At 68.8% G+C, this 54,809-nt stretch carries 59 protein-coding genes, 3 pseudogenes and 1 riboswitch (2 of these 63 running past the window's edge); of the genes and pseudogenes, 25 read left to right on the top strand and 37 right to left on the bottom strand.

Annotated elements, in window-relative coordinates:
- On the bottom strand, positions 1-1,976 hold the 5' portion of the coding sequence (gene uvrA / locus MKD51_RS09945; RefSeq protein ID WP_240240141.1) for an excinuclease ABC subunit UvrA. It extends 490 nt beyond the left edge of the window; the window shows 1,976 of its 2,466 coding nt (coding positions 1-1,976); it begins with the start codon at positions 1,974-1,976; its stop codon lies off the left edge, out of view.
- A 29-nt stretch (positions 1,977-2,005) separates the two neighbouring features.
- Between uvrA and MKD51_RS09940 the strand changes: the two genes are divergently transcribed.
- The 3 genes and pseudogenes from MKD51_RS09940 to MKD51_RS09930 all read left to right on the top strand — a co-directional run.
- On the top strand, positions 2,006-2,182 hold the full coding sequence (locus MKD51_RS09940) for a hypothetical protein (RefSeq protein ID WP_240240140.1): 177 nt from the start codon (positions 2,006-2,008) through the stop codon (positions 2,180-2,182).
- Between the two features lie 229 nt (positions 2,183-2,411).
- Positions 2,412-3,071, top strand: coding sequence for a low temperature requirement protein A (locus tag MKD51_RS09935; RefSeq protein WP_240240139.1), 660 nt, complete (start codon positions 2,412-2,414; stop codon positions 3,069-3,071).
- A gap of 135 nt (positions 3,072-3,206) precedes the next feature.
- Positions 3,207-3,320 (top strand): annotated as a pseudogene (locus MKD51_RS09930) (glutathione-dependent formaldehyde dehydrogenase); the annotation flags it as partial.
- Positions 3,321-3,882: 562 nt separating this feature from the next.
- On the opposite strand, the gene hxlA reads toward MKD51_RS09930, so the two are convergent.
- Positions 3,883-4,509, bottom strand: a complete 627-nt coding sequence (gene hxlA / locus MKD51_RS09925) for a 3-hexulose-6-phosphate synthase (RefSeq protein ID WP_240240138.1) — start codon at positions 4,507-4,509, stop codon at positions 3,883-3,885.
- 43 nt (positions 4,510-4,552) lie between these two features.
- The gene (gene hxlB / locus MKD51_RS09920) at positions 4,553-5,149 is read right to left on the bottom strand and encodes a 6-phospho-3-hexuloisomerase (RefSeq protein WP_240240137.1); all 597 of its coding nucleotides are present in this window, start codon (positions 5,147-5,149) and stop codon (positions 4,553-4,555) included.
- An 83-nt stretch (positions 5,150-5,232) separates the two neighbouring features.
- On the opposite strand from hxlB, the gene MKD51_RS09915 reads away from it, so the two are divergent.
- Complete coding sequence (locus tag MKD51_RS09915; protein ID WP_240240136.1) at positions 5,233-6,039, top strand: helix-turn-helix transcriptional regulator; 807 nt, start codon at positions 5,233-5,235, stop codon at positions 6,037-6,039.
- Between the two features lie 519 nt (positions 6,040-6,558).
- Positions 6,559-6,945 carry a transposase gene (locus tag MKD51_RS09910; protein WP_240240135.1) on the top strand — a complete coding sequence of 129 codons (387 nt, stop codon included), beginning with the start codon at positions 6,559-6,561 and terminating at the stop codon, positions 6,943-6,945.
- Positions 6,946-7,624: 679 nt separating this feature from the next.
- Here MKD51_RS09910 and MKD51_RS09905 read toward each other — a convergent pair.
- From MKD51_RS09905 to MKD51_RS09870, 8 genes are all read right to left on the bottom strand, one after another.
- Positions 7,625-8,086, bottom strand: a complete 462-nt coding sequence (locus MKD51_RS09905) for a signal peptidase II (protein ID WP_240240134.1) — start codon at positions 8,084-8,086, stop codon at positions 7,625-7,627.
- A 98-nt stretch (positions 8,087-8,184) separates the two neighbouring features.
- On the bottom strand, positions 8,185-8,793 hold the full coding sequence (locus tag MKD51_RS09900; RefSeq protein WP_240240133.1) for a cadmium resistance transporter: 609 nt from the start codon (positions 8,791-8,793) through the stop codon (positions 8,185-8,187).
- Positions 8,794-9,447 carry a cation transporter gene (locus tag MKD51_RS09895; RefSeq protein ID WP_240240132.1) on the bottom strand — a complete coding sequence of 218 codons (654 nt, stop codon included), beginning with the start codon at positions 9,445-9,447 and terminating at the stop codon, positions 8,794-8,796.
- Positions 9,444-9,797, bottom strand: a complete 354-nt coding sequence (locus tag MKD51_RS09890) for a metalloregulator ArsR/SmtB family transcription factor (protein ID WP_240240131.1) — start codon at positions 9,795-9,797, stop codon at positions 9,444-9,446. Before MKD51_RS09890 ends, MKD51_RS09895 begins: the two co-directional genes overlap by 4 nt.
- A 175-nt stretch (positions 9,798-9,972) precedes the next feature.
- On the bottom strand, positions 9,973-10,248 hold the full coding sequence (locus tag MKD51_RS09885) for a hypothetical protein (protein ID WP_240240130.1): 276 nt from the start codon (positions 10,246-10,248) through the stop codon (positions 9,973-9,975).
- Positions 10,249-10,264: 16 nt separating this feature from the next.
- Positions 10,265-11,668, bottom strand: a complete 1,404-nt coding sequence (locus tag MKD51_RS09880) for an arsenic transporter (RefSeq protein WP_240240928.1) — start codon at positions 11,666-11,668, stop codon at positions 10,265-10,267.
- Between the two features lie 62 nt (positions 11,669-11,730).
- Positions 11,731-12,810 (bottom strand): NAD(P)-binding domain-containing protein, encoded by a 1,080-nt coding sequence (locus tag MKD51_RS09875; RefSeq protein ID WP_346986707.1) that lies wholly within the window; start codon positions 12,808-12,810, stop codon positions 11,731-11,733.
- 1 nt (position 12,811) lies between these two features.
- Complete coding sequence (locus MKD51_RS09870; protein WP_240240129.1) at positions 12,812-13,153, bottom strand: metalloregulator ArsR/SmtB family transcription factor; 342 nt, start codon at positions 13,151-13,153, stop codon at positions 12,812-12,814.
- Between the two features lie 80 nt (positions 13,154-13,233).
- Here MKD51_RS09870 and MKD51_RS09865 point away from each other — a divergent pair, with 80 nt between their 5' ends.
- From MKD51_RS09865 to MKD51_RS09855, 3 genes are read left to right on the top strand one after another with little or no spacing between them, the layout of a single operon-like run.
- On the top strand, positions 13,234-14,544 hold the full coding sequence (locus MKD51_RS09865; RefSeq protein ID WP_240240128.1) for an NAD(P)-binding domain-containing protein: 1,311 nt from the start codon (positions 13,234-13,236) through the stop codon (positions 14,542-14,544).
- 37 nt (positions 14,545-14,581) lie between these two features.
- Entirely contained in the window at positions 14,582-14,902 is a 321-nt protein-coding gene (locus MKD51_RS09860; RefSeq protein WP_240240127.1) for a metalloregulator ArsR/SmtB family transcription factor, read from the top strand.
- Positions 14,899-15,837, top strand: a complete 939-nt coding sequence (locus MKD51_RS09855) for an arsenate reductase ArsC (protein ID WP_240240126.1) — start codon at positions 14,899-14,901, stop codon at positions 15,835-15,837. The genes MKD51_RS09860 and MKD51_RS09855 overlap by 4 nt, the downstream gene beginning before the upstream one ends.
- Here the strand turns inward: MKD51_RS09855 and MKD51_RS09850 are convergent.
- Genes MKD51_RS09850 through MKD51_RS09830 form a run of 5 tightly spaced genes read right to left on the bottom strand, consistent with a single transcriptional unit; the run spans position 15,827 to position 20,202 of the window.
- On the bottom strand, positions 15,827-16,516 hold the full coding sequence (locus MKD51_RS09850; protein ID WP_240240125.1) for a hypothetical protein: 690 nt from the start codon (positions 16,514-16,516) through the stop codon (positions 15,827-15,829). The genes MKD51_RS09855 and MKD51_RS09850 overlap by 11 nt on opposite strands.
- Positions 16,513-17,337, bottom strand: coding sequence for a phosphate ABC transporter ATP-binding protein PstB (pstB, locus tag MKD51_RS09845; protein WP_240240124.1), 825 nt, complete (start codon positions 17,335-17,337; stop codon positions 16,513-16,515). Before pstB ends, MKD51_RS09850 begins: the two co-directional genes overlap by 4 nt.
- Positions 17,338-17,369: 32 nt before the next feature.
- Positions 17,370-18,269, bottom strand: coding sequence for a phosphate ABC transporter permease PstA (pstA, locus tag MKD51_RS09840; protein ID WP_240240123.1), 900 nt, complete (start codon positions 18,267-18,269; stop codon positions 17,370-17,372).
- A complete protein-coding gene (gene pstC, locus MKD51_RS09835; RefSeq protein WP_240240122.1) occupies positions 18,269-19,225 on the bottom strand; it encodes a phosphate ABC transporter permease subunit PstC in 957 nt (318 codons plus the stop codon). The genes pstA and pstC overlap by 1 nt, the downstream gene beginning before the upstream one ends.
- A 14-nt stretch (positions 19,226-19,239) precedes the next feature.
- Positions 19,240-20,202: a PstS family phosphate ABC transporter substrate-binding protein gene (locus MKD51_RS09830; protein ID WP_240240121.1), complete on the bottom strand. Its 963-nt coding sequence runs from the start codon at positions 20,200-20,202 to the stop codon at positions 19,240-19,242.
- A gap of 465 nt (positions 20,203-20,667) precedes the next feature.
- Between MKD51_RS09830 and MKD51_RS09825 the strand changes: the two genes are divergently transcribed.
- From MKD51_RS09825 to trxB, 3 genes are read left to right on the top strand one after another with little or no spacing between them, the layout of a single operon-like run.
- Complete coding sequence (locus MKD51_RS09825) at positions 20,668-21,084, top strand: arsenate reductase ArsC (protein ID WP_240240120.1); 417 nt, start codon at positions 20,668-20,670, stop codon at positions 21,082-21,084.
- Positions 21,081-21,731, top strand: coding sequence for an arsenate reductase ArsC (locus MKD51_RS09820; RefSeq protein ID WP_240240119.1), 651 nt, complete (start codon positions 21,081-21,083; stop codon positions 21,729-21,731). Before MKD51_RS09825 ends, MKD51_RS09820 begins: the two co-directional genes overlap by 4 nt.
- On the top strand, positions 21,728-22,678 hold the full coding sequence (trxB, locus tag MKD51_RS09815) for a thioredoxin-disulfide reductase (protein WP_240240118.1): 951 nt from the start codon (positions 21,728-21,730) through the stop codon (positions 22,676-22,678). The genes MKD51_RS09820 and trxB overlap by 4 nt, the downstream gene beginning before the upstream one ends.
- Positions 22,679-23,351: 673 nt before the next feature.
- Here the strand turns inward: trxB and MKD51_RS09810 are convergent.
- Positions 23,352-23,741 (bottom strand): heavy metal-responsive transcriptional regulator, encoded by a 390-nt coding sequence (locus MKD51_RS09810; RefSeq protein ID WP_240240117.1) that lies wholly within the window; start codon positions 23,739-23,741, stop codon positions 23,352-23,354.
- Positions 23,742-23,834: 93 nt separating this feature from the next.
- Between MKD51_RS09810 and merA the strand changes: the two genes are divergently transcribed.
- Positions 23,835-25,226, top strand: coding sequence for a mercury(II) reductase (gene merA, locus MKD51_RS09805; RefSeq protein ID WP_240240116.1), 1,392 nt, complete (start codon positions 23,835-23,837; stop codon positions 25,224-25,226).
- A 327-nt stretch (positions 25,227-25,553) separates the two neighbouring features.
- Here merA and MKD51_RS09800 read toward each other — a convergent pair.
- From MKD51_RS09800 to MKD51_RS09790, 3 genes and pseudogenes are all read right to left on the bottom strand, one after another.
- Positions 25,554-25,898 (bottom strand): annotated as a pseudogene (locus tag MKD51_RS09800) (transposase); the annotation flags it as partial.
- A 212-nt stretch (positions 25,899-26,110) separates the two neighbouring features.
- Positions 26,111-27,439, bottom strand: a complete 1,329-nt coding sequence (locus MKD51_RS09795; protein WP_240240925.1) for an NtaA/DmoA family FMN-dependent monooxygenase — start codon at positions 27,437-27,439, stop codon at positions 26,111-26,113.
- A 5-nt stretch (positions 27,440-27,444) separates the two neighbouring features.
- A complete protein-coding gene (locus MKD51_RS09790) occupies positions 27,445-28,083 on the bottom strand; it encodes a Ykof family thiamine-binding protein (protein WP_240240920.1) in 639 nt (212 codons plus the stop codon).
- 91 nt (positions 28,084-28,174) lie between these two features.
- Positions 28,175-28,285: riboswitch (TPP riboswitch) on the top strand.
- A 31-nt stretch (positions 28,286-28,316) separates the two neighbouring features.
- Here MKD51_RS09790 and MKD51_RS09785 point away from each other — a divergent pair.
- The 3 genes from MKD51_RS09785 to MKD51_RS09775 are packed head-to-tail and all read left to right on the top strand — an operon-like array spanning position 28,317 to position 30,966.
- Complete coding sequence (locus tag MKD51_RS09785) at positions 28,317-29,384, top strand: ABC transporter substrate-binding protein (RefSeq protein WP_240240115.1); 1,068 nt, start codon at positions 28,317-28,319, stop codon at positions 29,382-29,384.
- Positions 29,381-30,187: an ABC transporter permease gene (locus MKD51_RS09780; RefSeq protein ID WP_240240114.1), complete on the top strand. Its 807-nt coding sequence runs from the start codon at positions 29,381-29,383 to the stop codon at positions 30,185-30,187. The genes MKD51_RS09785 and MKD51_RS09780 overlap by 4 nt, the downstream gene beginning before the upstream one ends.
- Entirely contained in the window at positions 30,184-30,966 is a 783-nt protein-coding gene (locus MKD51_RS09775; RefSeq protein ID WP_240240113.1) for an ABC transporter ATP-binding protein, read from the top strand. The genes MKD51_RS09780 and MKD51_RS09775 overlap by 4 nt, the downstream gene beginning before the upstream one ends.
- An 81-nt stretch (positions 30,967-31,047) precedes the next feature.
- On the opposite strand, the gene MKD51_RS09770 is transcribed toward MKD51_RS09775, so the two are convergent.
- Complete coding sequence (locus MKD51_RS09770; RefSeq protein WP_240240112.1) at positions 31,048-31,299, bottom strand: transposase; 252 nt, start codon at positions 31,297-31,299, stop codon at positions 31,048-31,050.
- A gap of 225 nt (positions 31,300-31,524) precedes the next feature.
- Here MKD51_RS09770 and MKD51_RS16225 point away from each other — a divergent pair, with 225 nt between their 5' ends.
- Entirely contained in the window at positions 31,525-31,929 is a 405-nt protein-coding gene (locus tag MKD51_RS16225; protein WP_346986725.1) for an ATP-binding protein, read from the top strand.
- Positions 31,911-32,168 (top strand): annotated as a pseudogene (locus MKD51_RS09760) (transposase); the annotation flags it as partial. The gene MKD51_RS16225 and the pseudogene MKD51_RS09760, both read left to right, overlap by 19 nt.
- Here MKD51_RS09760 and MKD51_RS09755 read toward each other — a convergent pair.
- Positions 32,165-32,863 (bottom strand): hypothetical protein, encoded by a 699-nt coding sequence (locus MKD51_RS09755; RefSeq protein WP_240240111.1) that lies wholly within the window; start codon positions 32,861-32,863, stop codon positions 32,165-32,167. The pseudogene MKD51_RS09760 and the gene MKD51_RS09755 overlap by 4 nt on opposite strands.
- Positions 32,864-33,043: 180 nt before the next feature.
- On the opposite strand from MKD51_RS09755, the gene MKD51_RS09750 reads away from it, so the two are divergent.
- Both MKD51_RS09750 and MKD51_RS09745 read left to right on the top strand, forming a co-directional pair.
- Positions 33,044-33,619, top strand: coding sequence for a recombinase family protein (locus MKD51_RS09750; protein WP_240240110.1), 576 nt, complete (start codon positions 33,044-33,046; stop codon positions 33,617-33,619).
- Between the two features lie 85 nt (positions 33,620-33,704).
- Complete coding sequence (locus MKD51_RS09745; protein ID WP_240240109.1) at positions 33,705-33,884, top strand: hypothetical protein; 180 nt, start codon at positions 33,705-33,707, stop codon at positions 33,882-33,884.
- A gap of 9 nt (positions 33,885-33,893) precedes the next feature.
- Here MKD51_RS09745 and MKD51_RS09740 read toward each other — a convergent pair whose 3' ends face one another.
- From MKD51_RS09740 to MKD51_RS09705, 8 genes are all read right to left on the bottom strand, one after another.
- A complete protein-coding gene (locus tag MKD51_RS09740) occupies positions 33,894-35,201 on the bottom strand; it encodes a site-specific recombinase (RefSeq protein WP_240240108.1) in 1,308 nt (435 codons plus the stop codon).
- A 166-nt stretch (positions 35,202-35,367) separates the two neighbouring features.
- Positions 35,368-35,706 (bottom strand): helix-turn-helix transcriptional regulator, encoded by a 339-nt coding sequence (locus MKD51_RS09735; protein ID WP_240240107.1) that lies wholly within the window; start codon positions 35,704-35,706, stop codon positions 35,368-35,370.
- The gene (locus MKD51_RS09730; protein WP_240240106.1) at positions 35,703-36,815 is read right to left on the bottom strand and encodes a site-specific integrase; all 1,113 of its coding nucleotides are present in this window, start codon (positions 36,813-36,815) and stop codon (positions 35,703-35,705) included. Before MKD51_RS09730 ends, MKD51_RS09735 begins: the two co-directional genes overlap by 4 nt.
- A gap of 256 nt (positions 36,816-37,071) precedes the next feature.
- Positions 37,072-37,437, bottom strand: a complete 366-nt coding sequence (locus MKD51_RS09725) for a type II toxin-antitoxin system death-on-curing family toxin (RefSeq protein ID WP_240240105.1) — start codon at positions 37,435-37,437, stop codon at positions 37,072-37,074.
- Positions 37,434-37,637 carry a CopG family transcriptional regulator gene (locus MKD51_RS09720; protein ID WP_240240104.1) on the bottom strand — a complete coding sequence of 68 codons (204 nt, stop codon included), beginning with the start codon at positions 37,635-37,637 and terminating at the stop codon, positions 37,434-37,436. Before MKD51_RS09720 ends, MKD51_RS09725 begins: the two co-directional genes overlap by 4 nt.
- A gap of 65 nt (positions 37,638-37,702) precedes the next feature.
- The gene (locus MKD51_RS09715; RefSeq protein ID WP_240240103.1) at positions 37,703-38,260 is read right to left on the bottom strand and encodes a dihydrofolate reductase family protein; all 558 of its coding nucleotides are present in this window, start codon (positions 38,258-38,260) and stop codon (positions 37,703-37,705) included.
- 51 nt (positions 38,261-38,311) lie between these two features.
- Positions 38,312-39,370 (bottom strand): PLP-dependent aspartate aminotransferase family protein, encoded by a 1,059-nt coding sequence (locus MKD51_RS09710; RefSeq protein WP_240240102.1) that lies wholly within the window; start codon positions 39,368-39,370, stop codon positions 38,312-38,314.
- Between the two features lie 29 nt (positions 39,371-39,399).
- Complete coding sequence (locus tag MKD51_RS09705) at positions 39,400-39,999, bottom strand: GNAT family N-acetyltransferase (protein WP_240240101.1); 600 nt, start codon at positions 39,997-39,999, stop codon at positions 39,400-39,402.
- A gap of 442 nt (positions 40,000-40,441) precedes the next feature.
- Between MKD51_RS09705 and MKD51_RS09700 the strand changes: the two genes are divergently transcribed.
- From MKD51_RS09700 to MKD51_RS16345, 3 genes are all read left to right on the top strand, one after another.
- Entirely contained in the window at positions 40,442-41,560 is a 1,119-nt protein-coding gene (locus tag MKD51_RS09700) for a crosslink repair DNA glycosylase YcaQ family protein (protein ID WP_240240100.1), read from the top strand.
- 66 nt (positions 41,561-41,626) lie between these two features.
- Positions 41,627-42,544: a diacylglycerol kinase family protein gene (locus MKD51_RS16350; RefSeq protein WP_240240099.1), complete on the top strand. Its 918-nt coding sequence runs from the start codon at positions 41,627-41,629 to the stop codon at positions 42,542-42,544.
- On the top strand, positions 42,541-43,596 hold the full coding sequence (locus MKD51_RS16345; protein WP_240240098.1) for a phosphatase domain-containing protein: 1,056 nt from the start codon (positions 42,541-42,543) through the stop codon (positions 43,594-43,596). Before MKD51_RS16350 ends, MKD51_RS16345 begins: the two co-directional genes overlap by 4 nt.
- A gap of 29 nt (positions 43,597-43,625) precedes the next feature.
- Here the strand turns inward: MKD51_RS16345 and MKD51_RS09685 are convergent, their stop codons facing one another.
- Together MKD51_RS09685 and MKD51_RS09680 are read right to left on the bottom strand one after the other, a co-directional pair.
- Complete coding sequence (locus MKD51_RS09685) at positions 43,626-45,632, bottom strand: S9 family peptidase (protein ID WP_240240097.1); 2,007 nt, start codon at positions 45,630-45,632, stop codon at positions 43,626-43,628.
- Positions 45,632-46,420, bottom strand: a complete 789-nt coding sequence (locus MKD51_RS09680; RefSeq protein ID WP_240240918.1) for an SDR family oxidoreductase — start codon at positions 46,418-46,420, stop codon at positions 45,632-45,634. The genes MKD51_RS09685 and MKD51_RS09680 overlap by 1 nt, the downstream gene beginning before the upstream one ends.
- A gap of 148 nt (positions 46,421-46,568) precedes the next feature.
- Between MKD51_RS09680 and MKD51_RS09675 the strand changes: the two genes are divergently transcribed.
- From MKD51_RS09675 to MKD51_RS09665, 3 genes are read left to right on the top strand one after another with little or no spacing between them, the layout of a single operon-like run.
- On the top strand, positions 46,569-47,027 hold the full coding sequence (locus tag MKD51_RS09675) for an NfeD family protein (protein ID WP_240240096.1): 459 nt from the start codon (positions 46,569-46,571) through the stop codon (positions 47,025-47,027).
- Positions 47,028-47,042: 15 nt separating this feature from the next.
- Positions 47,043-48,323 carry an SPFH domain-containing protein gene (locus MKD51_RS09670; RefSeq protein ID WP_240240095.1) on the top strand — a complete coding sequence of 427 codons (1,281 nt, stop codon included), beginning with the start codon at positions 47,043-47,045 and terminating at the stop codon, positions 48,321-48,323.
- On the top strand, positions 48,320-49,063 hold the full coding sequence (locus tag MKD51_RS09665; protein ID WP_240240094.1) for a glycerophosphodiester phosphodiesterase family protein: 744 nt from the start codon (positions 48,320-48,322) through the stop codon (positions 49,061-49,063). The genes MKD51_RS09670 and MKD51_RS09665 overlap by 4 nt, the downstream gene beginning before the upstream one ends.
- Before the next feature lie 6 nt (positions 49,064-49,069).
- Here the strand turns inward: MKD51_RS09665 and MKD51_RS09660 are convergent, their stop codons facing one another.
- The 5 genes in view from MKD51_RS09660 to tatA are tightly spaced (at most 42 nt apart) and all read right to left on the bottom strand, a layout consistent with a single transcriptional unit that may run on beyond the window.
- Positions 49,070-49,798, bottom strand: a complete 729-nt coding sequence (locus tag MKD51_RS09660; protein ID WP_240240093.1) for a glycosyltransferase — start codon at positions 49,796-49,798, stop codon at positions 49,070-49,072.
- Positions 49,791-51,389 (bottom strand): apolipoprotein N-acyltransferase, encoded by a 1,599-nt coding sequence (gene lnt / locus MKD51_RS09655; RefSeq protein ID WP_240240092.1) that lies wholly within the window; start codon positions 51,387-51,389, stop codon positions 49,791-49,793. The genes MKD51_RS09660 and lnt overlap by 8 nt, the downstream gene beginning before the upstream one ends.
- Positions 51,386-53,809, bottom strand: a complete 2,424-nt coding sequence (locus tag MKD51_RS09650; protein WP_240240091.1) for a DEAD/DEAH box helicase — start codon at positions 53,807-53,809, stop codon at positions 51,386-51,388. Before MKD51_RS09650 ends, lnt begins: the two co-directional genes overlap by 4 nt.
- A 13-nt stretch (positions 53,810-53,822) precedes the next feature.
- Entirely contained in the window at positions 53,823-54,563 is a 741-nt protein-coding gene (gene tatC, locus MKD51_RS09645) for a twin-arginine translocase subunit TatC (RefSeq protein ID WP_240240090.1), read from the bottom strand.
- A gap of 42 nt (positions 54,564-54,605) precedes the next feature.
- Positions 54,606-54,809, bottom strand: the 3' portion of a protein-coding gene (tatA, locus tag MKD51_RS09640; protein ID WP_240240089.1) for a twin-arginine translocase TatA/TatE family subunit. 9 nt of this gene lie beyond the right edge of the window; only the last 204 of its 213 coding nucleotides appear in the window; its start codon lies beyond the right edge, outside the window — the gene reads right to left on this strand; the stop codon is at positions 54,606-54,608.

Raw genomic sequence — 54,809 nt, 5'->3', positions numbered from 1 at the left:
GCGATGGTCCTGCCCTCGTAGGTCACCTCCAGCGTCTCGGCGTTGTAACGGGAGCCATGACAGGTCGGGCACGCCGCGTAGGTGCCTGGCAGGAACAACAGCTCGACAGCAACGAAGCCCTCGCCCTGACAGGTCTCGCACCGGCCCTCGGCGACGTTGAAGGAGAACCGACCGGCGCCATAGCCGCGGGCCTTCGCCTCGTCCGTCGCTGCATACAGCTTGCGCACCGCGTCGAACATCCCCGTGTACGTCGCCAGGTTGGACCGCGGCGTACGCCCGATGGGGCGCTGGTCGACCAGGACGAGACGGTCGAACGACTCGAGTCCCGACGCGTCCTCCACGTCGACCTCGAGGTCGGCCTGGTCGGGGTCCTCGGGCGCCAGGCCCAGATGGCAGCGCACGAGCTCGGCGAGCACCTGCGTGACCAGCGTCGACTTCCCCGACCCGGAGACGCCGGTGACCGCCGTCAGCACGCGGAGCGGGATGTCGACCGAGACGTCGGTGAGGTTGTGGCGGGAGACGCCGCGCAGGTGCAGGTGGCCGTGCGGGGACCGCGGGGTGTGGTCGAGGGGCTCGGCGCGCCCGAACAGGTACTTGCTCGTGGCGGACTCCTCGACGTCCTCCAGGCCGGCCACCGGGCCGCTGTAGAGCACCCGACCACCGCCCTCCCCGGCGCCCGGCCCGATGTCGATGACCCAGTCCGCGCGGCGTACGACGTCCATGTCGTGCTCGACCACGAAGAGTGAGTTGCCCGACGCCTTGAGCCGGGCCAGCACGTCGAGCAGGGGCTCGGCATCGGCCGGGTGCAGGCCGGCCGAGGGCTCGTCCAGCACGTAGACGACCCCGAACAGGCCGGACCGCAGCTGGGTCGCGATGCGCAGGCGCTGGGCCTCGCCGGGCGACAGGGTCGTCGAGGAGCGCCCGAGGCTGAGGTAGCCCAGGCCGAGGTCGAGCAGCACCTCGACGCGCGCGACCAGGTCGGCGCAGATCCGTACCGCCACCTCGTTGGTCTCCTCGGGCAGCTCGGCGACGGGCCGCAGGACAGCGACCACGTCGGCGAACGACATCGCGTTGACCTCGGCGATGGAGCACCCGGCAACGGTGACCGCGAGCGCCTCCGGCCGCAGCCCGCTGCCGTGACACTCAGGACAGGCCACGCTGCGCACGAACCGCAGCGCCCGTTCGCGCATCCGCTCGCTCGTGGAGTCGGAGAGCACGTGCATGACGTGCTTGCGGGCGCTCCAGAACTTCCCGTAGTAGCCGTGGTCGATGCGGTCCCGTTGGGGTTTGATCAGCACCGATGGCTGCTCGTCGGTGAAGAGCAGCCAGTCCCGGTCCTGCTTCCTCAGCCTGCTCCAGGGCTTCTCGATGTCGATGTCGAGACCACTCACGATGCTGCGGAGGTTGGCACCCTGCCAGGCACCGGGCCAGGCCGCGATCGCGCCGTCGCGGATGCTCAGCGACGGGTCCGGGACGAGGAGGTCCTCGGCCACGTCGTGCACGACGCCCAGCCCGTGGCAGCGCAGGCAGGCACCGGCGGCGGTGTTCGGCGAGAAGGCTTCGGCGGCCAGGTGCGCGGCACCCGACGGGTAGCTCCCCGCTCGTGAGTAGAGCATCCGGAGCAGGTTCGACAGCGTCGTGATCGTGCCGACCGTCGACCGCGAGCTGGGCGCACCACGCCGCTGCTGGAGGGCCACGGCCGGCGGGAGTCCGGTGATCTCCTGCACGTGCGGCGCACCGACCTGTTGCAGCAGCCGACGGGCGTACGGCGCAACCGACTCGAAGTAGCGGCGCTGCGCCTCGGAGTACAGCGTGCCGAAAGCAAGCGACGACTTGCCGGATCCGGAGACCCCGGTGAAGGCGACCATGGCGTCGCGGGGGATGTCGACGTCGACGTCGCGCAGGTTGTGCTCGCTGGCGCCCCGCACGTGCACGAAGGTGTCGCTCGGGTCGTAGGTCACGATCCATCTTGACACGCTGCGCGCGTGGAGGAGAATCCCGGGACATGACCTCCTACCGGTTCCTGGACGCCATGGGTGACGTCGTCGAGGAGGGTGACTTCGAGGACCACGCGGCCGCGCTCGCCTGGGCGAGGGACGGCGACCACGACGAGGACGTGCAGCGGGTCGAGTACCTCGGGCCGCAGGACGACTGGCGCTGGGCGGGTCCGCTGCTCGACTGACAACGTTCGCCATCGAGGGCGCCGAGGGAATGTACGCGTACGGCGACGCGCTACGCCGCAGCTCTTGACCGAGTCGAGAAAGGGTCGGTGGGCAAGACTGCGAGGGTCACTGGCCGAGATGCGCTGACTCCTGGGCTGCGCCCGTGCCTTGCGGTCGGAGGACCCCGGTGATCGACTGAGGGCAACGACGCTGCTCCTGCGCCGTCCCGATCCCGTCAGAAGGGCATCGATGGATGTGAATAGCGCCGAGCCGGGCACCGAGAAGGACGACCGGACCACAGACGCCCTGGAGCTGTTCTTCGACCTGGTCTTCGTGTTCCCGATGTCCCAGGTCACCCAACTGATGCTTGCCGAGAGTTCGTGGCTGGGACTCGGACGAGGCGCGTTGGCGTTGACAGCAGTGTGGTGGACCTGGGTCTGCTACGCCTGGCTGACCAACAGCACCGGCGATGCCGGAGTGGCGGCGCGGGTCCTGACTATTGCCGCCATGGCAGCGATGCTGGTCGCCGGCATCGCGCTACCAGATGCTTTCGGCGATCGGGCTCTGGTCTTCGCGGTGGCCTTCCTGTGTGTGCGGCTCGTGCACCTGGTGCTCCTGGCACTCGAGACCTGGCACAGCCGCGAGCAGCGATCAGCGGCCATCCATCTGATGCCCAGCCTGTTGGCCGGACCCTGCCTCGTCCTGCTCGCGGCGTTCCTCGATGCGCCGTACCGGGAGCTGGTGTGGATCCTCGCCGCGCTGATCGACCTCGGCGGCCCGCTGGTTGTCGGAGTCGGGGGACTTCGCGTGCTGCCCCGCTACTTCGTCGACCGGCACGGGCTGATCATCATCATCGCCCTTGGCGAGACCATCGTCCAGGTCGGGACCGGCGCCAACCCCGAGGCCTGAGTCAACCGGGCGTACTTACAGCGGTCATCCTGGCGGTGCTCATCGCCGGCCAGCTCTGGTGGTCCTACTTCGGCCTCACCGACGCTGCCCAGGCACGACTTGTGTCCACCCACGGGCTAGAGCGGACCCGGCTACCCACTCGGCGTGCTGGACCTGCGCACCCACCGGCTCTCGCTGGAGGACGGGCCCGGGGCGTACGAGGCCTTCCAGAAGACGCAGGACGGCGCGATCAAGGTCGTCCTCGACCCCACCATCCCGGCCAACGCCGGCACGGCCCTTGCTGCCCGCCCTGGCGGCCAAGCCTTCCGTGACATCCGTGGTGGGCGTCGCCCGCCGGCCCTCGGACCGGCGGCCGGCGCCCTCGACGAAAGGAGGGGGCAGCGCCGACGTTGACGGCGCTCAGGTACACGTCCGCGGACCTGCTCGCTGAGATTCCCCATCCGTGTGTCTCCACCAGGACGGCGGGGCTCCTTCGACGACGGTGGTCTGGGAGGACCAGCCATCCGAAATCGAAGGAGCCCCGCCGTCGTGGAGACAAGGCGAGCGTGCAGGATGCTCCAGGTCGTCCCGACGTTGCCTTTCGTTGCGGTGGTCTGTCCCGGGGGGGGGTGTCGACACGAGTTTTCGTGGGCAGCACCTTGGCTCCGCACTGGGCTCGTGGCCCTCTGATTCTGAATGTCTTAGGACGCAAGTCTCAGCCGGGCCACGAGCCCTCATGCGTCACGACGCGACCGGCAAGATCACCACGAACCTCGCAGAGTCGTCCTTCAGGCGGGAGCTCGACCCACAGGTCAGCGGGTCGGAGGCTTCCTCAGGCGGTGACTGCCTGGCGCACGGCTGCGGCGGCGGACGCCGGGTCCTCGGCGGAGTAGATTGCGCTGCCGACGACGGCGACCTGGGCACCGGCGGACTGGACGGCGCCGATCGTGCTGGGTGAGACGCCTCCGGCGACCGAGAACGGGACGCCGGCCTCCTTGCCCGCGGTCAGCAGGGTGTCCAGGGAGTACCCGTCCTGGGCCTGTTCGTCCAGCCCGGCGTGGATCTCGACGAAGGTCGCGCCCAGCTCGGTGACCTCGCGGGCGCGGGTCACCTTGTCCTTGACGCCGATGAGGTCGACCACGACGCTCTTGCCGTGGGCGCGCCCGGCGCCGACGGCGCCCTTGATGGTGCTGTTGTCGGCGACTCCGAGGACGGTGACCAGGTCGGCGCCGGCCTCGAACGCGAGGTTGGCCTCGAGGTCGCCGGTGTCCATGATCTTCAGGTCGGCGAAGATCTGCTTGTCCGGGTGCGCGTTCTTCAGCGCGGTGATCGCGGCGGTACCCTCGGACTTGATCAGGGGGGTGCCCAGCTCCAGGATGTCGACGCTGGGGGCTGCGGCGGCCGCAAGCTCCAGCGCCTTCTGGGTAGTGGTGGTGTCGATGGCGAACTGGATCTTCATGGGGATTCCTTTCGGTGGAGTGTGAGAAGTCGGCGGTGGAGCATCACTCGAGGTTCGCGTGGCGGGCCTTGAGCTGGTCGCGGTCCTGCCCCGAGCGGTGCCACAAGACGGCGAAGAGTGCGTCGCCGACGACCAGCACGCTCTGCTCGAACAGCGAGCCGGCGTACTGGGCGGTGACGCGGCTGCTGCGGTCGGACTTGGCGGCCGCCGGGACGACGACCGTGGTCGTGGCGAGCGCGGCCAGCGGGGAGGCGTCGTCCGTGGTCAGCGCCAGGACCTCACCTCCGGCCGAGCGTGTTGCCTCGGCGACGCGCACCACGGAGCCGGTGGTGCCGGAGCCGCTGGCGGCGATCAGCAGGTCGCCCTCGCCGAGGGCGGGGGCGGTCGCCTCACCGACCACGTGGGCCTCGAGGCCCAGGTGCATCAACCGCATCGCGACCATCCGCAGCGCGATGCCGGAGCGTCCGGCGCCGTGTACGAAGACGCGCCGGGCACCGCGGATGCGGTCCGCGGCAGCTTCCAGGGCGGCTGTCTCGTCGTGCTGGATCCGAGCCGCAACGCCGCTGATCTCCTCGGCGATCTGCACAACTGTGGAGGTGCTCGATGACGCACAGGGGGCGGTTTGAACTGTGGTGCTCATGCCCTTCACGGTAGGAGCGCGGGGCGGTCCGCACCTCTACCCGGAGGCGGAGGGTGCCCACCCGTCCGGGTAGGCTCGGGCGGATGGAGGCGCCCCAGAGTGACCGTTCCGAGACCGGAAGGGATCCGGACCGGTTCGCCGTCGCGATCCGGTCCCTGCTCGCGATCCTGCGCTCCGACCGGCTGACCGACCGCGTGGCCCGTGTCGAGGCCGAGCAGCTGGCGACCCGAACGATGATCGCGCTGCGCGAGACGGTCGAGGCGGAGCAGGCCGAGGCGTTCGAGCCGGCGGTCGGTGCGTTCGAGAAGCTGAAGGACGAGCTGGCCCCGCTGAACCGGTTCGGCGACATGGCGATTGAGTTCATCCCACCGCCCGCCACGGGCCGCGCGGTCCCGGCCCCGACCGCGCGCGCCGCCCGGGCGGCGGTCCGGAACGCGCTGCTGGTACATCTCGACGCCGGCGACGTCACACGTGAGCGCATCGAGTGGGCCTGCGACGGCACCAACCTGCTGGTCAATATGCACGACGACGGTCCCGGGCAGGTGCGGCGCGAGGATGACGCGCTACGACCCGTCGCCGAGCACGTCGAGTCCGCCGGCGGCACCTGGGACCTCGACTCCACGCCCGGCTGGGGATCGCACCTGCAGATCGTCTTCCCCCTAGACCCGCCCGCGCCAGCGACCGGGACCGCTCTCGAGGATCTCACCCCCCGGCAGCGGCAGGTCGTCGTCCTGATCGCCCAAGGCATGACGAACCCTGAGGTCGCCGATCATCTCGGGATCAGTGCCAACACGGTGAAGTTCCACGTGCGGCAGGCCATGCGGCACCTCGGTGCGTCTCGCCGCAGCGAACTGGCCGCACTCGCCGCCAGTGGAGGCAACCCTGCCTGAACGACGGTGCACCGGGGAACGCGGCGCCTAGACGGTATGGAGTAACGCACGATCCGGTGTGTCAGAAAGGGTCGCAGAACCTGCGGACGCGCGATTAATTCTGAGACGCGTTGTGGACGCGAAAAGAGTCGTAGTTTGTGGCTTTCGCCGTTAAGTGGCGGGGTGCTGTGGATGCTCCGTGGCGGTTTCAACTTTAGGTGGGTGCTGCCGTGACTCACGGCCCGTAAGCCGATCCCTTAGCGAGTCACGATGATGTGGAGAGCGCTCGCCGCCGTCCGCGCCCAACGACACGGGCCGTGCATCCCATCTTCGCTCCTGGAACACAGCGACCGCACCTCGAACAAGTCAGTCCGTTGGAGCGAACGTCGTGCTCACGACACACCGATGGCCCGACCATCTGAGTTGAGTCCCGCATAGTGGTGTAACGCCGGTGGCGCGGCTCGTCACGATGACGTAGACGCGGTCACCGTGTGATCCTTCGAGGAATCTCCTACAACCCACTCGAATGGAGTCATCACGATGACCGCTCCTCATATTGTCGACCCTGCCGGCGTGCTGGCAGAAGCCCTGACCGACGCATCGCCGGATCTGATGCGCTCGCTGTTGCAGACGATGATCAACGCCGACGCCGACACGGTCGTCGGCGCCGAATGGGGCCAGCCCAGCCCCGACCGCACGACGCATCGCAACGGCTACCGGCACCGCCCGCTCGACACGCGCGTCGGCACCGTCGATGTCGCGATCCCGAAGCCAGGGCGCCGTGCTTGCCGGAGCGCAGGATGCGTTCGACCTCGTCGTCGGCGTAGTCGAAGAATGCCTGCAGCTCGGCGGGGGAGAAGGGGCGTTTGGAGGGGTTCGCTGGGCCCTCCTGACGATGCACCATGCGTCGGGCTGCGATCGGGTTGAATGGCGCGCCCAGCAGTTCGGAGCAGTGCCGGGCCCGAGGGTAGGTAGGGTCTGCCGCGTAGCCGAGGAACAGGGCGATGTCGGTCTGGATCGCCCGGATCGTGGAGTGTGCCAGGTGGTGGATCCCGCGCAGCTCGGCGAAGAAGTCTTCGGCCTCGAGCTGTGTCCATTGCCAGGGGTACTTCCCGGACCAGTCGATCAGGCGCTGCACCGAGCGCGAGCGGCGATTGATAGTGCGCTGCTGGAAGGCCTGTGCGAGTTGCGCTCGCGCCCAGCCGTCGAGCATCGATGTGACCAGCGCGTCCTGATCGACGGGCGCGCCGGAGGCCCGAAGCAGGTGCACTCGACCCGAGGACTCCATGGTGACCTCCGTACCAGAATCTGCACCATTCGGTCAGAAAATGCAACAACGAGCGCGAAAGTGCCGGTCAGGAGCGCATCCGTGGTGGTGCAGGATTTGCACCAATCGGAGCGACCCTCGACTGTCACGGGCCGGGTTCGCGCTGGGAAAGCACCGGTCAGCGACCAGATTGGAGCGAGGCTCGCCTGGGCGCGCGGGGGATATCAGACGGGCGTGAGGGCTTCGTACCCTATTCGACTGGATACCGGGGATATCAACTCAGGTCGTGAGCTCCCGCGCTCGGACTCGCCCGCGCGCACCACAGCCACGTGCTCAGGGCTAGGGCCGCATGGGCTTACCCATGAAGGCGAAGGCGATGCAGAGCGCCAAACCACCGAATACGAACACGTCTGCGACATTTCCGATGAACCAGTCGGCGTAGGCGATGAAGTCCACGACGTGGCCTCGGCCGGGACCGGGGTGTCGTGCCAGGCGGTCGATGATGTTCCCGAGGGCGCCGCCGAGGATGAGGCCAAGGCTGAGCGCCCACGGCAGCGACGTGGTTCTCCAGGTGAGCCAAGCCGCGAACATCGTGCCCGCAGCGGCGAGGACGGTGATGAGCGGCGTTGCGCTGGCGCCGAGCGAGAATGCCGCCCCCGGGTTGTAGGTGAGCTGCATCGCGAGCATGTCGCCCAGCACCGGATGACGCTCGCCGACAGCGAGGGTCGCCTCTGCCCAGACCTTGCTGAGTTGATCGATCGCCACGGCGGCGAGCGCGGAGACGTAGCCGAGCAGGGTCACCCTCCATAGTCGAGGTCTCGTGTGCGGCGAGGCGGCGCCCCCCGCGACGGCTGTCTGTGCCGCCGAGGGACTTGGTGAGCTGTTGCCAGTCGTCGACATCAGGCCAGTGCTTCGAATAGGCGGGGGGTGACGCCGGATTCGATCAGGATGAACAGGCCGAGGCCGATGAACACGGCGGGGACCAGCCAGTGCTCGATCCGCTCGAGGGTCTCGGTGACGGCCTTGTGCGTGCCGATGAGCTTCCCGAAGAGGCACCAGACGCTCACCAGAGCGAGGAACACGACGATGGTGATCGCGGTGTCGGCGGGCGAGATGGTTCGGAACACCGGCGTGTAGAGGCTGATGTTGTCCGCCCCATTCGCGATGGTGATTCCGGCGATGCCGAGCAGGCCGAGGTTCTTCATCGCCGACTCGTCAGGATCTGCATCGTCGCGCTCGCGCAGTCCCCGGATGAGTCCGATTACACCGATCAGCAGCGGGATGAGGCCGAGGAAGCCGACCCACTCGTCCGGGATGATCGTGAGCCCGAGTGCCGCGACAACGCTGATCGCAACGAGCGTCGCGAATCCCAGGTACTGGCCGAGGATGATCTGCCAGGGCCGCGGCCCGCCGCGGGATGAAGCGAGGAAGAGCACGGTGAGTATGACGATGTCGTCGATGTTGGTTGCCGCGAACATGCCGATCGCGGAGGCAATGGTCGCGAGCATCTAGTTGTCCTTCGCCTCGAGCTCGCCCAGGACTTCGAAGGGCGATTCGACATCGCCGCGCCACGCCTCGACCCCTTCGCGGATCGCGAGCCCGGCGACGATGAGTGCAGCCACGGAATCTGCCCACATCCAGCCGAAGAGCAGGTTGAGCAACAGGCCGATGAGCACCGTGCCCGACAGGTAGATGCACAGGAGCAGCTGCTTGGCGTCCGCCTGCACGCTGCGCGAACCCAGCTCGCGACCGGTGCGGAACTCGAACCAGGCTAGAGCCGGCATGACGAGCAGGCTGAGGGTGGCGATGCCGATACCGAGCGGGCTGTGATCGACCTCTTCCACTCCGGTCAGCGTGAGCACCGCGTCGATGATGACGTACGCGGCGAGAGCAAAGAACGCGATGCCGATCGCTCGGACAGTCACCTTCTCCCACCGTTCCGGATCCTTGCGCGTGAACTGCCACGCGACCGCTGCCGCAGAGAGCACCTCGACGATCGAATCGAGCCCGAACCCGATCAGCGCGGCCGAGGAGGCCATCGAGCCCGCCCAGATCGCGACAATCGCCTCGATGACGTTGTAGGTGATCGTGAAGCCGACGATGAACCGCACTCGGCGATGCAGAGTGCTCCGTCGTGCCGCGGTCAGCGTCTCCGCGCTCATCGGGCCGACTCGCAGCAGCCGGGGACCGGGCACTCCGGATCGAGGCATAGCGCTTGCTCGTCGATAGCCAACGTCACCTCGACCAGCGCAGTAAGCGCCCGCGCGAGGTGCGGGTCGGCGATCTCGTACCGCGTCTGGCGGCCCTCAGGCTCGGCCACGGCGATGCCGCAGTCACGCAGGCAGGCGAGATGGTTCGATACGTTCGAGCGTGTCAGCTCGAGCTCGCGCGCAAGGACAGCGGGATAGTTCGGCCCCTGCAGCAAGGTCAGCAAGATGCGCGAGCGTGACGGATCCGCCATGGCGCGCCCGAGCCGATGCATCACGTCCAGTTGATTCGTAATAGTCAGCACACACTGAATATACAGCAGGCACTGACGTTACGAGGACGTGGAGGAGGGTCGCGCGGAGTTGAACTGGAGAAAGCACCGGTCAGGCACTGATTTCGGACAAGCTTGCGGCCCGCACGGGAGTGACACCAAGTGTGCGAGTGGGGGTACTACCCACCTTGACTGGATACCGGGGATATCAACGTACGTCGTGAGCTCCACGCGACGATGAGCCGCGCCCACGATTGACACGCTCTGGGATGAAGCGTGGCACCAGCCGCACGAGCACCACCATGGCCACCAGCTCGACGAGGGTTTGGGTGACGACGGCGAGCGGGGCGATGCCGAGTGTCGCGGGCAATGCCAGTGCGAGCGGGAGGACGACGAGCGAGTTCCTGGTCGCAAGCGAGAAGGCGACCGCCCGCGTTCCAGGGACGTCGAGCCGGGCCATGCGGCCCGCGAGCAGGCCGAGCATACGGGTGCCGAGGCGATCAGGCGCTGAGGAGCAGAAGCCAACCCGCGAGCGCGAGCAGTGTGACGATGAGCACGGGGATCGTAAGGACGATGCCGGTGCGGAAGTACTGGCCCCAGGTGATCACGATGCCCTTCCGGGCAAGCACGTGCAGCCACAAGAGCGTCGCGAGGCTGCCGATCGGCGTGATCTTCGGGCCGAGGTCAGCGCCGATGACGGTCGCGTAGACCATGGTCTCATGGGCGAGCCCCGTCGTGCCGGCGCCTGCGACCGCAAGCGCGGCGATCAGCACCGTCGGCATGTTGTTCATCAGCGACGCCAGGACAGCGACGATGACGCCGACACCCAGCGCTGTGACGACGACCCCCTCGTCGGCGATGCCCGCGAACACTAACGAGAGCTGGGCGGTGATGCCCTCGTTGCGCAGCCCGTAGACCACGAGGTACATGCCGATCGAGAAGAGCACGATCTGCCAGGGCGCTTCGCGCAGCACCCGGCGCACCGACACGCCCTGCGAGGCATCTCGCTCGCCGCCGTTCGGCGAGTCGACGACATCCAGCGACGACGTTCCGGCGGCGACGACGACCGTCTCCCGGCGCCGCACCGACGCGAACACGAACGCGGGCTGGCGCGCGGCGACGAGCATGAGCGCGATCGCGCCGACGCCGGCGACGGCCGAGAGCGGTATGTGGAGAGGCTCGGCCAGGAAGTAGCCGACGAGCAGCACGGCGAGCACGACCCATCCGGCGCGGAAGGTCAGTTCGTCACGCACCGCGGAGCGCGGGGCGGCGAGCGCGGAGAGATCGTACGTGCGAGGGATTGAGCGTCGGAAGTACAGCAGCAGCATGGCGAGGCTGGCGAGCACCGCGATGATGCCGACCGGCACCATGACCTGCGCGTAGCGTGCGAAGCCGATGTCGAAGAAGTCGGCCGTGACGATGTTGACGAGGTTCGAGACGACGAGCGGCAGGCTGCCCGCGTCCGCGATGAACCCGCATGCCATGACGAACGCCAGAGACGCGGCTGCCGGGAACCGCAGGGCGACAAGCATCTGGATGACGATCGGGGTGAGGATCAGGGCTGCGCCGTCGTTCGCGAAGACGGCGGCGATGCCAGCTCCGAGCAGCACGATGAGCGCGAATAGCAGGCGGCCGTTGCCGCGGCCCCACCGGGCGACGTGCAGCGCTGCCCACTCGAAGAAGCCTGCCTCGTCGAGCACGAGCGAGATGATGACGATCGCCACGAACGCGAACGTCGCGTTCCACACGAGATCCCAGACCACGGGCACATCCGACAGGCTCACGACACCCGTCAGTAGGGCCAGCACCGCGCCGCCCAGCGCCGTCCATCCGATGCCAAGCCCTTTCGGCTGCCAGATGACGAGGATCAGGGTGATGGCGAAGATGGCGAGCGCGACGTAGATCATGGGCTGCTTCCGTGCGGGGTTCGAGATGCGCACAGATCGATGCGCGTCGATGTCTTACGTTATATCGATGTCTGTCGATGCATCAAATCGAGGTGCTCGGCGGTGGCGCGCGCCATGCGTCCGACGCCGACGAGCGTCGCAGACGCCGCGCCGCACCAATCGCCATAGCCGAGGAAGTAGAGTCCCGGAATCGATGCGGATGCGGTCGGCAGCTCGGGTCGAGTCGCGGGAATGCCTCCGCTGCGAGCGAGATCGATCGCGCTGAGCGTTCCAAGATCAGGACGGAATCCGGTGCACCAGATCACCGCGTCCAGTTCGGTCTCGGAGCCATCGCGCCAGGCGACGCCACGAGAGGTGAAGTGCTCCAGATCCCATCGCGCCCGAAGCCCGCGATCGCGCGCCGCCCGGACAGACGGCACCGCCACGATGTCTCCGAGCTCCCCGACACCCCGGCCACCCTCGATCGCCTGCTTCGAGGCCGCCTCGAAGAGCGCTCGCCCGTCGATCTCGTCGGGCAGGAACTTCGGGGGACGACGCGTCACCCAGGTGACGGCAGCAACGCCATCCAGGTCTGCGGCGATCTGCGCTCCGCTGTTGCCGCCTCCGACGACCGCCACGCGGCGCCCGACGAAATGCTCGGGGCCTGCATAGTCGATGGTGTGCAGCTGCTCGCCGCAATACTCGGCGAGGCCCGGGGCTGTCGGCACGAATGGCCGCCGCCACGAGCCCGTAGCCATCACCACTGCCTGCGCGCGTTGCTCGTGCCTTGCCGCGTGCAGGATGAAGGATCCGTCTGTCTCGCGTGCCACCCGATCGACGCGTGTGCCCCAGGAGATCGGCAGCGCATAGCGTTCCGCGTAGTCGCGCAGGTACTGCACCACTTCTGACGCAGTCGCCGTCTCCTCCGCGCTAGGCGACATGCGCATGCCGGGAAGGGACGACGAGCTCGCAGGTGAGAACAGGCGCATGCTCGGCCAGAGCTCACTCCATGCTCCGCCTGGCTCGTTGCGCTCGTCGAGGATGATGAACTCGGGGGCGGCAGAGCGTCGGCCCCGCCGTGCATCGCGCTGCATCCGAGCCAGGTGGTAGCCGATGGCGAGACCGGCTTGACCGCCACCGACGACGACGACCTCCGTCACGTCAGCCGGCAGCGAGCGGAGTGGCGATGCCTTGCAGCGCCCCAGGCACGAGGCGGTAGTACGACCAGGTCCCCCGCTTCGTGCGCGAGAGGATGCCCGCGTCCGTGAGGAGTCGCAGGTGGTGCGAGATCGTCGGCTGGGCGAGATCCAAAGGCTCCGTCAGATCGCACACGCACGCCTCGCCGCTCTCAGACGCCGCGACCATGGACACCAGCCGCAGACGAGTGGGGTCCGCGAGCGCCTTCAGCTGCCTCGCGAGCGCCACAGCATCCTGCGCCGAGATCGGCTCGCTCGTGATCGAGGTGCGGCACACAGCCTGCTCGGCCGGGATCGCGGTGGTCATACGGCCAGGTTAGCGGTTGCATTGACATATGTCGATCCATCGATGACACTGGATCGATCGATGTCGATGAAGGAGGCGCCATGACGCTCATCACACTCACTCCCCCGCCGGTGCAGCACCGAACCGAAAGCCTGCCGGTGGCGATCATCGGCGCAGGCCCGATAGGTCTCGCGGCAGCAGCGCACCTGATCGAGCGCGGCATCGCGGTGCGCATCTATGAGGCCGGCGAGACGGTCGCGGACAGCATGCGGCAGTGGGGCCACGTGCGACTCTTCTCACCGTGGCGCTACCTCGTCGACGACAGCGCGCGGCGCCTGCTCGAGCCCAGCGGCTGGCAGGTCCCCGATCCGTCCGTGCTGCCCACCGGCCACGAGCTGATCGACCAGTACCTGATCCCGCTGGCTTCGACGCCGTCGATCGCCGACGGCCTCGTGCTCGGCGCCGAGGTCGTCGGCATCGCTCGCGCAGGGATGGACCGCACGCGGACGCAGGGGCGCTCGGGTGCACCCTTCACGATCCGCTTCCGAACGCCTGAGGGCGACATCGTCGAAGAGCGCGCACGCTTCGTCATCGATGCCTCGGGCACGTACCGCTCGCCGAACAGCCTCTCCTCCGACGGCCTCGAGCCCATCGGCGCCGAGGCTGCGGCCGACCGCATCGAGCGCGCGATGCCGGATGTGCTCGGCTCTGACCGCGAACGCTTCGCGGGCCGCACGGTGGCGGTGGTCGGCGCGGGCCACTCGGCAGCCAACACGCTGCTGGCCCTCGCGCAGCTCGCCGAAGAGGAGCCTTCTACGCGCGTGCTCTGGTGCATCCGGAACGCGAGCGCCGTGCGCGTGACGACGTCCGAAGACGACGAGCTGATCGCACGCGCCGCGCTCGACGGACGTGTGGAGGAGCTCGTCCGCCAGGGCCGGATCGAACGGCTCGACCGGTTCGAGATCGCGCGCCTCGAGCGGACTGCCGAGGGAGTCGAGCTCATCGGCCGCCGCGGCGGCGAGCCGATGCGCATCGAGGTGGACCGGGTCGTGAACGCGACCGGCTACCGCCCGGATCTCGCGATGCTGCGCGAGATCCGCCTCGACCTCGACGACATCGTCGAGGCACCGCGTCTGCTCGCACCCCTCATCGATCCGAACGAGCACACCTGCGGCACTGTCGAGGCGCACGGCTTCGGCGAGCTCCGGCAGCCGGAGGAGGGATTCTTCATCCTGGGCATGAAGAGCTACGGTCGAGCGCCGACCTTCCTGTTGGCCACCGGTCACGAGCAGGTGCGCTCCGTAGCGGCGTGGATGGCTGGCGACAGCGCTGCCGTCGCGGCGCGGGAGCTCGGCCTGCCGGCGACCGGCGTGTGCTCGACCGATGTCGGCGGGTCGGGCTGCTGCGCATGAGCGGCCGGGCTGCAGCCCGACAGATAGACTCCGCTGCATGGGTGAGCCGGCGATCGAGCGTCCGCGCGACCACCGCGCGCCCCTTGATCGCTCGGGGGCTGAGCGCATCGCGCACACCCTGCGCGCCCTCGCCGATCCGACCCGCCTCCAGGTGCTCAGCGTGATCGCACAGTCGCCCATCGGGGAGGTGACCGTCGGCGCACTCGCAGAATCGCTGGAACTGACCCAGCCGACGGTCACCCACCACGTCCGCATCCTGGTCGGCGAGGGCGTGCTCGTACGCGAGCAGCGCGGCCGCCAGGTGTGGCTGTCGCTCGCGCCCGATCGCCGCGACGACGTGAACGACCTCCTGCGATGACGCGTCCCGATCGATCGATCGTCGGCCCGACGCTCGACGCCGCATCGGCGACGACTCGCGTGGCGCAGCTGCGCACGCTCTCCGACCCGGTGCTGCTACGACTGCTCAGCGCCGTCGCGACGGCCGCTGCAATCGATGGCCCCGAGCTCGGGCTCGACGACGCCGGGATGCGATCGGGGATCGCCGCGCTCCGGACCGTCGGCCTCATCGAGTTCCACAACGGTCGGCCGACCGCCTCCGCCGACGCCCTCATGCGCTTCGGCCGATTGCTCGTCGCCGACGATGCCACGGCGAGCTCAGCCGCAGCTCCTCCCGCCGGCGACGTCCCCCCAGCCATCGCGAAGGTCGCAGCGGACCTGGCCTACCGCTTCAGCAGCGTCTTCGCCGCCGAGACGGTGCAGCGCTACGTGGCCGAGAGCTACACGCTGCTGCTGAACCGCTCACGCATCGAGATGCACGTGCCCTCACTCACGGCACGCTTCGCCGCCGAGCGCCTGGGCGCGCTGGCGACCGCCGAGGGGCGCACGTTCACCAGCGCGCCGGAGGTGCTGTTCGTGTGCGTGCAGAACGCTGGCCGCTCGCAGATCGCCGCTGCCGTGCTGCGGCACCTCGTGGGCCGGCGCGTCAACGTGCGCACGGCGGGGTCCGCGCCGGCCGCACGCGTGCATCCGGAGATCGTGGACGTCCTCGATGAGGTCGGCATCCCGATCGCGGCGGAGTTCCCGAAGCCGCTCACCGACGAGGTCGTGAAGGCCGCTGACGTCGTCATCACCATGGGGTGCGGCGACGCGTGCCCGGTCTTCCCCGGCCGGCGCTACCTCGACTGGCAGCTCGATGACCCGGTCGGACTGCCGCGGCACGAGCAGCAGCGCGTGCGCGACGAGATTCGCCATCGCGTCGAACAGCTGATCGACGAGCTCGGTCTCAGCCGTTGACCCGCACGCGGTAGCCGACCCGCGGAGTCACGTCGATCGAGATCCTCGATGCGGTCGCCGTGTGCAGCATCCGGCGCAGCTGACTGATCGTGGAGCGCACGGTCGTCACACCCGCATCGCGCAAGCCAGGCCGGCTGCGAAGATCCGATAGCGGCACCGGACCCGGGTGCGCGAGCATGAGCCTCCGGAGGGTGGAAAGGTGCTGGGGGCGAGCATCGATCGGCTCGTCCTGCCATGCGAGCAGATGCTGTCCGACGTCGAGCGTCAGCGCGCCGACGCGCAGAACCTCTGACGCGCGGCCTCTCGACCCGGCGAGGGCGCGGTGCGCGGCGTCTCCGAGTTCGACCGGCGCGGATGGTGCGAGGAGAAGGCCGCGTACCCCGCGGTTCACCGCGATCGAGGCTGCCTCCTGCGTCCAACCTGGTGTCAGCGCCAGCAGTACCGGCACTGACATCGCGCCGGTGGCCAGCTCCAGAACCTCGTCGAGGCATCCGCCTGCCAGTTCGGAGGGCACGAGCAGTACCGAGTCGGCGTTGCGCGCGGCCTCGGCGAGTGCCGCCACCGGGCTCGTCCTCGTCACGACGTGGAAGTGATGGAAGCGGTGCTCGGACGGGCGCCCTCGCACCAGATCCGCGGCGAGGGCGACGACTGTCGCGTGGCCGGTCGCGGCGAGCGTCATCCGAACTTGCCCGAGATGTAGTCGGCGGTGCGCTCGTCGGCGGGCCGCTCGAAGATCTGCGACGTCCGCGCGAACTCGACCAGTGCGCCGAATCGCTGGCCTTTCTCGTCGACGGATGCGGTGAGGAAGGCGGTGCGGTCCGCGACGCGGGCTGCCTGCTGCATGTTGTGCGTGACGATCACGATCGTGTAGTCGTCGCGTAGCGACTGCATGAGGTCTTCGATGCGTGACGTCGCGATCGGGTCGAGCGCCGAGCACGGCTCATCCATGAGGATGACATCGGGCTTCACCGCGATCGTGCGGGCGATGCAGAGCCGCTGCTGCTGACCGCCCGAGAGACCGAGTGCGGAGTCGCGAAGCTTGTCCTTCACCTCATCCCACAGCGCTGCGCGCGTCAGTGCCTCTTCGACCAGGTCGTCCATCGAGCTCACGCGCATGCCGGTCACGCGGGGGCCGTAGGCGATGTTGTCGTAGATCGACTTCGGGAAGGGGTTGGGCTTCTGGAACACCATGCCGATCCGTCGGCGCACCTCGATCGGATCGACGTCGCGCGCGTAGAGGTCTTGCTGGTGGAACAGCACCTTGCCCTCGACGCGCGCTCCTTCGATGAGGTCGTTCATGCGGTTGAGCGAGCGCAGCAGCGTCGATTTGCCGCAACCGGATGGCCCGATGAGTGCGGTGATCTCGTTGAGGCCGAAGTCGAGGTTGATGCCGCGGACGGCGCGGAAGTCGCCGTAGCTGACGTCGACGTCCTCGCAGCTCAGCACAGCCTGGGTCGGGCGGTCGTCGAGCTCGACGCGGTTGCGTGCGCGGATGTGCATGGTAGGGGTCTCGGAGCGGTTCGTCATGGGAATTACCAACGCTTCTGGAATCGGTTGCGGATGAGGATCGCGACGGCGTTCATCGCCAGTAGCACGCCGAGCAGGAGCACGCTCGTCGCGGCAGCGAGCTCGTGGAAGCCCTCCTGTGGCCGGCCGGTCCAGCCGAAGATCTGGATCGGCAGGGTCGTGTAGCCCGAGAGCAGGCCGTTGGGGTCGAAGCTCACGAATACGAGGGCACCGAGCACCAGGAGCGGCGCTGCCTCGCCCAGCGCGCGTGAGAGTGCCAGGATCGTGCCCGTTGCGATGCCAGGGACAGCTGCCGGCAGCGTCTGGCGCCAGGTCGTCTGCAGCGGTGTCGCGCCGAGCGCGAGGGATCCATCCCGGATCTCCGCCGGCACGGCGCGAAGCGCCTCGCGCGTGGCAATGATGACGACAGGGAGGATAAGCAACGACAGGGCGAGCGCACCGCCGATGACGATGTTCTTGTTCTCGACGCCGAGCAGGGACAGGAACGCGAGGGCAAGGAGACCGTAGACGATCGACGGCACGGCGGCCAGATTCTGCACGTTGAGCTCGACGAGGCGGTTGAACCAGCGGCGCCGATCGGCGAACTCCTCGAGATGCACGGCCGCCGCGATGCCGAGGGGCACGGTCATCACCGCTGTCGTCACGATCACCCAGATCGATCCGAGGATCGCCGGGCGGGCGCCGGCCTCGTCTGGTGAGGAGTCCGGGTACTCGGTGAAGAGCCGGCTGGTGAACTGCGGCATGCCATCGAGCACGATCGTGACGATGAGAGTCGCAAGCACGCCGAAAGCTATGACGAGCGAGAGCCACAGCAGGATGAGGAAGACCACGGGGCCTGCTCGGCGCTCGCCGCCTCGGCCGGTGAGGGGGCGGATGCCCCGGATCGCGGACTGCAGCGTCGTCATCAGTACGCCTCTCGGAATCGTCGGACGAGCGCGATGCTGATCGCGTTGATCGCCAGCGTGATGCAGAACAGCAGCAGGCCGACCGCGAAGAGGGTGTCGTACTCAAGCGAGCCGACGCGCGAATCGCCCAGCGCCGCGTTCGCGATGAAGCCGGTCATCGTCTGCCCCTGCTGCAGCGGGTCGGTCACGATGACCGCCTGATTGCCCGCGGCGATGGCAACGATCATCGTCTCGCCCACAGCGCGAGAGATGCCGAGGACGACTGCAGCAACGATGCCCGAGAACGCCGCGGGAAACACCACGCGGAGCGTCGTCTGCATGCGGTTCGCTCCGAGCGCCGCGGAGCCCTGGCGCAGCGCCTGCGGAACAGCCGACATTGCGTCCTCCGAGATCGAGGCGATCGTGGGGATGATCATGACGCCCATCACGAGGCCCGCGGCAAGCACGCTGAATGCTCCGGTCGGCAGCTGCAGCCACTCCCGCAGGACGGTCGACTGCACGAATTGCAGGGCAAAGAAGCCGTAGACGACGGTGGGCACGCCTGCGAGAATCTCGAGCAGCGGCTTCAGCACTTTGCGCAGCCTCGGGCCCGCGTACTCGGAGAGCAGGATCGCAGCGCCGAGCCCCAGCGGCACCGCGACAGCGAGTGCGATGACCGTGGTCCAGAGTGTCGCCGTCACGAGCGGCAGTACGCCGAAGGATGCGTCGGCGAATCGGGGTGCCCAGCGATCGCCGAACAGGAAGTCGCCCAGCGGAACCTCTGCGAAGAAGCCAAGCGAGGGCACGAGCAGCGCCACCACGATGCCGAGCGTCGTGACGACGGTGACGGCGGCTGCGATGCGCAGTGCGAGCTTGGCGAGCGCCTCGCCGGGACGGCGGCGGCCGCGGAGCGACGGCGCGGGCGGGTGGCCCGGGTCCAGACCCGGGCCACCCTTCCGTGCGATGGTGCTCGTCATGGATGAACGCGTCCTCAGCCGAGCGATGCCAGCTCGTCTTGCGCGACCTGCACCTGCTCCTCGGTCAGCGGCACGAAGAGTGCTGCTTCGGCGATCTCCGCGTGGTTCTCGATCGAGAAATCGACGAACGCGGCGACCTGCGCCTCGTCCGTGTAGGAAGCGTTATTGACGTAGATGAACAGCTCACGGCCGAGCGGCGTGTACGAGCCGTCCTGCACCGTCTCGGTGCTCGGCATGACGCCGTCGACGGAGACCGCGCGGATGGCGTCGGCATTCTCCTCGACGTAGCTCAGCCCGAAGAAGCCGAGCGCGCCGACATCGCCGGAGACGCCCTGCACCGTGATGTTGTCGTCCTCCGATGGGCTGTAGTCCGCGCGAATCGCGCCTTCCTCGCCGTTCACGGCCTCGGTGAAGTAGTCGAACGTGCCCGAGTCGGTGCCCGCGCCGAAGAGCGTCAGCGGCTGATCGGGGAACGACGGGTCGACCTGGTTCCAGTTCATCACCACACCCTCCGACTCCGGGGCCCAGATCGTCTGCAGCTGCTCGAGCGTGAGATCGTCGGCCCAGTCGTTCTCCGGGTTCACGACGACCGAGAGACCGTCGTTCGCGACCACGAGCTCGGTGAACTCGATGCCGGCGGCGGCGCAGGCCTCGGCCTCCTCGTCCTTGATCTCGCGCGAGGCGTTGGAGATGTCGGTCTCTCCAGCGCAGAACGCTTGGAAGCCACCGCCGGTGCCGCTCGTCGCGACGGTGACGTTGATCTCCGGTTCGGCGTCGCGGAAGAGGTCGGCGGCTGCCTCGCTGAGCGGCGCGACGGTCGATGAGCCGTCGGCGACGACGGCGCCGGAGAGGCCGGACGAGCTCGCGTCGCCACCATCCGGCGCTGCGGTGTCCTGCTGTCCACCGCAAGCGGAGAGCAGCAGCATGGTTGCGAGCGCCGCGGCGGCCACTGCGGGCTTGGTGAAGGGCTTGGGCACTGATTGTCCTCTCGTAGGCGGGGGCTCCGCGCGTAACGATGCCGCCGGACAGCGACAAACCCATAGAAGATGATCTATGTGAACGGCCGGTGAACGCAAGCCATCCATAGATCAACGCGTCTACTTATCCCCGTTCATTGACAAGCATCGATGTATGCGATGTACTGACTGCATCGAACTCCATCGATGATGCACGAGAGGTAGCCAATGACAATCCAGATCATCGAGCACGAGGTCACGCTCCCCACGGAGAGCGCGACCGAGCCCATCACTGTGAAGCTGCAACTAGAGGTCTCCCTTCCGGACGACTGCTCGTGCGAAGCGCGACCCGTCTCGCTCGGTAACCCGCGGGGTTGGGTCGCTTGATCTGCTACCTGCCGTTCACCGAACTGCGGTATCTATAGATCGCCGTCGAACGAACGGCAGGCGCGTGCCGCGCGCCACTGAGAAGGAACGAGAAGCGAGATGACCGAGAAGCCCACCGTCCTGTTCGTCTGCGTCCACAACGCTGGCCGCTCGCAGATGGCAGCGGGGTTCATGTCCGCGCTGTCCGGCGGGGCCGTCGAAGTGCTCTCCGCCGGCAGCGCCCCCAAGGACCAGATCAATCCCATCGCGATCGAGGCGATGGCAGAGCTCGGAATCGACATCGCAGGCAACACGCCAAAGGTGCTGACGACCGATGCTGTGCGGGAGTCCGACGCGGTCATCACGATGGGTTGCGGTGACGTATGCCCGATCTTCCCGGGTAAGCGCTACGAGGACTGGGAGCTCGAGGACCCGGCGGGCAAGGACATCGAGACGGTCCGGCGCGTCCGCGACGACATCCGCGGGCGCATCGAGCAGCTGCTGGGCGAGCTGGTCCCCGAGAAGGATCCGGCATGAGTGCTGGAGCGCCGCTGCCAGGCATCCAGTACCCGGAGCGCTTCCTGCACAGACTCACTGATGAGCTCAGCGAGCTGTACGTGGGCATCTTCGCCGCCGAGACGATCGAGCGATATGTGCTCGAGTCCTACACGGCGCTGCTTCGCACCTCCACGGTGAAGGCGCACCTCGCAACGCGCGTCGGCCGGTTCTCGAAGGACCGCCTCCGAGCGCTCGCAGAAGCGAAGGGCGCAGTCGGCCGCGACCAACCCAGCGTGCTGTTCGTCTGCGTGCAGAACGCTGGCCGCTCGCAGATGGCGGCAGCCATCGCCGGCGCGCGCTCGGGTGGACGACTGACGGTCCGCTCCGCGGGGTCGATGCCAGCAGATGAACTCAACCCGGACGTGGCCACCGCGATGCGGGAGATCGGGCTCGACCTCGACGCTGCCTTCCCGAAGCCGCTCACCGACGACGTCGTCCGCGCAGCCGACGTTGTCGTCACGATGGGCTGCGGCGATGCATGCCCGATCTACCCCGGCAAGCGCTACGAGGACTGGCAGCTCGACGACCCCGAGCGCGCCAACCTCGAGCAGATCCGTCGCATCCGCGACGAGATCACGCAGCACGTCGACACGCTGCTCGAGCAGTTGGAAGTGGCGACCGCATGAGCATCGAGAACGTCATCGTCGTCGGCTCAGGCCCGGCCGGCTACACCGCCGCCGTCTACCTCGCACGCGCAGGCCTCGACCCCATCGTGCTCGCCAGCTCCGTCGAACCGGGCGGCGCGCTCGTCAACACGACCGAGGTCGAGAACTTCCCCGGCTTCGAGCACGGCATCATGGGCCCCGACCTCATGGAGCAGATGCGCATGCAGGCCGAGCGCTTCGGCGCCCGCATCCTGTACGACGACGCGACCGCACTCTCGCTCGCCGGCGAGGTGAAGACGGTGTCGACTGCGACCGAGGAGTTCCGGGCACACTCAGTAGTGCTTGCGATGGGCTCCGCCTACCGCAAGCTCGACGTGCCGGGCGAGCAGCGGCTCACGGGCCACGGCGTCTCGTGGTGCGCCACGTGCGACGGCTTCTTCTTCCGCGACAAGGACATCGCCGTCGTCGGCGGCGGCGACTCCGCGGTCGAGGAGGCGACCTTCCTCACGCGATTCGCGCGGAGCGTCACCCTCATCCACCGCCGCGACTCGCTCCGCGCCTCAAAGATCATGCAGGACCGAGCCCTCTCCGACCCGAAAATCTCGCCCCGCTGGAACAGCGAGGTCGTCTGTATTGAAGGCGACAACGGTGTCGAGCGGCTAGCGCTGCGTGACACGGTCACTGGTGCGGAGAGCGACTTCGGCACAGAGGGCTTGTTCATCGCGATCGGGCACGACCCTCGCAGCGCTCTCGTCGCCGATCAGGTCGCATTGGATGCCGCCGGCTATGTGCTCGTCGACCACCCCACCACGCACACGAACCTGTCCGGGGTTTTCGCTTGCGGGGACCTCGTCGACAAGCGATACCGGCAGGCCATCACCGCAGCAGGCACTGGCTGCGCCGCCGCACTCGACGCGGAGCACTACCTCACTGCCCGGAAACTTACCTCGGTCAGCGTCATGAGTTGACCTACCTCCAGGAGATCGATGATCTCCTGGGTGGCAGTTCAAGCGGGGAGGCCCGACCAGCCGTGCATTGAAGATTGCGACACTAACGTGAGAATCGCGGGCACCCAACGACCTCGCGACTTGCCCGGAATCATGGGGATCTCGTACGACACGGAGCGGGAGATGAGTCCGACCGCTGCGCCGACGGCGATCGCGGCGAGGTAGATCGGAACCTGGTGTTGGTCCCAGGCCTGCACCAGACGCGGCGTCATCCGGTGTGGGGGAGCTGTCCGGTGATCTCCGCGAGCATCGACGCACCTTCTGGAGGCGTGCGCATCGCGAGCACAAACATCTCGCCGCGCAGCGCGAGATCGAACGCGAAGAACGGACAGCACGCTTGCTCATCGGCGGCGACACGTGCCGCCGACGCGACGACCGCGATCGGGAGCAGCTACTGCAGGCCGCCGTCGACCACTTCGGGCTCGGCGCCCTCGAGCAGCGAGCGCCAGCGATCCACCCGGCCTTGCATGCCGGCACACAGGAGAGGGTCGGGGAGCCGAACTAGTTCGGTATCACGTGTTCGACTGGATATCGGAGATATCAACCCAGGTCGTGAACCTGAGCACAGAGTCGCCTCGAGCAGCCCGCACCGGTCGTCATGCGCTACCGCCGCGGGCTTATGGCCACGAAGGGCTCACAGGTAGCGGCATACGTCCTTGGACTGGCATTCGGAGGGGTTGGCTTGTGCGGCGCCGTCTCGGAGGTGGGCGACGTTGGTGCGGAGCGCTTGTAGGTCGGTGATCTGCTGGTCGAGGGCAGTGAGGCGGATGTCGAGGAGCTCCTTGACGTGGTGGCACGGGGCGGTCCCGGTATCTCGAATATCGAGTACCTCGCGGATCTGAGCGAGTGTGAGTCCGGCGGCGCGCCCTCGCCGGATGAAATCCAGCCTGGCGATGGCCTCTTGGTCGTAGTCGCGGTATCCGTTGACGGTCCGTTCGGGGGGCGGCAGCAGTCCGCTGTCCTCGTAGAACCGCAGGGTCTTGGTGGTCGTGCCAGTGGCCTCGGCGAGTTCACCGATTCGCATGGCGGTCTCCGCTCTCGGTACTTGACCTTCTACTGCACTGGAAGGTCCATGGTGGGTGATGGATGGGCGAATACCAAACCGGAGGAGATCGAGATGAGCGCGGAGTACGACGTTGACCTGGCCGTCATCGGGTCGGGAGGGGCCGCGATGGCAGCAGGTATCGCGGCCCGCAAGGCGGGCGCCGAGGTCGTACTGATCGAGCGCGGCGCTCTGGGCGGGACCTGTGTCAACGTCGGCTGTATTCCGTCCAAGACCCTGCTGGCCGCTGCCGGGACCCGGCACAGTGCGCTAACCAACCCGTTCGACGGCGTTCCCACCTCCGCGGACGGCGTGGACCTGGACGCCCTGGTGGCGCAGAAAGCTGAGTTGATCGACCGACTCAAGCAGCACAAGTACACCGAGGTCGCTGAAGCGTGGGGGTTCCCGCTGATCTCAGGTGAGGCTCGATTCGCCGACAAGGACACGGTGGAGGTCGACGGGAAGCCGCTGCGGGCACGGTCCTACGTGATCGCGACCGGTTCGCAGCCCACGGTGCGCGGCATCGACGGGATCGAGGACGTGGAGTACTTGACGTCGACGACTGCGATGGAACTGACCGAGGTGCCCGAGTCGCTGGTGATCATCGGTGGCGGCTATGTCGGGATGGAGCAGGCCCAGCTGTTCGCGCACCTCGGCGCTCGCGTGACTGTGATCGGGCGCCTGGCGCCGCGCGCAGAGCCGGAGTTGCGCGAGGTCATGGCCGGTGTGTTCGCCGATGACGGTATCGCCGTGATCGCCGAACACGCGACCGGCGTCGAGACCGCCGAGGAAGGCGGCGTCAGAGTGATCACCGCGTCTGGGAACCAGGTGACTGCGGAGCGACTGTTGGTGGCGACCGGCAGGCACTCCGACACCATCACGTTGAATCTCGCGGCAGCTGGCGTCGACACCGACGCCCGGGGCTTCGTCGTGATCGACGAACACCAGGCCACGTCCAACCCGCGGGTGTATGCAGCGGGCGACGTTGCGGGCACTCCGCAGTACGTGTACGTCGCCGCCGCCTCTGGACGGGTCGCCGCCGTCAACGCACTCGCCGACGGTGGGACAAAGCGTGAGACGGTGGACTACACCGGCCTGCCGGCGGTGATGTTCACCCGCCCACAGTTGGCCTCGGCAGGGCTCACTGAGAAAGAAGCGCTTGAGCAAGGCCACCCGTGTGCCTGCCGAACTTTGGCTTTGGAGGACGTGCCGAGAGCACTGGTGAACCGCGACACTCGCGGCGCGCTGAAACTGGTCGCCGACGCCAGCACCGGCAAGGTCCTAGGCGTCCACGCGGTCGCCGACGGAGCGGGCGAGATCATGCTCGCCGCCACTTACGCGATCAAGGCCGAGATGACCGTCGACGACCTCGCCGACACCTGGGCTCCCTACTTGACCATGGCCGAGAGCCTGCGGATCGCCGCCGGGCTGTTCCGCAACGAACTACCCACCTCCTGCTGTGCCTGACCCGACCCGGGCCGCACCGGCCGGGCCGCAGGACGCCGGGTTGGTGCATTGTCTGCATCACCTATGAGCGGTGGGCGCTCGTTAAGAGTCCACCACGCACGGAAAACGCCCGGTCAGCAGGTTTTGGTGGGATTTGTTTGCTGACTTGGGCCTCAGGGAGAGCGGGGCCGGAGCTTCGGTATCAACTCGACTGGATATCGGGGATATCAACATAGGTCGTGAGCTGCTGCCCGATAGTTCAGAACACGAGCATCATGGAGCGCGGCTGACGGGCCCCTGGGCACAGCGGGCCAGTCCATTACGTCGCCTGCCTCAGACACTTGCGGGGCGGGTGAGGTTCGTGGCGTGCTGGTGCGCGCGAGCGATGGTCGAGTCGACCGACACGGACCAGTCGATCAGTCCCCGCGCGTCTGCGTCCGCGAGCAGCCGCTGCAGCACCAGGTCCCAGGTGCCCTCGGCGGTGAGCCGTCGATGCCAGGTCCAGACCGTCTGCCACGGCCCGAACACCCCGGGCAGGTCGCGCCACGCGATCCCACACCGGTAGCGGTAGATGATCGCCTCGACCATCGTCCGCGCATCAGCGAACGGCCGCCCCGCCCGGCCCGTCCGACGAGGCAGCGCCTCCTCGATCAACGACCACTGAGCATCCGACAGCAACTGAAACCGCGACATTCCACCAGACTCCAGCCAGCGGCGCTCAACGGTTGTCAGACACGCCCTAGTAGCGCGACCTGCTCGATGCCGAGCTGCACCTACTCGACGTGGGTCACTGGCTGCTCGAGTCGCAGTTCGACGAATGCATGCGCCTTCTTCGCCCTTCCTCGAGCGGGTGCTCCCGGAGCGGTGACAGGCAGCCTGACCATGCCGGTCAGGCGATCAGGCGATCAGTCGCGCAGGTGCTCGCGCAGCGTCCAGCCCGCGTAGCGGGAGCGGAATAGGCCACGACGCTGCAGCTCGGGGATCACGCCCGAGACGAAGTCCTCGAAGGAGGAGTGGTACAGCGCGGGCATGACGATGAAGCCGTCGGCGGCTTCGCTGCGGAACAGGTGCTCCAGGTCGTCGGCGACCGTCGTGGGCGAGCCGACGACCTGCGGATGCAGCTGGTTGAGCGACTGCTCGATCGCCAGGTCGGCGACCGAGAAGCGGCGCCTGGCGCTCACCGACGCGAGCATCTCCTCGAAGCCGACGCTGCCGGTGGCGCCGCGGTGGGCGGCGAGGAGCTCGAGCGCCGGCGCGTCCGAGCGCAGCTGCGAGGCGTCGGCGTGCAGCAGCCGGGCGAGCTTCGTGAGCGCGTCCGGCAGGTCGATCTGGGCCCGCAGGCCCGCGAGCTTCGCCTCTGCGTCGACGTCCGTCCAGCCCACGACCGGCTGCACGCCTTGCAGCACGAGGATCTCGTCGGGGTCGCGGCCGTGGTCGATGCGGGCGCGGTCGCGCAGCTCCCGGCGCAGCTCGCGCATCCCCTCCTCGGTGTCGCCGATCGCGAAGACGACCTCCGCCCACCGGGCGGCGAAGGCGAGGCCGCGCGGCGACGAGCCCGCCTGCATGAGCACGGGATGCCCCTGCGGGCTTTGCGGCAGGGTGAGGGGCCCGCGCGAGAGCGGCTCCCCCGGCCGCTCCGCAATGCGGTGCACACCGGCAGGATCGGCGAAGCGACGGCCGTCGTGATCGAGCACGAGCGCATCCGGCTCCCAGGAATGCCAGAGTTCTCGCACTGTCTCGACCACCCGGTCGGCGTGGTCGTAGCGGGATGCTGGGTCAGCGATGGCGCTCCGCCCCATGTTGCGCGCCTCGGCGTCCGTGGTCGAGGTGACGATGTTCCATGCCGCTCGCCCACCGGAGAGGTGGTCGACGGTCAGCAGCTGCCGCGCGATCGCGTAGGCGGGCACGAAGCTCGTAGACACCGTCGCTCCCAGCCCGATGCGGGAGGTCACGCCGGCGACGAGCGAGATGGTCGCGACGGGGTCGAGGTAGATGCTGCCCTTGCCGCCGGTCTCCAGGGTGATGCCGAAGCCGCCCTCACGATCCTCGGGCACCGCCAGCGCATCCGCGAAGAAGACCATGTCGAACAGGCCCCGCTCGAGGGTGCGGCCGAGATCGGCGTAGAAGCCGCTCCGCAGCCAGTCGCCCCGGCCGAGCGGGTGGCGCCAGTTCTCGGCGTACTGGCTCGTGGGCGGGTTCACCATGCCCACGAAGTGCATGCGGCGCTCGCTCATGCGGCTCACGCGGGGATGGGCGTCGGGCTGTTCAGCGAGACGGTGAGGTGGGTGGCGACGTGCTGCACCGTGCGACCGACCTCGATCCAGGCGTTTGCCGCCGTCTCGAGCACGGCGGCGAGGTCGCCGTCGAGCCTCGTAGCGTAGTGGTCAGAGCCGGAGTAGAGGCCATCCTGCTTCGCACGCTCGATCACGTCGTAGATCGGCGTCATGTGATCGCGTGCTCGATCGCCGCCGGCCGCGCCGTCGAGCAGCGGGTACAGCGACCAGTGCGCGCGGGCGCGGATGCCGGTCGCCCGGAGCGAGATCGGCTCGGCGGCGAGAGCGCCGACGCCGGCGGGCAGCTCGCACTCGAGCTCGCCGGGGCAGCCGCGCGAGAGCAGGATGCTCACCGAGATGTGCGCGCCGGTGCGTGCCGCAGCCGCGACGACGTCGCGCAGGTATCGGAGCACATCCGCCTCGGCACCGCCGAGGAAGGTCGAGATGTCGTTCGTCTCGACCGTGAGACCGGTCGCATCCGCTTCGCCCAGGGCGCCGAGGATGATCGAGACGTAGTCGGAGCTGTAGACCGAGAGCGTGAAGCGTGCCCCCACGCCGTACTGCTGCGGAGTCATCGGGGCTGTCGTGGTCTGATCCGTCGGCATGGTCACGCCCACAACGATAGCCGCGGGCCACTTGCCGCGGGCGCGGGGCATCCGTCTCGCCGCGAGCGCGGAAGGCAGTCGTTCCGATAGCATGGCGTCACACGGGAGTCCGGTAGGCCGGGCTGAGAGGAAGGCCCCCAACCTTCGACCGTCGAACCTGATCTGGGTCATGCCAGCGCAGGGAGGCAGCTCTTCCAACCCGTGCCCCGACCCCATTCGAAAGGGCACACACCATGCGTCGTCACGTCACCGACCGCGCCCGCAGGGCCGCGACCTCCACGCTCATCGCCGCTGTCGCATCCGCCGTGATGCTCACGGGATGCGCGTCGCCCGCACCGTCTGAACCGGCGTCATCCGAGGGGGACGAGGCGCTCTCCCCCGTCACGTTCGCGCTCGACTGGGCGCCGAACACGAACCACATCGGCGTCTATGTGGCGGATGCGTTGGGCTACTTCGAGGAGGCAGGGCTCGACGTCCAGATCCTCCCCTACGGCTCGGCCTCGTCGCCGCAGCTCGTCTCCGCCGGCGAGGCCGACTTCGGCATCGGGGGCCAGGCGAACGTGCAGACGGCGCGCACCGCCGGGCTCGACGTCGTCTCGGTCTTCCGGATCACGCAGACCGACACCGGCCGGCTCGTCGTGCTCGGTGATCGCGACGACGTCGAGCGGCCCGCCGACCTCGACGGGCTCGTCTTCGGTGGCTTCGGCGCCCCGCTGTACTCGGCGCTGGCGGAGGCGACGATCGTCGGCGATGGAGGCGAGGGTGAGTTCGACGAGGTCGTGCTCGACACCGGCGCGTACGAGGCGCTCAGTCAGGGGCGGATCGACTTCACCCTCTCGGTCGCCACCTGGGAGGGCATCCAGACCGAGCTCGACGGCGACCCGTACCGCGCCTTCCGCTACCAGGACTACGGCGTGCCCCAGCAGCAGTCCACGGGGATCATCTCGAGCGACGCCTACCTCGCGGAGCACCCCGAGGAGGCTGCGGCCTTCGTGCAGGCGGTGCAGCGCGGCTACGCCTATGCGACCGAAGACCCCGATGCGGCAGCCGACATCCTGATCGAGGCGAACCCCGACACCCTCGGCAACGCCGAGGAGCTGGTGCGCACGAGCGCGCGGCTGATGGCGACCGACGGCTACTTCACGATCGAGGGGCGCGCGATCGGCGAGGCCGATCCACAGGCATGGGATGAGTTCGGTGCCTTCCTGGTCGACGGAGGCTTCCTCGGCGATGCTGCGGGCGAGACCGTCACCGAGGTGCCCGACTGGTCGGCGTACTACACCGACGACCTGCTGCCGTGAGCGCGAGCGCGGCTGCTGGCGCGGCGTCTGCGGCCCGAGGCGCCGTCGTCGCGGTCGTCCCGCCGCTCGTCGCGGTGCTGGTGCTGCTGGGCCTGTGGCACGCTGTGTCGGTGGCGGGGCTCGTACCGGCCGAGATGCTGCCATCCCCGGCGCGCATCGCTCGGGTCGGGGTGGCCGAGCACGAAGCGCTGCTGCGGCACGCCATGCCCACCCTGACCGCGACGCTCCTGGGCTTCAGCCTGTCAGTGACGGTCGCCTTCGTCACCGCGACGCTGCTCGACTTCTCACCGCCGCTGCGACGCGCCGTGCTGCCGCTGGTTGTCGTCAGCCAGACCCTGCCGATGATCGCCCTCGCGCCGCTCGTGGTGCTGTGGTTCGGGTTCGGCATGCTGCCGAAGGTGCTGCTGGTCGCCTTCGTGACCTTCTTCCCGATGGTCGTCGGATTCATGCGCGGCTTCGGCTCGGCCGAGCCCGACGCCGAACACCTCCTGCGGTCGATGGGGGCGTCGCGCGTGACCGTCTTCCGGATGATCCGGCTGCCGTCCAGCGCCCCGTCGTTCTTCTCCTCCCTGCGCATCTCGATCACCTACGCGGTCGTCGGGGCGATCTTCGCGGAGTATGCGGGTGCGGTGGCAGGCCTCGGTGTCTTCATGCAGTCGGCGAAAAACGTCTTCCGCACCGACCTGGTGCTCTCCGCCGTCGTCGTCAGCTCCCTGCTGACCTTGGTCCTGTACGGCTTCGCCATCCTGCTCGAGCGGATGCTCGTGCCCTGGTATCGCATCGAGCAGGGGGCGGAACGATGAACGGCGGTGAGCTCGAGATCCAAGCCTTGCGGAAGTCGTTCGGCGAGAAGCTCGTGCTCGACGACGTCTCGCTCAAGGTCGGTGCGGGCGAGATCGTCGCGCTCGTGGGACCGAGCGGCAGCGGCAAGTCGACGCTGCTGTCGCTGCTGACCGGCGCGCAGCAGGCCGACGCGGGCGAGATCCGCTACGACGGCGCCCAGATCGACGGCCGCTCTCGGCCCTTCGCCTTCATGCCGCAGCGCGACGTGCTCCTGCCGTGGCGACGCATCCTCGACAATGCCGGGATCGGTCTCGAGGTCGCAGGGCTCTCGCGAGGCGAGGCTCGAGCGAAGGCATCCGAGCTGCTGGCGCCCTTCGGGCTGGAAGGGACCGAGCGCCTCTATCCCCGGCAGCTCTCCGGAGGGATGCGTCAGCGCGTCTCCTTCTTGCGCACCGTCGTGCAGGGGCGGCCGGTGCTGCTGCTCGACGAGCCGTTCGGAGCGCTCGACGCGATCACCCGCGACGAGCTGCAGCGCTGGCTGCTGGGCATCTGGGCGGAGCACCGGTGGAGCATCCTGCTCATCACGCACGACATCCGCGAGGCGATCAGGGTCGCCGATCGCGTGCTCGTGCTGGGCGCGCCCGGGCGCATCGCCGGCGAGATCGCGGTGACCCGCGACATCCCCCGCGATGACGGCTTCGTGCGCGATCTGCGGGTGCCTGGGCTCGAGGACCGGCTGCATCGGCTGCTGTCGGAGGCCGCGCGGCCGGGCTCGGCTGCCGCGCGGATCGCAACCTAGGGAGAGATGGCGACCGCGACGGTGACGAGGAAGGTCACGGGAACCGCGCCGATCGCGGTGATCAGCACCCGAGCGCCCACGTCAGTCGCCTGAGCCTCGCCGAGTCGATGCTCGCACGCAGCGCGGCGAAGCCTGCGAGGTCTGCGGCAGCGGTGGATCGCCCCACGTACCGGGGTTCAGCGCGACAGATGACTTCGCGACCCAGTTGCCCAGCGTGCCCTCGTTGACACCCAGATCCCTGGCCACCTGCGCGATCGGCTTCCCGGTCTCGGTCACCACCCGCACTGCGCCTTGCTTGAAGTCCTCATCGAACTTCTGATACTTCCCGTTCATCGCAACTCCTCAAAGCGATGTCTCCACGATACGAGGGGAAGCCCAGCACGGTGCCCCCACGACGAGGCTCCTCCCCACGCCGCGACTATGCCGAGTTCGGGGCTCGCGGAGGCTGGTCCAACCGCTGCCATCGCAGCGAACTGGCCCGATCAGGAACGGGATCCTCGGCATCGTCACGGCCTCGGCATACGTCGATCTATGTGGATGTCTGGATAGGTCGACGACATCGGGCTCCTGGGCGTCGGCGACGTCGCCGCGGAGGGCCTCTACCGGCTCGTCGACGCCGCCTACGAGAAACGCTCCATCGCGATCTCCTCGAACCTCCACCCCGCCGGCTTCGACGAGCTCATGCCCAAGACCCTCGCCACCGCGACCGTCGACCGGCTCCTCCACCACGCGCGCAGACCAGCGGCGACTCCATCCGCCTCGCGCAAGCGCTCGCCGGCACGGGGTGACACCGATGACCTGATGCCGAGCCCGACGCGGCCAAGGCCACCACAACCCGGTGGGCAGAACTCCTGGCCGCGTACGGGCAGTTCTCATGGCCACCAGCGGGCAGTTCTGCTGGCCGCCAATGGGCAATTCCTACTGACCGTTGACAGCTGCGACGGCGTGGCATCACCGCGGTGATCCCGGAGCCGGCGGACCAGGTCGGCCACCGCAAGCGGCGTGGCTCACGCGGCGGTCGGCCGCCCGCGTTCGACGCCGACGACTACCGCGGCCGCAACGTCATCGAGCGCGGCTTCTCGCTGCTGAAGCAATGGCGCGGACTCGCCACCCGCTACGACAAACTCGCCATCACATACCGCGCCGCCGCCGTACTCCACGCCATCACGATCTGGACCAAGGCATTGTCAGACACGCCCTAGCGCTGGTTTGCAGAGCCCCGAGGTGGACTGTTTCGGCGCATCGCGGGGAACGCAAGCTCGAGTCGACGCTCGTCCCCATCCCAGTCGAAGTCGCCCGGGGCTCCTTCGATGTACGCAGCCAACCCTGCGTCGACGAGGTCATGTTGCGACAGGCGGTACGAGCTCGGAGGTCGCCCTTGCTCACGCACGATGCGCATGCGGACAACATCCTCGCTCGCAACCCGCCTGAAGAGGGTCACGAGCTCGCGGAGAGCTATCGAGTAGAGATGCTTGTCCCTCTCGCGATCGGAGACGACCCAGAGGGTGGCCGGGCCGTGCTCGCTGTCCGGGGCGAAGTCGAGAACGAATGAATGCACGACGACGTTGCAGAACTCACGAACAGTGAGTGAGCGCTTCTGGCCCCGCTCCATGGAGTAGTACTCCCAGAAAGTCCACCGATCCAAAGGATTGAGGCTCGGACCCGTGAGTGGATGGACTTCGGCGGAGAGTCGTTCGTGTGGCAACAGCGTCGAGCACTTCTCGGACTCGATGAGCTTCCGGATGCTGAACGCTCCAAGGACGATGTCGCGTTCGACCAGGTAGCCGGTCCGTGGTCTCCAAGAGCGAAGGCTGATGCGTCGTTCCAGCGCCGCCGCCATGGTCCAGAGCGACTGACGCCACGGGCCAGATTCGTCGAGCACACTTGAGTCTGTCATCCAGGCTCATCGGTAGGAGGCGAGCAGACACCTTCTGCCCGATAGGCGATCCCTCACCGGGACACCCAGGGAGAGTTCGCGCGTCGATCTTTCTGCGCGTAGATGCTGACCTCCGTGATTCCCGTAAGCCCCGCCCGCTGAAGTGCCCGGTGAGGGGGCGTCAAACGCTACAGTCGCAGGATGCTCATCGGGTACGCGCGCGTCTCAACCAATGCGCAGGACCTCACGGCTCAGCGTGACGCACTCATCGGTCTCGGCGTCGACGAGCGGAACATCCACGTGGACCACGGGCTGACGGGAACTAACCGCGCCCGACCTGGACTTCGCGAAGCTCTCGCCGCATGTCGCGAAGGCGACACCTTGGTCGTGTCAAAGCTCGACCGCCTCGCGCGATCGCTGCCGGATGCGCGCGACATCGCCGACGAGCTCACAACCAAGAGCGTCAGCCTCAGCCTCGGCGGCAGCCTCTACGACCCGACTGACCCCGTCGGCCGACTCCTGTTCAACGTGCTCGGGATGGTCGCCGAGTTCGAGGCTGATCTCATCCGCGCTCGTACGCGCGAGGGCATGGCGGTCGCCCGCGCCAAGGGACGGTTGCGGGGGAAGAAGCCGAAGCTCTCACCGACGCAGGAGGCACACCTCGTCAGCCTCCAACGCGCGGGCTCACACACGACGGGCGAGCTCGCCGAGTTGTTCGGCGTCGCACGCTCAACCGTGTATCGGGCGCTGGAACGCGCAGCGAGGGCGGCGCAGTGAGCGACAACGGGTATGGCGTCCCCGTCGACTCGACGATCGTGCAGCGATGGGCAGAGGGCGCACTGACCCTGAGCGATGGACCAACATGTTGGAGGACACGCTCGGCTTTGGTTCCCGCGCTTTGATCCGCTTCTTCCAGCGCACCACCACGGCCGACATCACTGCGCTACTCCGTCGGAGCTTCTGGGAAGCGGGAAAGACGACGCCGCAGCGCGACGGCGGTGCACATCTGGCGCGGGTTGGCAAAGAACTCGGTCTGGAGTGACACCCTCACCTACCGCGGAGTCCGTGGCTGCGCGGCGTAGCTTGCGAAAGCCAGACCGCTTCGGATCGCGTGGCGCGTGAGAGTTGGGGCACCGTAACCGAGGATGTCGGCAAGGACTGCCGGATGAAGCTCTTGGGTCAGATCGGCGAGAGCGGCATTGCGCCCAGCGAGCACAGTCACGCCGAGCCTGCGTAGTTGGCCGCGGACGCTGTCTGGGTGGATGTGCTGTCCGGACCGGCGGCCTGGGAAGAGCCAGCCGGCATCGACGGTGGCGGTTCGCGATTGCGCCACGCTGGTGACCATCTCGAAGACGACCTCGGAAATGGCGCCGGGCACGAGCGCTGGCTGCGTGCCGCCGAGGTCGATGCGCATCCCCTCAGGTGTCTCGGTGACCGCATCACGTCGCAACTGGACGAGGCGGCCGATAGGCGTGCCGAAGAGGAGCATGAGCAAGCCGACGACGCGAGCCACGAGCGGAGCGTCGGTCTCGGCGAGCAGGTGCGCAAGCTGCTGGAGGCGTTCGGAGTCGGTCGCCAGTGGGGTCGTCACCGCCTCGCGCTTGCGCCCGGAGCCGAGCGCGGTGGCGCCGATCTTGTGGTTCCAGTTGATGAAGTTGCGGGCACTCTTCCGCGTCGAGGGCCCCTCGCTGAGGTACTCGTCAATGTGGCGTTGCTCCGCATCGGTGAACGCGACGTCACGCGTCTCGTCGAGCCAAGCGAGCAATTTACCGGCCTCGGTGATCTCCTGCTTCGCAGCGCGGGTGGCGTAGTTGAGATTGCGGATGCGATCAGCGTCATCGTGCAGACGGCGGGCGTGGTGCCAACGGGCGAACGGCTCGAGCGCCGCAACGATGCGGGGACGCGGCGCGAGGTCGCGCAAGCGTTGGTCGACCCACAGATCGAAGCGGGCGAGGTCGACGTTGCCGCGGTCAGGGAGAACGCCGTGGGCGACGAGGAGGCTACGAAGGTGCTCCACGGAGTTTGCGCGCGGGAGAGCGTCGAATGCGCTGTGGTCGAGTTCGAGCTCTCGGTGACCGATGCGTGTCAGTAGATCCTTTGCGGCCGGACCGCGCATCCATACAGTGATGCTCGCAGGCCGGTCAACGGCGCACAGGACGTTGACGAGACGCTTGAGGCGAAGGTCGGGTGGATCGGTGGGGGAGAGGACTGCATTGAGGTCCTCGCGGAGCACGCAGCGTGCGCATCTCTTGTTTCGAATCAACTCGGCCTCCAAACCGCATTTCACACAGTCGAGATCGGTCTCGATGCGTGCACAGACGCGGCAGATGGGGTCGCCGTTCTCGTCAAGGCCGGGCACCATGCCGTCATGTGCGCAGCTGGCGCAAGTGCCGAAGGTTTCGACCGCGCGGACGTAGCAAGACCCGCAGATCGGACCTTCTGGCCACGTCACTCGATGGCGCTTAGCGCTTTCTCCGCACCGGGGGCAGCGGAAGGTGCCGCCGACGCGAGGTCGGCCGGCGCGCCTACGCGTCATCGGGGTCGGCGACGATGCGCGCACGTACCGGCCGGTAGGACTCCAGCAATGGAGGGGATTCCTCATTGACGCGGCGTTTCCGAACTGCTCGCAGGCGCTGAGACTCGACCGTGATCAGTTCGTCGACGCCGACGTCGAAGATGTCGCAGAGAGCTGCGAGCAACTGCAGCGAGATTCGTTCCGGGTCTCGGGTGAGCCGGTACACCTGGGTTCGGGACAGGACGATGCCGCGGTCAGCGAGCGGTTCTATAAGGTCGGTCGTCTTCCGGTAGCCGGCTTTCGCCATGAGTACCGGCAGCTGCCATTGGTATCTCACTTGAATCTTCATGATGGGAGTCCTCCTTGAGTGCGACGGTGCACGGCAGTCGCGCGGTCGAGGGTCGCGCCGAGCACGCGATCGAGTTCGCGTGCTCGGTAGTCGGGGGACGCGATTGTGTAGATCGCGGTCGTGGATGCGTGTTCGTGGCCGAGTTGTTCCTTGGCAAATGAGGTGTCGAAGCCCCACTCGAGCTGCAGATGGGTTGCGTAGGCGCGACGCAACGAATGCAGGTCAAGGCCCTCGGGCAGCTCGAGTGCATCGACGTAGCGGCGGAAGCGGCGCAGCAGCGACTGGCCGTCGAGGACCGCGTCGCGCTCGGTGGGGAAGAGCCAGCCGGAGGTGTCTCCGCAGCGGGGGAGTCCATGCTGCGCCCAGTCCGCGACTGTCTCCGCGGCCCAATCGAACACGGTGAGCACGGTGCGCTGTTTCGACGGTGATCCGCGCATTGCCTTGCCGTATCGGACTCGGAGCAGCCCCCACGCGCCGAAGCGAGGGGCGCGGACATTTCGTGAGAAGTCGACGACCTTCAGGTGGCAGAGCTCTCTGCGGCGCAGCCCCCATCCGTACATCACTTTGAACGCCACCGCGTCCCGGTACGCAGCCAGCCCGCCACGCTTACCAGACCGCAGGATCCGTTCCACCTCGTCGTCGGCGAAGTCGAAGAACGACTGAAGCTCAGCGAGGGCGAAGGGGCGCTTGCTCGGGTTCTCGGGACCTTCCTGCCGATGGACCATACGGCGCGGTGCGATCGGGACGAACGTCTCTCCCAACAATTCGGTGCAATGCGCCGACCACGGGTATGTCGGATCAGCCGCATAGGCGAGAAGCAAGCCAATGTCGGTCTGGAACGCTCGCACCGTCGACGGCGCGAGGTGGTGGATGCCGCGCAGCTCGGCGAAGAAGTCGTCGGCCTCGAGCTGCGTCCATTGCCACGGGTACTTGCCCGACCAGTCGATCAATCGCTGCACTGTCCGAGCGCGCCGGGCGATGGTGCGTTGCTGGAACCCTTGAGCGAGCTGCGAGTGTGCCCATCCGTCGAGCATCGCGGTGCACAGCGACTCGGCGTCGATGGACGCACGCGAAGAGCGAAACAGCCGAATGCGGCCGGTCGACTCCATGGCGTACCTCCGTTACAGAATCTGCACCATTGGTGCAGAAAATGCAACAAGCAGGCTAAAATTGCCGGTCAGAACGGGTTTCGGGATGGTGCAAAAGATGCACCATTCCGCACCTCGCCTATCGCACCGGCCGCGCTGGACAGCCAGGAAAAGCCCCGGTCAGACCCGGGTGGACGACTGCATCGGCAGTTTGCCTTGCCGCTCAAGGGGAGGGTCGTATGCGCTCTATCCCTCTTTTGTCCGGACATAATGTGCATTATCGGCGGACTTCGCGCAGTGCAGCTGTGAGCGCATCGATCGTGATCTCTCCGGCTGCGAGGCCCACGACGAGGTCGAACGCCACGTCATCCTCAGCGTCGAGTTCGACGCCGTTCAAGCCGTAGAGCACGACGACGGCGAGCCACCCGAGTCGCTTGTTGCCGTCGACCAACGGATGCCCACGGACGATGGACTCCATGAGTGCCGCGGCTTTCGCATCCAGCGACTCGTAGGCCTCGACGCCATAGATCGTCGCGCTCGGTCGGTACGCAGCCGCGTCCAGCGCGCCGACGTCTCGCACGGGGCCGACTCTCAAGTCACTGATGAGCTGCAGCAGGTCGTCGAGCGACAGATGCTCGGTCATCGACCGAGGCGATCCAGCAGATCGGCGTAGCGTTCACGTGCGGATGCCGACAGCTCGGCGACCGCTGTGCTGTGACCCTCGCGCGCGGCTGCGTCGCGGATCGCGCGCAGTGCGGCTTCGTGCTTGCTCACCCTTGTCGCCGCAGCGAGCGCTTCGAGGGCGTCGTCGTCTGCGTCAGAGAGTCGCAAGGTCATCGCCATGCGAGGATGGTATCACTGTGATACCACTTTGGCGAGAATCGCTGCGAGCCCGTCTGAGAGTCGCCTCAGAGCGCGTACTGCAGCAGTGCGACGCCGTTGCTGAAGCCGCGCACCTCGAGCAGGCGCAGCCCATCTGCCTCGAAGCCGTCCGGGAACAGCCGCCGACCGCGGCCCTGCACCACCGGGTAGACGAACAATCGCACCTCATCCACGACGCCCGCGTCGATGAGCGCGTGGCACAGCGTGATGCTGCCGGTGACGACGATGTCCTCCCCCGGCTGCTGCCTCAGCGCCCGCACCTGCGCCAGCCAATCCCCCGTCAGCACCGTCGAGTGCTGCCACTCCGGATCGGTCATGGTCGACGAGACGACGTACTTCTCGACACGATTGAGCTGCTCGGTGACCCCTGTGCTGTCGTCGGTCTGCATCGGCCAGTACCCGCGGAAGTCCTCGAAGGTCTGACGGCCCAGCAGCAGTGCATCCTCGCGCGCGGTCTGCTCCTGCATCGCATCCCTCAGCTCGGGATCGTCGTCGCTCGGGTCGAACCAGTCGCCCAGCATCTCGATGGCGCCGTCGAGCATGATGTTCTGCGTGATCGCCAGCGTTCGTGTTCCGGTGCTCATGCCGCCCGACGATGGCAGACACGGGCGCGGCCCACCAGGGGTGTGTCGGCGCTACTCCCCCAGTGCCTGCAGCAGATCCGCGGCCAGGTCGTCGATGTGCTCGATGCCGACCGACAGTCGGATGAGCCCCTCGGGGATGGTCGGCGCCTCGGTCGGCCAGCGACGCCTGCGCTCCAATGTCGACTCCACGCCGCCGAGGCTCGTCGCCGCGACCCAGAGACGTACCCGCTCGACCACCCGATCGGCGGCGACCGCATCCGCGAGCACGATCGCCAGCACCGTGCCGAAGCGGGGATAGCGCACCTCGACGACTCCAGGGACATCCGCCAGCCGCCTGGTCAGCTCGCGCGCGTTCGATGCGGCACGCTCCAATCGCACCGGCAGCGTGCGCAGACCCCGCAGCGTCAAGAACGCCTCCATCGGCCCTGGGATCGCGCCGTGCAGCCCGCGGTGGTGGCGGATGCGCTCGGCGAGCTCGGCGTCGGCGGTCACGACGGCGCCGAGGACGACGTCGCTGTGGCCGGCGATGAGCTTCGTGGCCGAGTGCACGACCAGGTCGGCGCCGAGCTCGAGCGGGCGCTGCAGCAGCGGCGATGCGAAGGTGTTGTCGACCACGCTGCGCACCCCCGCCGCACGCGCGGCCGTCGTCAGCCGTGGGATGTCGGCGACCTCGAGCGCTGGGTTCGTGGGCGACTCGAGCCAGAGGATCGCGGCGCCGGTCAGAGTGGCCTCGACCGCGGGAGCGTCGGCGATGTCGACTCGGCGCACCTCGAAGCGGCCACTCGTCGCGCCCTCGTCGAGCATGAGCAGCGCATGCTGATAGGTGTGCCGCGCCACCACCACCGCTCCGCCGTGCGGCACCTGCTCGAGGATCGCGCTCACCGCCGCCATGCCGCTCGCGAACGAGATGCACTCGCCGCCCTCGAGCGCGCCCAGCGCCTCCTCGAGCGCCGTCCACGACGGGTTGCCGTAGCGCGCGTACTCCAGCTCGCCGCCAGCGACGAACGCGCTGGCGAAGGTGACGGGCTCATTGAACGGCGCACCGGATTCGTGCGGTGGCCGGCCAGCGGTCACGGCGATCGTCTCGAGGTGGCGGGGCGTATCTGACATGCCCCAATCCTGGCACTGCTCAGGTGCCCTCACTCGACGTCGAGCCGCAGCACCTTCCTGCGCTTCGTGGGATGCGACACCTCGGTCAGCCCGGCAGCCTCGAAGGTCGGCACGGTGCCGACGTGCAGCTCCTCGTCGATCACTGACGCCGTCGTGATCGGGTAGGCCTCCACCGCGCGAGCACCGTGCTCGACCGCGAAGTCGACAGCGGCGACGGCGAGCGCGCGACTGATGCCCTGCTTCCTGTGCCCGGCGCGAACGAACAGGCAGGTGATCGCCCACACCGACGCATCCGCTCGATCCTCCTCGCGGCCCTTCCAGGGCACGGTGAACTCGCGCACGAGCCCCTGATGGTCGCTGCGCGGCGCGACCGCGACCCAGCCGACCGGCACATCGTCGAGGTAGGCCACGAGCCCGCTCGTGACGGATGCGACGGGGTCGCCCGCGGCGGTCTGGTCGACCAGGCGCATGGCGCGGTCCTCGATGGGCGTGCCCGCGAAGGTCTCGCCGCGGTCGAGCCGGTAGCGCTGGCACCTGCAGCGATGCCCGCCGCCGCGCCCGCCGAAGAGCGCGTCGAGGTCGTCGGGCTGCGCCTGGTTCGCCGGCAAGATGCGGAGCTCGTTCACCATGCGCTCGATCCTGTCGCATCCACCGCCGCGCTGCGCGATCGAGTGGCGCCCCCACGCATCGATTGGCGACTCCCCCGATCCATTGGCGCCTGCTGCGATCGAGTGGCGCCTCCTGCGGTCGATTGGCGCCTGCTGCTCGATTGAGGTGCTGGGCCGGTCCGGAAAGCCAGTGGGTGCCAGGAGGCGCCACTCGATTTCCGGAAAGCCAGTGGGTGCCAGGAGGCGCCACTCGATGCTGGGAAGCGCCACTCGATGCTGGGAGGCGCCACTCGATGCTGGGAGGCGCCACTCGATGCTGGGAGGCGCCACTCGATGCTGGGAGGCGCCACTCGATGCTGGGAGGCGCCACTCGATGCTGGGAGGCGCCACTCGACGCTGGGAGGCGCCACTCGATGCTGGGAGGCGTCGGCGGGGGCGGGGTGGCCGTCGCTAGGGTCGGGGCATGGCGGCGGTTCGGACGATCTCGATCGAGGAGGCACGGCGCATCGCCGTGCGCGCGCAGTGGCTGGATGCGTCGAGCCTCGAGCGCGAGGCGGATGACCTGCCGGAGGTGGTCGAGCAGCTCACGCTGCTGCCGCTCAACCCCACCGAGATCGTCGCGCCGTCGGCCGAGCAGATCGCGCACACGCGCATCCCTTCGCTCGCCTTCGACGACGTGCGTCGCGCCGTCGAGACCGAGCAGACGCTCTTCGAGCACCTCGGCCCGCACCGGCACCCGATGGAGGCATTCGCGATCGGGCTGCGGGCGATGACCGACCTGCCGTGGACGATCGCGATCGGGCGCGACCCCGAGTCGATCCACAGCAGCGCGCGCGAGTGGCTCGACGCCAACGGCGGCTTCCACGCGCGTGTGCTCATGCAGCTGCGCGAGGAGGGACCGCTCCCCCAGGCCGAGATCGACGATGCCGCCGACGTGCCCTACGCCTCGAGCGGCTGGAACACCGATCGCAACGTGGCGATGATGCTCGAGCTGCTGCAGATCCGCGGAGAGGTGGTGGTCGCCGAGCGGCACGGCACCGCACGGGTGTGGGATCTCGCAGCGCGCGTGCTGCCACCGGTGGAGCCGGCGCGCATCGACGACGCCTGGAGCACCTGGCGCCAGCGCTGGCTTCGCTCGAACGGCATCACCCGCCCGACCCACCTCGGCGACGAGGGCGAATCGGTGCGCGTGGAGGCGAGCGACGGCACGATGCTGCGCGGCGAGTGGCGGCTCGCACCCGACGCGACCGCAGAGGGCTTCGCGGGCCGCGTCGCGCTGCTCTCACCGCTCGACCGGCTGATCGCGGACCGCAAGCGGATGACGCAGCTGTGGGGCTTCGAGTACGCGCTCGAGCAGTACACGCCGGCGGCGAAGCGGCGGTGGGGCGCCTTCGCGCTGCCGATCCTCGACGGCGACCTGCTCGTCGGCAAGGTCGACGCGAAGTCCGATCGCGAGTCGGGCGCCCTGCTCGTGCACCGCATCCACTGGGACACCGAGCCCAGCCCGCGGCTGCGCGACGCCGTGCACGACGAGATCGCGCGGCTCGCCGCGTTCCTGTCGCTGCGCCCCGCGATGCCCTGACGCTTCGTGTGCCTTGGGGCGCCGGGGCTCAGCAGCGCCACCGCAGTGCGCGGATAGCCTGACGCCGTGCCATCCCTCGCCGTCATCGGCAACCCCACTGCGCGCGGCTTCGAGCGTGCCGTCGACGCCGTGCTGCGCGAGGCTGCCGCCGCGGGCGCCGACGCGCGCGTCATCCCCACGACGATCGCCGAGCCCGGCGGCCCGCAGGCACACGCTGCGCTCACGGCGGGCGCGGATGCGGTGGTCGCCATCGGCGGCGACGGCACCGTGCGGGAGATCTCGGCGGTGCTCGCCCACTCCCCTGTCCCGCTGGGCATCGTGCCCGCCGGCACGGCCAACCTGTTCGCCAGGAATCTCGACCTGCCGCTGCGCGACCACGCGGCTGCCGCCCGCGCCGCCGTCGGCGGCCTGGACGCATCCGTCGACCTCGGCCGCGTCACGCTGACGCGTGGCGATGGCGAGCACGAGGCCGAGCGGGTGTTCCTCGTGGTCACAGGAGTCGGCAACGACGCGCTCGCCGTCGAGGCGGCGTCGCTGCGCGACAAGCGCCGACTCGGCTGGGCCGCCTACATCGCCATCGGCGCGCGCCGCCTGACGAGCCCGAGCTTCGCCGTGCGCGGCCGCTTCGACGGCGGGCAGGTCGAGTCGACGCAGGCGTGGAGCGTGCTCGTGCACAACGCCGCCCGCATCCCCGCCGGCCTCCGGGTGCTGCCCGACACACGGCTCGACGACGGACTGCTGCACATCGCCTCCGTCAGCCCCCGCCGCCTGGCGCACTGGGGCCGCATCGCCGCCGCGGGTGCAGGCATCGCACGCGCGGAGGGCATCCTGCGGCACCGCACCGCGAGGCGCGTCACCCTCGGTCGGGTCGACGACCTGCTGCCAGTGCAGATCGACGGCGATGCGGTGGGTCGGGTCGCGCGGCTGGATGCCCGCATCGACCGGGGAGCGCTCAGGGTGCGGGTGCCAGGATCGAGCACGTGAAGGCAGCAGCGGCACTCGAACGACTCAGGGCGACGCCCGCCGGCCAGCTCGAATCCGTGCTCGGTCGGCTCGACCTGTCGCAGACGGTCGCTGCGATCGCCGGCAACGCCGTGAGCGGCCTCTTCCGCCGCGACGAGCGCCGTGACCTCGTGCGGCTGCTGTGCATCGAGCGCGCCGAGGAGCTCAGCCCCGCGATGCGTGCGAAGGTCATGCACGCGCTGCGCCGGCTGCCCGCTAGCCCGAGCGTCTCCGCCGGGCTGCGAGCGATGCTGCTCTCGCTCACGGGCGAGCCGTTCCGCGACATGAAGTACCTGCTGAACGCCAGCGGCGACCAGCACGACCTCGAGCACGTCGTCTACGAGCGGCTCTCCCCGGCCGACCGCGATGCCGTGCTCGCGCACATCGCGGCCGAGGCCGCATCCGCCGCCTCCGACGACCTGCGCATCCTGTGCGACATCGACGACACGCTCAAGGCGATGCTGCACGAGCGCCGCTACCCGCACGGCACCGTGTACCCCGGCGTCGTCGAGCTGCTGAACGCGCTCGACCAGGGGCATGCGGCCGAGCCATCGCGCCCGGGCGATCTCACCTTCGTGACCGCCCGCCCCGAGGGGCCGAAGGGGCTCATCGAGCAGTACACGCGCAACGGCCTCGCCGGCCTCGGCCTGCCTCCGCATGCGGTGCTGGGCGGCTCGGTGCTCAACCTCTTCACGAAGCAGTCGATCAAGGCGCGCAAGCTGCAGAACTTCGATCGCGAGCGCTCGCTCTTCCCGGAGTGCCGCTTCCTCTTCCTCGGCGACAGCGGCCAGGCCGACGCGCAGGTCGGCGCCGAGATGCTGCGGCGGGGGCCCGACTTCGTCGTCGCCGTGCTCATCCACGAGGTGGTGCCGGTGACCGGCGCGAAGCGCGCGAGCCTCGAGCAGGCCGGCATCCGCTTCCACTCCTCCTACGACGAGGCCGCCCGCATCGTGCACGAGCTCGGCCTGATCGACCGTGCGGGGCGGGATGCGGTGGTGCGAGCCGTCGACGAGATCAGCGGGATGATGACCTAGGCAGGAGCCCAGGTCACCATCCGCGCCGACTAGCGGTGGTTCTGCCGCGTCGGCAGGTGCTTCGCCCACCACGCGAGGATGTGCTCGAAGCGCTCGACCCGGTGGCGCGGCTGACCGGCGCGGGTCAGCTCGTGGTCCTCGCCCGGGAAGAGCAGCAGCGCGGTCTCCACACCGTTGCGCTTGAGCGCCGACCAGTAGCGCTGCGCCTGCTCCGGCGGGCAGCGCCAGTCCTGCTCGGAGTGCACGACGAGCGTCGGGGTCTGCACCTTGCCGACGTGCGCCATCGGCGACTGCGCTCGCACCGCATCCGCATCGTTGCCCGTGTACTCCTCGGAGAAGAACCAGCCGATGTCGCTCGTGCCGATGAAGGAGTCGGGGTCGAGGAAGCCGCGCTCGACCACGGCCGCGGTGAAGCGGTGGTCGTTCGCGATCGTCCAGGCCGTGAGATAGCCGCCGTAGGAGCCGCCCATGATGCCGAGCCGCGCGCGGTCGAGCTGCGGATGCGCGTCGAGGCTGGCATCGAGGAAGTCGAGCACGTCGTGCAGGTCGACGGTGCCCATCGCCTGCTTGATGGCCACGCCATGCTCGCGGCCGTAGCCCGCCGAGCCGCGCGGGTTGCACTGCACGACCGCGTAGCCCGCGTCGACCGCGACCTGCGCCTCGTCGAAGACACCGACGCCGTACTGCGCGAAGGGGCCGCCGTGGATGTTGAGCAGCACCGGGTGCGGCCCCTCGCCCTCCGGCACCCAGACCCAGCCGTGCACCGTCGCGCCGTCGCGGCCCGTGAACTCGTGCTCCGTGGGCTCGACGACGCCCGCCTCGGCGAGCTGCGCACCGAAGTCGGTGAGCACGGTGAGGCCACGATCGTCGAGCACCGCCACCTCGCCCATCGAGGTCGGCGTGCGCACGGTCGCGACCGTCACGCCATCGCCCACGCCGTGACCGATCACCTCGAGGTCGCCGCCGATGAGCTCCTTCGCGCCGCCCCCGGAGACGTGCACGAGGCGCACACGGCCGCGCCGGCGCTCCTGCACCAGCACGCCGTCCTCGACGATCGTTGCGTGGCTGCCGACCTCGCCCAGGTCGACCGACGCCGCATCGGTGACCTCCTCGGGGTGCGCACCTGGCTGCTCGAGCACGAACAGCTGCTCGTTGCGGGCGACGAAGTCGCGGCCCGACTCCCCCAGCTGGGCGGCGAGCAGCACGAAGCCGCCGTCGGGCGTCGGCTGCACCTCGCTGACGCTGAGCGCGGCGCGCGAGGACAGGATGGTGTGCGGCTCGCCCTCGGCGACCGTCGCATCGAACTCGACGATCGCCGTCAGCAGGTCGTCATCGCGGGTGTCGTGGCGCGCGGTCGTGCACAGCACGCGCTGGCCGTCGCTCGAGAAGGCGGGCGCCGCGTGGTCGAAGTCGCCGTGACTGAGGCGGATGGCCTCCGGGGCGTGGAGCGCGTCGTCCTTCGTGGTCTCGTCGTCGTGCGGATGCGCGGCACGCGCGTAGCGCGGCTCGGCGTCGAGATCGGGCAGCTCGGCCGAGAACAGGTGGGAGTGCCTGCCGATCAGGCTGCCGAGGCCGTTGGCGAGGTTGCGGTTGCGGGTGATGAGGCGGGGCGACTCCTGTGCAGCAGCGACGCCCTCCACCGAGCCGTAGCGACCGGGCTCGGCCACGATCGAGGTGAACGCGATGCGGTCGCCGGTCGGCGACACCGCGAACTCCAGGACGCCGCCCGCCTGCGCGGTGGCCTGCACGGGCTCGCCGCCGTCGACGCGCATCGCCCAGACCTGCGGCTTGTCTGCCGCATCGGGCCGCACGAACAGCACGGTCTCGCCATCGGGCGTGAGCTGCGGCGCCCGGTCGGAGGTGCCGCCCGTCAGGCGGCGCCTGCTGCCGTCCTGCAGCGAGACCTTCCAGAGCTGGCCGACATTGCGGTTTGCCCGCAGGTTCGGCCGCGTCGCGGCGACGATCGCCCATGCGTCGCTCGGGTGCACCGCGGGGCGCGACAGCGTGACGAGCTGCTCGATGTGCTCCGCGCGCATCAGGCCTTCAGCCCTTCCGCGGCGCCGAAGCCGGCGACGTCGCCAACCAGCCGCGTGTTGTCGTCGCCGACCGGTTCGACGGCCGCGAGGGCGACCTCCTGTGCGAACTCCTCGACGTTGTAGAGCTTGCCGGCATCCTCGCGGCGACTCGCGATCGCCCCGGGGTTGGCACGCTCGAGCAGCGTCGCCGTGATGGTGCCCTCGATCATGTCGCCGGAGACGACCACCAGCTCGAAGCCGCGCTCGGCGAGCGCCGGGATGCGCTCGCGCAGGGCGTCCTCGCCCGCGCGCTTCGAGCGGGCGACGGCCTCATACTCGGGCATCGTCGGGGTCGTGCGGATGAAGTGCGCCTGGTGGCTCGTGACGAACACGACGCGTGCACCGTCGTTCAGCACCGGCAGGGCGGCATCGAGCAGCGCCACCTGCGCGTCGCGGTTGAGGCGCATGGCGTAGTCCTCGCCCATGCCGCTCTCCATGCCGCCGGAGGCGTTCATCACGAGGATGTCGAGCCCACCGAAGCGCCCCTTCGCGGCGTCGAACATCGTCGCGACGCTCGCGGCGTCGGTGAGATCGGCCTGCACGGCGATCGCCTCGACGCCCTGCTGCTGCGCCGCAGCGACGACCTTCTCGGCACGCGGCGCCTTCGCGCGGTAGTTGACGACGACGTTCGCGCCCGCACCGGCCAGCAGGGCGACGGTCGCGGCGCCGATGCCGCGGCTCGAGCCGGTGACGAGGGCGGTGCGGCCGGTCAGGGATCCGGGCTCGAGGGATGGTGCGGCGTTCGTCAGGGGGTTCGGCTCAGGGTTCGACGCTGGGTTCGACACAGGGGGCTCCTTCGTTCCCGACGACACTACTGCGCGTGCGATGCGCGCCAGGTGCGAGCCGGATGTGGCGCGTCACGGCCCGGCCACAGCATCCGCTCCATATGCTGGGTCCGTGGATCTCGTCCAATATGCCTGGATCGCGTGGCTCGTCGTAGCGCTCGTGTGCTTCATCATCGAGATGGTGACGCTCGAGTTCACGTTCCTGATGATCGGGCTCGCCTCGGTCGTCGGCCTCGTCTCCAGCATCACCGGCCTGCCCTGGTGGGCGCAGATCCTGATCGCCGCGGCGGCAGCGCTGCTGCTGCTGTTCCTCGTACGGCCGAAGCTGCTGCATCGGCTGCATTCGTCCGGCGAGGTCAACAAGCAGGGCATCGAGGCGCTGCTGGGCATGGCCGGAGAGGTGACCCGCTCGTTCCAGCGCGGCGCCGGCGAGGTCACGCTCTCCAACGGCGATGTCTGGACGGCACGCCTCTCCCCCGCGGTCCAGCCCCGTGATCCCGACGTCGGCGAGCGCATCGTCGTCACCGCCATCGAAGGGGCGACGGCCATCGTCGTCCCCGCTCAGCGATAACTCAAGGAGCCCCTTATGCCGATCGACGGAGGATTCATCCTCGGAGCCTTCCTGCTCATCGTCGTGATCCTGGTCATCCTGTTCGTGCTCGTCACGCTCTTCAGGTCGATCCGGATCATCAAGCAGGGATTCACCGGTGTAGCCGAGCGACTCGGGCGATTCCACAAGGTGCTGCAGCCCGGACTCAACTTCCTCGTGCCGTTCATCGATCGGGTCGCGTACCACGTCGACATGCGCGAGCAGGTGCGATCCTTCCCGCCGCAGCCGGTCATCACCGAGGACAACCTGGTGGTCTCGATCGACACGGTCGTCTACTTCCAGGTCACCGACGCACGCGCCGCGACCTACGAGATCGCCGACTACCTCTCGGCCGTCGAGCAGCTCACCACCACGACGCTCCGCAACGTGGTCGGCGGCATGAACCTCGAAGAGGCGCTCACCAGCCGCGACACGATCAACGGGCAGCTGCGCAACGTGCTCGACCAGGCGACCGGCAAGTGGGGCCTGCGCGTCGGCCGCGTCGAGCTGAAGGCGATCGACCCGCCCCACTCCATCCAGGACTCGATGGAGAAGCAGATGCGCGCAGAGCGTGACCGCCGCGCCGCGATCCTGACGGCGGAGGGCTCGAAGCAGTCGCAGATCCTCGAGGCCGAGGGTCTGCGCCAGTCCGAGATCCTCCGAGCAGAGGGTCAGGCGAAGGCCCAGGTGCTCCGCGCAAAGGGTGACGCCGAGGCTCAGGTGCTGCTCTCCAAGGGTGAGTCGGAGGCCATCGAGCGCGTGTTCGCCGCCATCCACGCGGGTGACGCCGACAACAAGCTGCTGGCCTACCAGTACCTGCAGACGCTGCCGAAGCTCGCCGAGGGCGACTCCAACAAGCTCTGGATCATCCCGTCGGAGCTCACCGACGCCCTGCAGCAGGTCGGCAAGGGCTTCTTCGAGGGCAAGGCAGAGGTGCCCTTCCAGAAGCCCGCTGGCAAGCACGGTACCGACAAGGCCGAGCCGTCGATCCTCGACGAGACCTTCCAGGCCGACTCGGTCTCCGACGTCGAGGTTCCCACGATCGCCGAGACCCTGCAGGCCAGCGGCATCGACCCGAAGGACGCGGGGCGCACCGACACGGTCTCCTCGTCGACATCGTTGGCCGATGAGACTCCCAGCGCCGCCTACGACGAAGCGCTCGAGACCGTGCGCGAGGTCAGGGCCGACGCACCGCGGGTCACGATCGACCCCAACCAGGTCGACATTCCCCCGGTCGAGCCGAATCAGTCCGACGAAGGCCGGCCCCCGCAGGCGTGAGCTCCTTCCTCACCCCGGCCGCACCTCGGGTGCTCGCGCATCGCGGGCTCTCGATCGGTGCGCCCGAGAACACGATGATGGCGTTCATCGCCGCGGTCGACGTGGGGGCGACGTTCCTCGAGACGGACGCCCACGCGACGGCCGACGGCGTCGCCGTGCTCGCGCACGACCCCGGGCTCGACCGGGTCGCGGGCCGCGACGTCGTCATCGAGCAGACGCTCTGGAAGGATCTCGCCGAGATCGACCTGGGGCAGGGCGAGCGCGTGCCCGGGCTCAGGGAGGCGCTGCTGGCGCTCCCCGACGCGAAGTGGAACATCGACCTGAAGTCGGATGCGTCGGTGGTGCCGACGGTGCGCGCGGTGGTCGAGGCCAAGGCCGTCGACCGCGTGCTGCTGACCTCGTTCTCGGAGCGCCGGCGGCGACAGGCCGAGCGGCTCCTGCCTGAGGTCGCCACGAGCGCCTCGCAGGCGATCGTGCTGCGGGCGCTCGCGGCGCAGCGGCTCGGGCTGCGCGGTCAGCTCGCGCGGATCCTGGCGCCCGTCGTCGCGCTGCAGGTGCCGCGACGGGCGAAGGGGATCGAGATCATCAGCGAGCGCAGCGTCGCGGCCTTCCAACGTGCCGGCGTCGAGGTGCACGTGTGGACGATCAACGATCCTGCCGAGATGAGCGAGCTGCTCGCGATGGGCGTCGACGGCATCGTCACCGACCGCTGCGATCTGGCGCTGCCGCTGATCGCCTGATCCGGGTCAGCGCGGGGGCTTCGGCAGCGCGCGCACGCCTGAGAGCGCCCACTTCGTGACGGCACCGAGCGTGCCGAGCTCCTCCAGCACCCGCATCTTCGAGCTGCCGACAGCACGCTCGATGAAGCCGATCGGCACCTCGGCGATCGTGCCGCCCGCCTGGGCGACGCGCACGGCCATGGCGATCTGGAAGGCATAGGCGTCGACCTGGATGGCGTCGAGCTCGACGGATTCGAGGATGCGCGTGCGGTAGACGCGCAGGCTGCTCGTGAGGTCCTTCACACCGGTCGAGAGCACCGCTCGGGCGTAGGCGTTGCCGATCTGCGCCGCCCAGCGCCTGCGCGCGCCCATGTTGCGCACGTCGCTGCCCTCGACGAAGCGAGAGCCGATCACCAGGTCGACCCCCGACTGCGAGACGGCCAGCAGCTCTGGCAGGCCGTCGGCGTCGTAGGAGCCGTCTGCATCGGTGACGACCACCCGCGTCGCTCCCCGCGAGATCGCGAAGCGCATGCCCTCGATGACCGCTGAGCGGTAGCCGCGCTCGCTGCGGTGGATGACGAGCGTGCCGGCATCGGCCTTCGCGAGCCGATCCGCGAGCTCCCCGGTGCCATCGGGGCTGCCGTCGTCGATGATCACGAGCTCGGCGTGCGGCACCGACTGCCGCAGCCGCCCGACCGTGCGCTCAAGACCCTCGATCTCGTTGTAGGTCGGCACGACGATCATGACGTCAGGCATCCGCTCTCCTCCGCTGCAGTGCGGTGGCGGCTCCGAGGCCGGCCAGCGCGAGAGCACTGCCGATGCACAGCGCCCAATCGATCCATGCTCCCAGACGGATGCCGGGTGTGACGGTCGTCGACAGCGGCAGCGCTTCGAGCATCGCTCCAGGAGCGTACTGCGGCAGGCGGTCGAGCATGGTGCCGTCGGGCGAGATCATGGCGCTCGTGCCCACCGTGGAGATGTTGACGACCGCACGGCCCGCCTCGACCGCGCGCAGCTGCGCGATGGCGAGCTGCTGCACGTTCTCGGCCGAGCCCTCGCCGAAGTCGGCGTTGTTCGTGGGCGCCAGGATGATCTCGGCACCGTGCTCGAGCACCATCTCACGCGCCTGGTAGTCATCGATGATGTCGAAGCAGATCGCGACACCGGCGATCGTGCCGGCCACGTCGAAGGCGTTGTCGCTCGTCGGGTCGATGGAGAAGTCGCGCGGGATGAGCTCGAGGAAGCCGAGCGCGTCGAGGATGGGTGCGAAGAACTCGCGCTGCGGCAGGTACTCGGCGAAGGGCACGGGGTGCCGCTTGCGATACTCGGCGACGGCGCCCTCGCCCGGCTCGATCTGCAGCAGCGAGTTGTAGGTGTCGTCGCCCTCGCGGGTGACGGTGCCGACGATGAGCGGCGCGTCGAACTCGGTCGCCACGCGGTCGAGTGCCGCCATCGTGGCGGCAGTCTCGTCGGCGTAGAACTCTGCGGCGTTCTCGGGCCACACGAGCAGGTCGAGCTCCTCGCCCGAGAGCTCGCGCGTCGCGTCGACGTGCTGCTGCAGGATCTCCCCCGGCGTGTAGGGCGCGAGCAGGCCAGCCTCGCTGTCGCCCTGCACGGCGCCCACGCGCAGGCTCCCGGTCTGCGCGACCGGGAACGCCGGGATCGCGACGAGCACGATGAGCGCGACCGCTCCGATCGTGAGCCGGCGGCGCAGCATGGTGCGGTGGTGCAGCACCAGCTGCACCACGAGCGCGGCGGCTGCGGCGAGCAGGAAGGTCAGCCCCGTGAGGCCGACCCAGCTGGTGGTGTCTGCGAGCGGGCTGGATGCTTGCGAGTGCGCGAGCCTGCCCCAGGCGAAGCCGCCCCACGGCACCGTCGATGCGAGCGACTCGCGCAGCGTCCAGAGCCCGGCGAGCAGCAGCGGCACGGCGAGGAAGGAGCCGACGGCTCCCGGCAGCCGTGCCTCCCCCCAGCGCCAGGCGAGCGCCAGCAGCATGCCGCCGAGCCCCCACCAGACGGCCATCCACGCGGTGAGCGCGACGAGCGGCACGGGGCCGAGGTAGACGGTGATCCACTGGATGTGGAGCAGGAAGAAGAGGAAGCCGGTGACGAAGCCGAGCCCGAATGCGGTGCCGAGCCGCCGCCCGCGCAGCGAGAGCAGCGAGAGCGCGACAGCGGGCACGATGAGCGGCCACCAGTCGAATGGCTGGAACGCGAACGGCATGATCGCGCCGCCCGCGATCGCGGCCGCCCACGCGAAGGCGGTGGGCAGCGGCTGCCCCGCCCGCGTGCGCGTCGCACGCGGCCGGACGCCCGCTCCGCTGAGCGGGTTGCTGCGGACGCTCACTGCGCGGACCCCGATGCTTCCACGACACCGCGACGGATGCGCTCCACCGCGTCGCGAGCCGTGCGGGAGAGTCGCTTGGGCGCCACGTGCTCGATCTGCTCGAGCACGTCGATCGTCTGCTTCGTCCAGCGCACGAAGTCGCCAGCCGCCAGGTCGGTGTCGCGCAGCACGCCGTCGAGCGGGTAGCCGCGCGCCCAGCGGTGCATCGCGAGCGTGAGGCCGGTCTGCAGCGGCTCGGAGCCGGGCAGGCGGTGCTCCTGCTCGAGGTCGTCGAGCTGAGCCCACAGCGTCTGCGTCGCTGCCAGGGCATCCAGGAACGCGCCCTTCGGCAGCATCCGCTCGGGCAGCATGCCGTCGTCGCGCCTGCCCTCGAACACGAGCGCGCACGCAAGCGCGGCGAGCGCCGGCGCGTCGAGCCCGTTCCACAGCCCCTGGCGGATGCTCTCCGCGACCAGCAGGTCGCGCTCGCCGTAGATGCGGCGCAGCACCTCACCGGCAGGCGAGATGCGCGCGCCGCCCTCGGCATCCTCGACGTAGTCGAGCCTGCGCAGGATCTCGGTGATGCGATCGAAGCGCTCCGCGATCTCGCCCGTGCGGCGTGAGATCTGCCGCTCGGCCTTCTCGACGTCGCGGTGCAGGCGCCAGTAGCGCTCGCCCCAGCGGGCGTGCGAGTCGCGCTCGGGGCAGGCGTGGCAGGGGTGCTGCTTCATCCGGCCGCGCAGGGACTTCAGCTGCTTCTGGATGCGGTCGTGCTCACTGTGGCTGAGCTGCTGCCGCTGCGCGTCGCGCTCCAGGTCGCTCAGCTCGCGACGCAGCTGCGCGTACTGCGTGAAGTCGCCCAGATGGCACGACATCGACTCCTGGTAGGCCGCGAGGCTCTCGCGCTGGTCGACGACGCGGCGAGCGAGCTGCACGACCGAGCGATCGGCCTGGAACTGTGCGAACGAGGTCTCGAGCACCTCGCGGGTGCCGGGCACGCCCAGCCGGTCGATGAGGTTCACCGCCATGTTGTAGGTCGGCTTGAAGCTCGAGTGCAGCGGGTAGGTGCGCCGGGAGGCGAGCGAGGCGACCTCCACCGGCTGCAGCTTGCCGTTCCAGATGACGACCGCGTGGCCCTCGGTGTCGATGCCGCGACGGCCCGCGCGGCCGGTGAGCTGCGTGTACTCCCCCGGCGTGATGCGCACCCGCGCCTCGCCGTTGAACTTCTCGAGCTGCTCGAGCACGACGGTGCGCGCGGGCATGTTGATGCCGAGCGCGAGCGTCTCGGTGGCGAAGACGACCTTCAGCAGCCGGGCGCGGAAGAGCTCCTCGACGACCTCCTTGAAGACCGGCAGCAGCCCGGCGTGGTGGGCGGCGACGCCGCGCTCAAGGGCGTCGATCCAGTCGAAGTAGCCCAGCACCCCGAGGTCGGCGTCGTCGAGCAGCCGCGTGCGCTCGTCGACGATCGAGCGGATCTCGGCACGGTCCTCCGGCGTGGTGAGCCGCACCCCGCCGTCGACGACCTGCCGCACCGCCGCGTCGCATCCGGCCCTCGAGAAGATGAAGTCGATCGCCGGCAGCATCTCGCGCTGGTCGAGCTGCGCGATGAGCTCGACGCGGTCGACCCGCGAGGGGCCGCCGGAGCGCCAGGGCTGGAAGTCGCGCGAGCGGCCCTTGTTGGGGGCGCTGCGGGAGCGGTGACGGTTGTGGCCGCCCCGATCGCGGTGACCGCGGGCGGCGGATGCCTCGATGTCGGTGCCGCGCGCGAGCTCCTGCAGCTCCTTGCTGGGGCGGTGCGTGGCCTCCCCCGCCTTCGAGTCGAAGAGCTCGACCAGCCGGCCCTTGATGTGCACGTGCGCGTCGAGCGGCACCGGGCGGTGCTCCGAGACGATCACGCGCGTGTCGCCGCGCACCGCATCGAGCCAGGCGCCGAACTCCTCGGCGTTCGAGACCGTGGCAGAGAGCGAGACCATCCGCACGTGCCGCGGCAGGTGGATGATGACCTCCTCCCACACCGCCCCGCGGAACCGGTCTGCGAGGTAGTGCACCTCATCCATCACCACGTACTCGAGCTGTGAGAGGTCACGGCCCTCGTAGAGCATGTTGCGCAGCACCTCGGTGGTCATCACGACGATGCGGGCATCGCCGTTGATGGAGGTGTCGCCGGTGAGGAGACCGACGGATGCGCTGCCGTAGACCTCGGTGAGCTCGCGGTGCTTCTGGTTCGAGAGGGCCTTCATGGGCGTCGTGTAGAAGACGCGGCCGGTGGGGGCCTCCATCGTGAGGTGGATGGCGAACTCGGCGACGACGGTCTTGCCCGCGCCCGTCGGCGCCGCGACGAGCAGGCTCGAGCCGTCCTCGATGGCCTCGCAGGCCTCCCGCTGGAACGGGTCGAGGCCGAACGGCTGCGCGGCGGCGAAGGCTTCGGTGGCGATGCTCATCTGCGGACCATCGTCATGCGTCAACCTTGGCAGACTCTCGCTTCGCGCGGCGGCGATCGACGAGCAGTGCGATGCCGGCGGCAGCGAAGTAGAGCACCACCATCGGCACCGAGATGATGAACATGCTCCAGACGTCGCCGGCTGGCGTGACGAAGGCACCGAAGAGTGTGGCCGTCAGCACAGCCCAGCGCCACGCGCCGAGGATCGCCCTGCCGGTCACGACGCTCGCGAGGTTCAGGAACACCACCACGACGGGCAGCGTGTATGCGACGCCGGCTGCGAAGACGAGCTTGAGGGAGAAGTCCCAGTAGTCGGTCGCGCCCAGGAATGCGGTGAAGCCGTCGGGCGTGAAGCCGACGAAGAGACGGATGATGCGCGGCAGCACGAACCAGCCGGTCGCGCAGCCGGCGATGAACAGCGGCACGGCGGCGGCGATGAAGCCGAACACGTAGCGACGCTCGATGGTGCGCAGCGCCGGCACGATGAAGGCGAGCAGCTGCCAGATCCAGATCGGGCTCGAGATGATGAGCCCGAGCAGGAAGCCGATGCGCATCTGCACGTCGAAGGCCTGCGTGACGTTCGTGATGTTGAGCTCGACGTCGAGCCCGGAGGCCTGCAGCTCGTCGAGCGGCGCGCTCAGCAGCCGCAGCAGCGGCGCGGCGAGGAAGAAGCCGCCGATCGCAGCCAGGACGATCGCCGCGCCAGAGATGTAGAAGCGGCGCTTGAACTCGCGCAGGTGCGCGGCGAGCTTCATCCGGCCATGCGTGTCAGCCGTGCGCCCCTTGCGGGCCATCGACTACTTCCGGTCGGTGCTGGAAGCCGGGTCGTCGGTGCCCTTGGCGGTCGCCTCGTCACCGGAGCCGTCGCCCTTGACTTCCTTCTTCAGGATGTTGACCGACTGCCCCAGGCTCCGGGCAAGTGCGGGCAGCTTCGTGGCGCCGAAGATGAGCACGACGATGATGAGGATGATCCACCAATGCGATGCCGCATTGCCAAAGAA

Source organism: Agrococcus sp. ARC_14 (assembly GCF_022436485.1).
In the GTDB taxonomy this organism is placed as follows: domain Bacteria; phylum Actinomycetota; class Actinomycetes; order Actinomycetales; family Microbacteriaceae; genus Agrococcus.
Note: the sequence above shows the minus strand (reverse complement) of the source record. Positions and strands in the feature narration are given on the sequence as shown.

Coding starts and splice junctions, on each gene's coding strand:
- MKD51_RS09870 (WP_240240129.1), bottom strand. CDS start 13,153: ATGACCACCGCGATCCCGGCCGAGCAGGCTGTGTGCCGCACCTCGATC.
- MKD51_RS09885 (WP_240240130.1), bottom strand. CDS start 10,248: ATGCTCGGCCTGCTCGCGGGCCGCATGGCCCGGCTCGACGTCCCTGGA.
- MKD51_RS09750 (WP_240240110.1), top strand. CDS start 33,044: ATGCTCATCGGGTACGCGCGCGTCTCAACCAATGCGCAGGACCTCACG.
- MKD51_RS09745 (WP_240240109.1), top strand. CDS start 33,705: ATGTTGGAGGACACGCTCGGCTTTGGTTCCCGCGCTTTGATCCGCTTC.
- MKD51_RS09775 (WP_240240113.1), top strand. CDS start 30,184: ATGAACGGCGGTGAGCTCGAGATCCAAGCCTTGCGGAAGTCGTTCGGC.
- MKD51_RS09700 (WP_240240100.1), top strand. CDS start 40,442: ATGGCGGCGGTTCGGACGATCTCGATCGAGGAGGCACGGCGCATCGCC.
- hxlB (WP_240240137.1), bottom strand. CDS start 5,149: ATGAGCACCACAGTTCAAACCGCCCCCTGTGCGTCATCGAGCACCTCC.
- MKD51_RS09755 (WP_240240111.1), bottom strand. CDS start 32,863: ATGACAGACTCAAGTGTGCTCGACGAATCTGGCCCGTGGCGTCAGTCG.
- MKD51_RS09865 (WP_240240128.1), top strand. CDS start 13,234: ATGACGCTCATCACACTCACTCCCCCGCCGGTGCAGCACCGAACCGAA.
- MKD51_RS09705 (WP_240240101.1), bottom strand. CDS start 39,999: ATGGTGAACGAGCTCCGCATCTTGCCGGCGAACCAGGCGCAGCCCGAC.
- MKD51_RS09770 (WP_240240112.1), bottom strand. CDS start 31,299: ATGAACGGGAAGTATCAGAAGTTCGATGAGGACTTCAAGCAAGGCGCA.
- MKD51_RS09710 (WP_240240102.1), bottom strand. CDS start 39,370: ATGTCAGATACGCCCCGCCACCTCGAGACGATCGCCGTGACCGCTGGC.
- tatC (WP_240240090.1), bottom strand. CDS start 54,563: ATGAAGCTCGCCGCGCACCTGCGCGAGTTCAAGCGCCGCTTCTACATC.
- MKD51_RS09940 (WP_240240140.1), top strand. CDS start 2,006: ATGACCTCCTACCGGTTCCTGGACGCCATGGGTGACGTCGTCGAGGAG.
- MKD51_RS09670 (WP_240240095.1), top strand. CDS start 47,043: ATGCCGATCGACGGAGGATTCATCCTCGGAGCCTTCCTGCTCATCGTC.
- pstB (WP_240240124.1), bottom strand. CDS start 17,337: ATGCACATCCGCGCACGCAACCGCGTCGAGCTCGACGACCGCCCGACC.
- MKD51_RS09915 (WP_240240136.1), top strand. CDS start 5,233: ATGGAGGCGCCCCAGAGTGACCGTTCCGAGACCGGAAGGGATCCGGAC.
- MKD51_RS09825 (WP_240240120.1), top strand. CDS start 20,668: ATGACCGAGAAGCCCACCGTCCTGTTCGTCTGCGTCCACAACGCTGGC.
- MKD51_RS09735 (WP_240240107.1), bottom strand. CDS start 35,706: ATGAAGATTCAAGTGAGATACCAATGGCAGCTGCCGGTACTCATGGCG.
- MKD51_RS09910 (WP_240240135.1), top strand. CDS start 6,559: ATGACCGCTCCTCATATTGTCGACCCTGCCGGCGTGCTGGCAGAAGCC.
- MKD51_RS09795 (WP_240240925.1), bottom strand. CDS start 27,439: ATGAGCGAGCGCCGCATGCACTTCGTGGGCATGGTGAACCCGCCCACG.
- MKD51_RS09850 (WP_240240125.1), bottom strand. CDS start 16,516: ATGACGCTCGCCGCGACCGGCCACGCGACAGTCGTCGCCCTCGCCGCG.
- MKD51_RS09730 (WP_240240106.1), bottom strand. CDS start 36,815: ATGGAGTCGACCGGCCGCATTCGGCTGTTTCGCTCTTCGCGTGCGTCC.
- MKD51_RS09855 (WP_240240126.1), top strand. CDS start 14,899: ATGACGCGTCCCGATCGATCGATCGTCGGCCCGACGCTCGACGCCGCA.
- pstA (WP_240240123.1), bottom strand. CDS start 18,269: ATGACGACGCTGCAGTCCGCGATCCGGGGCATCCGCCCCCTCACCGGC.
- hxlA (WP_240240138.1), bottom strand. CDS start 4,509: ATGAAGATCCAGTTCGCCATCGACACCACCACTACCCAGAAGGCGCTG.
- MKD51_RS09650 (WP_240240091.1), bottom strand. CDS start 53,809: ATGAGCATCGCCACCGAAGCCTTCGCCGCCGCGCAGCCGTTCGGCCTC.
- MKD51_RS09860 (WP_240240127.1), top strand. CDS start 14,582: ATGGGTGAGCCGGCGATCGAGCGTCCGCGCGACCACCGCGCGCCCCTT.
- MKD51_RS09895 (WP_240240132.1), bottom strand. CDS start 9,447: ATGAGCGCGGAGACGCTGACCGCGGCACGACGGAGCACTCTGCATCGC.
- MKD51_RS09820 (WP_240240119.1), top strand. CDS start 21,081: ATGAGTGCTGGAGCGCCGCTGCCAGGCATCCAGTACCCGGAGCGCTTC.
- MKD51_RS09725 (WP_240240105.1), bottom strand. CDS start 37,437: ATGACCGAGCATCTGTCGCTCGACGACCTGCTGCAGCTCATCAGTGAC.
- MKD51_RS09790 (WP_240240920.1), bottom strand. CDS start 28,083: ATGCCGACGGATCAGACCACGACAGCCCCGATGACTCCGCAGCAGTAC.
- MKD51_RS09685 (WP_240240097.1), bottom strand. CDS start 45,632: ATGCGCGCGGAGCACATCGAGCAGCTCGTCACGCTGTCGCGCCCCGCG.
- MKD51_RS09715 (WP_240240103.1), bottom strand. CDS start 38,260: ATGAGCACCGGAACACGAACGCTGGCGATCACGCAGAACATCATGCTC.
- merA (WP_240240116.1), top strand. CDS start 23,835: ATGAGCGCGGAGTACGACGTTGACCTGGCCGTCATCGGGTCGGGAGGG.
- MKD51_RS09900 (WP_240240133.1), bottom strand. CDS start 8,793: ATGCTCGCGACCATTGCCTCCGCGATCGGCATGTTCGCGGCAACCAAC.
- MKD51_RS09810 (WP_240240117.1), bottom strand. CDS start 23,741: ATGCGAATCGGTGAACTCGCCGAGGCCACTGGCACGACCACCAAGACC.
- trxB (WP_240240118.1), top strand. CDS start 21,728: ATGAGCATCGAGAACGTCATCGTCGTCGGCTCAGGCCCGGCCGGCTAC.
- pstC (WP_240240122.1), bottom strand. CDS start 19,225: ATGACGAGCACCATCGCACGGAAGGGTGGCCCGGGTCTGGACCCGGGC.
- MKD51_RS09935 (WP_240240139.1), top strand. CDS start 2,412: ATGGATGTGAATAGCGCCGAGCCGGGCACCGAGAAGGACGACCGGACC.
- MKD51_RS09720 (WP_240240104.1), bottom strand. CDS start 37,637: ATGGCGATGACCTTGCGACTCTCTGACGCAGACGACGACGCCCTCGAA.
- MKD51_RS09660 (WP_240240093.1), bottom strand. CDS start 49,798: ATGCCTGACGTCATGATCGTCGTGCCGACCTACAACGAGATCGAGGGT.
- MKD51_RS09785 (WP_240240115.1), top strand. CDS start 28,317: ATGCGTCGTCACGTCACCGACCGCGCCCGCAGGGCCGCGACCTCCACG.